Annotated in this window: 35 protein-coding genes and 1 riboswitch; of the genes, 31 read left to right on the top strand and 4 right to left on the bottom strand. The window is 54.8% G+C overall.

The features are described from left to right. The 25 genes from DI14_RS12510 to clpB form a co-directional block, all read left to right on the top strand. Nucleotides 1-278 (top strand): NETI motif-containing protein (locus DI14_RS12510; RefSeq protein ID WP_369792718.1); only part of this gene is annotated, 278 nt, incomplete at its 5' end. 140 nt (nucleotides 279-418) lie between these two features. Then, nucleotides 419-520, top strand: a riboswitch (purine riboswitch). Nucleotides 521-611: 91 nt separating this feature from the next. Beyond that, nucleotides 612-1076 carry a 5-(carboxyamino)imidazole ribonucleotide mutase gene (gene purE, locus DI14_RS12505; protein WP_034809045.1) on the top strand — a complete coding sequence of 155 codons (465 nt, stop codon included), beginning with the start codon at nucleotides 612-614 and terminating at the stop codon, nucleotides 1074-1076. Then, the gene (purK, locus tag DI14_RS12500) at nucleotides 1076-2170 is read left to right on the top strand and encodes a 5-(carboxyamino)imidazole ribonucleotide synthase (RefSeq protein ID WP_034809044.1); all 1095 of its coding nucleotides are present in this window, start codon (nucleotides 1076-1078) and stop codon (nucleotides 2168-2170) included. Before purE ends, purK begins: the two co-directional genes overlap by 1 nt. Continuing rightward, a complete protein-coding gene (gene purB, locus DI14_RS12495; RefSeq protein ID WP_034809043.1) occupies nucleotides 2167-3459 on the top strand; it encodes an adenylosuccinate lyase in 1293 nt (430 codons plus the stop codon). Before purK ends, purB begins: the two co-directional genes overlap by 4 nt. A gap of 49 nt (nucleotides 3460-3508) precedes the next feature. Beyond that, nucleotides 3509-4213: a phosphoribosylaminoimidazolesuccinocarboxamide synthase gene (gene purC / locus DI14_RS12490; RefSeq protein WP_034809042.1), complete on the top strand. Its 705-nt coding sequence runs from the start codon at nucleotides 3509-3511 to the stop codon at nucleotides 4211-4213. Continuing rightward, a complete protein-coding gene (gene purS / locus DI14_RS12485) occupies nucleotides 4210-4452 on the top strand; it encodes a phosphoribosylformylglycinamidine synthase subunit PurS (RefSeq protein ID WP_034809041.1) in 243 nt (80 codons plus the stop codon). Before purC ends, purS begins: the two co-directional genes overlap by 4 nt. Further along, entirely contained in the window at nucleotides 4449-5129 is a 681-nt protein-coding gene (gene purQ, locus DI14_RS12480; RefSeq protein WP_034809039.1) for a phosphoribosylformylglycinamidine synthase subunit PurQ, read from the top strand. Before purS ends, purQ begins: the two co-directional genes overlap by 4 nt. Beyond that, complete coding sequence (gene purL, locus DI14_RS12475) at nucleotides 5113-7332, top strand: phosphoribosylformylglycinamidine synthase subunit PurL (protein ID WP_034809036.1); 2220 nt, start codon at nucleotides 5113-5115, stop codon at nucleotides 7330-7332. The genes purQ and purL overlap by 17 nt, the downstream gene beginning before the upstream one ends. Continuing rightward, nucleotides 7308-8717, top strand: a complete 1410-nt coding sequence (gene purF, locus DI14_RS12470) for an amidophosphoribosyltransferase (RefSeq protein ID WP_034809034.1) — start codon at nucleotides 7308-7310, stop codon at nucleotides 8715-8717. Before purL ends, purF begins: the two co-directional genes overlap by 25 nt. A gap of 12 nt (nucleotides 8718-8729) precedes the next feature. Continuing rightward, complete coding sequence (purM, locus tag DI14_RS12465) at nucleotides 8730-9764, top strand: phosphoribosylformylglycinamidine cyclo-ligase (protein ID WP_034809032.1); 1035 nt, start codon at nucleotides 8730-8732, stop codon at nucleotides 9762-9764. Continuing rightward, nucleotides 9761-10339 carry a phosphoribosylglycinamide formyltransferase gene (gene purN / locus DI14_RS12460; RefSeq protein WP_034809030.1) on the top strand — a complete coding sequence of 193 codons (579 nt, stop codon included), beginning with the start codon at nucleotides 9761-9763 and terminating at the stop codon, nucleotides 10337-10339. The genes purM and purN overlap by 4 nt, the downstream gene beginning before the upstream one ends. Further along, nucleotides 10336-11856: a bifunctional phosphoribosylaminoimidazolecarboxamide formyltransferase/IMP cyclohydrolase gene (gene purH, locus DI14_RS12455; protein WP_034809028.1), complete on the top strand. Its 1521-nt coding sequence runs from the start codon at nucleotides 10336-10338 to the stop codon at nucleotides 11854-11856. The genes purN and purH overlap by 4 nt, the downstream gene beginning before the upstream one ends. Before the next feature lie 13 nt (nucleotides 11857-11869). Further along, the gene (gene purD, locus DI14_RS12450) at nucleotides 11870-13123 is read left to right on the top strand and encodes a phosphoribosylamine--glycine ligase (protein WP_034809026.1); all 1254 of its coding nucleotides are present in this window, start codon (nucleotides 11870-11872) and stop codon (nucleotides 13121-13123) included. Nucleotides 13124-13222: 99 nt separating this feature from the next. Next, entirely contained in the window at nucleotides 13223-15499 is a 2277-nt protein-coding gene (locus DI14_RS12445; RefSeq protein ID WP_235193468.1) for a bifunctional diguanylate cyclase/phosphodiesterase, read from the top strand. A 174-nt stretch (nucleotides 15500-15673) separates the two neighbouring features. Continuing rightward, nucleotides 15674-17416, top strand: a complete 1743-nt coding sequence (locus DI14_RS12440; RefSeq protein WP_034809023.1) for an adenine deaminase C-terminal domain-containing protein — start codon at nucleotides 15674-15676, stop codon at nucleotides 17414-17416. Nucleotides 17417-17484: 68 nt separating this feature from the next. After that, nucleotides 17485-17793, top strand: coding sequence for a YerC/YecD family TrpR-related protein (locus DI14_RS12435; protein ID WP_024371764.1), 309 nt, complete (start codon nucleotides 17485-17487; stop codon nucleotides 17791-17793). Between the two features lie 35 nt (nucleotides 17794-17828). Continuing rightward, on the top strand, nucleotides 17829-19211 hold the full coding sequence (locus tag DI14_RS12430) for a TrkH family potassium uptake protein (RefSeq protein ID WP_051622721.1): 1383 nt from the start codon (nucleotides 17829-17831) through the stop codon (nucleotides 19209-19211). 12 nt (nucleotides 19212-19223) lie between these two features. Then, nucleotides 19224-19463, top strand: coding sequence for a hypothetical protein (locus DI14_RS12425; RefSeq protein WP_034809021.1), 240 nt, complete (start codon nucleotides 19224-19226; stop codon nucleotides 19461-19463). A 92-nt stretch (nucleotides 19464-19555) separates the two neighbouring features. After that, nucleotides 19556-20236: a heptaprenylglyceryl phosphate synthase gene (locus DI14_RS12420; RefSeq protein WP_034809018.1), complete on the top strand. Its 681-nt coding sequence runs from the start codon at nucleotides 19556-19558 to the stop codon at nucleotides 20234-20236. A gap of 39 nt (nucleotides 20237-20275) precedes the next feature. Further along, nucleotides 20276-22492: a DNA helicase PcrA gene (gene pcrA / locus DI14_RS12415; RefSeq protein ID WP_034809016.1), complete on the top strand. Its 2217-nt coding sequence runs from the start codon at nucleotides 20276-20278 to the stop codon at nucleotides 22490-22492. A 9-nt stretch (nucleotides 22493-22501) separates the two neighbouring features. Next, a complete protein-coding gene (ligA, locus tag DI14_RS12410) occupies nucleotides 22502-24496 on the top strand; it encodes an NAD-dependent DNA ligase LigA (RefSeq protein WP_034809014.1) in 1995 nt (664 codons plus the stop codon). Nucleotides 24497-24756: 260 nt separating this feature from the next. Further along, on the top strand, nucleotides 24757-26664 hold the full coding sequence (locus tag DI14_RS12405) for an LPXTG cell wall anchor domain-containing protein (RefSeq protein WP_034809011.1): 1908 nt from the start codon (nucleotides 24757-24759) through the stop codon (nucleotides 26662-26664). 141 nt (nucleotides 26665-26805) lie between these two features. Continuing rightward, nucleotides 26806-27984 carry a CamS family sex pheromone protein gene (locus tag DI14_RS12400; RefSeq protein WP_034809010.1) on the top strand — a complete coding sequence of 393 codons (1179 nt, stop codon included), beginning with the start codon at nucleotides 26806-26808 and terminating at the stop codon, nucleotides 27982-27984. Nucleotides 27985-28122: 138 nt separating this feature from the next. After that, complete coding sequence (locus tag DI14_RS12395; protein ID WP_034809009.1) at nucleotides 28123-28989, top strand: DnaJ C-terminal domain-containing protein; 867 nt, start codon at nucleotides 28123-28125, stop codon at nucleotides 28987-28989. 18 nt (nucleotides 28990-29007) lie between these two features. Continuing rightward, nucleotides 29008-31599: an ATP-dependent chaperone ClpB gene (clpB, locus tag DI14_RS12390; RefSeq protein ID WP_034809008.1), complete on the top strand. Its 2592-nt coding sequence runs from the start codon at nucleotides 29008-29010 to the stop codon at nucleotides 31597-31599. A gap of 35 nt (nucleotides 31600-31634) precedes the next feature. Here clpB and DI14_RS12385 read toward each other — a convergent pair whose 3' ends face one another. The 3 genes from DI14_RS12385 to hemG all read right to left on the bottom strand — a co-directional run bounded on the left by DI14_RS12385 (nucleotide 31635) and on the right by hemG (nucleotide 34085). Then, nucleotides 31635-31952: a hypothetical protein gene (locus DI14_RS12385; RefSeq protein ID WP_034809007.1), complete on the bottom strand. Its 318-nt coding sequence runs from the start codon at nucleotides 31950-31952 to the stop codon at nucleotides 31635-31637. A gap of 88 nt (nucleotides 31953-32040) precedes the next feature. After that, nucleotides 32041-32724: a radical SAM protein gene (locus DI14_RS12380; RefSeq protein ID WP_369792717.1), complete on the bottom strand. Its 684-nt coding sequence runs from the start codon at nucleotides 32722-32724 to the stop codon at nucleotides 32041-32043. Then, nucleotides 32721-34085 (bottom strand): protoporphyrinogen oxidase, encoded by a 1365-nt coding sequence (gene hemG / locus DI14_RS12375; protein WP_034809005.1) that lies wholly within the window; start codon nucleotides 34083-34085, stop codon nucleotides 32721-32723. The genes DI14_RS12380 and hemG overlap by 4 nt, the downstream gene beginning before the upstream one ends. A gap of 112 nt (nucleotides 34086-34197) precedes the next feature. Here hemG and DI14_RS15560 point away from each other — a divergent pair, with 112 nt between their 5' ends. Continuing rightward, entirely contained in the window at nucleotides 34198-34362 is a 165-nt protein-coding gene (locus DI14_RS15560; RefSeq protein WP_167331249.1) for a hypothetical protein, read from the top strand. A gap of 56 nt (nucleotides 34363-34418) precedes the next feature. Next, nucleotides 34419-35363 (top strand): glutaminase A, encoded by a 945-nt coding sequence (glsA, locus tag DI14_RS12370; protein ID WP_369792716.1) that lies wholly within the window; start codon nucleotides 34419-34421, stop codon nucleotides 35361-35363. Here glsA and DI14_RS12365 read toward each other — a convergent pair. Next, nucleotides 35360-36133 (bottom strand): CHAD domain-containing protein, encoded by a 774-nt coding sequence (locus DI14_RS12365; protein WP_034809002.1) that lies wholly within the window; start codon nucleotides 36131-36133, stop codon nucleotides 35360-35362. The two genes, glsA and DI14_RS12365, sit on opposite strands and share 4 nt — an antisense overlap. 38 nt (nucleotides 36134-36171) lie before the next feature. Here DI14_RS12365 and DI14_RS12360 point away from each other — a divergent pair, with 38 nt between their 5' ends. The 4 genes from DI14_RS12360 (at nucleotide 36172) to DI14_RS12345 (ending at nucleotide 41111) form a co-directional block, all read left to right on the top strand. Continuing rightward, a complete protein-coding gene (locus tag DI14_RS12360) occupies nucleotides 36172-37539 on the top strand; it encodes an MATE family efflux transporter (protein ID WP_034809000.1) in 1368 nt (455 codons plus the stop codon). Between the two features lie 415 nt (nucleotides 37540-37954). Continuing rightward, nucleotides 37955-39103: an N-acetylglucosamine-6-phosphate deacetylase gene (gene nagA / locus DI14_RS12355; protein WP_034808998.1), complete on the top strand. Its 1149-nt coding sequence runs from the start codon at nucleotides 37955-37957 to the stop codon at nucleotides 39101-39103. Further along, a complete protein-coding gene (nagB, locus tag DI14_RS12350; RefSeq protein ID WP_034808995.1) occupies nucleotides 39100-39864 on the top strand; it encodes a glucosamine-6-phosphate deaminase in 765 nt (254 codons plus the stop codon). Before nagA ends, nagB begins: the two co-directional genes overlap by 4 nt. A gap of 143 nt (nucleotides 39865-40007) precedes the next feature. Next, a complete protein-coding gene (locus tag DI14_RS12345; protein ID WP_034808993.1) occupies nucleotides 40008-41111 on the top strand; it encodes an LCP family protein in 1104 nt (367 codons plus the stop codon). The last annotated feature ends 29 nt before the right edge of the window (nucleotides 41112-41140 follow it).

Below are 41140 nucleotides of genomic sequence, written 5' to 3'. Positions count from 1 at the left end.
CGCCAGGCAAACGGTGGTTCTGGAGCATTCGCTCAAGGGCCGCCGCTTTTTTATATCGTCATTCAAATGAAAGAGAGGAAGAACAGATGGCCAAAAAAATCAAAGTATACGTCGAGCCAAACGAGACGGTCGGTGAGTGTTTAGATCGCATCGCTCAAATGGGGTATCGCCCGGTACGTAGGATTGAAAAGCCTGTCTTTGAAAAAACGGGAACCAAAGACGAACCTGTACATTCCCATCAATCGATTTTATTTGAGTGCGTTGCTCTCAAACCATGATGCCAAACCGTCCTTTTATGAGGGCGGTTTTTTTACGTACTGAGAATGAGTTAAAAGCGAACGATAAATATTCAGACAATTAAAATGTTCGCACTTTGTTGACATGTTTTCAAAGAACAAGGTACGATAGGCGTGTGAGTTAAGAAAATCAAATATCGCTCCATATAATCGCAAGGAAATGGCTTGCAAGTTTCTACCTGATCACCGATTCTGGTCAGACTATGGGGTATAGTCGACATTTTTTTGTCGTGGTCTATACCCTAAACTGACGAATCGGTTTAGGGATTTCTTTATTTTAAGGGGGACGCTGAAGTGAAGACAGTTGGTGTAATCATGGGCAGTTCATCTGACTGGGAGACGATGCAACATACATGTGCTGTGCTTGATACGCTCCACATCGCATATGAGAAACAAGTCGTGTCGGCGCATCGCACACCTGATCTTATGTTCGAATATGCTGAAAAGGCACGAGACCGCGGGATTCAAATCATCATCGCCGGTGCAGGGGGGGCTGCCCACCTTCCGGGGATGGTGGCCGCGAAGACGACGTTGCCAGTCATCGGTGTACCCGTTCAATCGAAAGCGTTGAACGGGCTCGATTCACTTCTATCCATCGTCCAAATGCCGGCCGGTGTACCGGTCGCGACGGTCGCGATTGGACAAGCAGGCGCCACGAATGCCGGACTTCTCGCCGCACAAATCCTTAGCATTCATTCAATGGACATCGCCGATCGCCTTACGCAATATCGCCAAGAGAAAAAAGAGATGGCGATGCATGGAACGGAGGAACTCGTCTAATGAGAATCGGGATATTAGGCGGAGGCCAACTTGGACGAATGATGTCACTCAGTGCAAGTGCGATGGGGTACGAGACGCTCAGCCTTGACCCAGCTGAACGCGCACCGGCGGCTCAAGTGGCACCGAGTATCGTCGCAAACTTTGACGACGTCGAGGCAGCAAAAGAACTCGCAGCGCGTACCGACGTCATCACATATGAGTTCGAGAACATCGAGACCGCAATGATTGAAGCGATTCGCGATAAGTGCCCGCAAGGCATGGACGTGTTGAAAGCAACGCAGCACCGATTGCTCGAAAAACAGATGATTGAGTCGGCTGGGTTACGGGTCGCCCCGTATGTGCCGGTACGTTCTGTACGAGACGTCTTACGAGCCCAAGAGTTACTTGGGTTGCCATTTGTCATCAAGACGTGTCGATTTGGATACGATGGCAAAGGACAGACGGTCGTCCGGACGATGCAGGATGTCCATTCGTTCACCGATCAGTTCCGTGAGGATGAATACGTCGCCGAAGCGTGGCTTTCTTTTGAAAAAGAGATATCGGTCATCGTGACACGAGGCGTTCACGAGACGACGACGTTCCCGATTAGCGAGAACGTTCATCAAAACAACATCTTACATCTATCGATTGTCCCGGCCCGTCTTTCCGAAGACATCATAGAAGACGCACGTCATCTGGCGCTACAGCTTGCGGATCAGATTGGGTTGATTGGAACGCTCGCAGTCGAACTGTTCGTTATGCCAGACGGTTCCCTTTACGTGAATGAACTCGCACCACGACCTCACAACTCAGGCCATTACACGATCGATGCATGCGAAACGTCACAATTCGAGCAACATATTCGTGCCGTGACGGGCATGTCCCTCGGTCATACGACGTTACACACACCGGTTGTCATGGTCAACCTGCTCGGGGAACATATGCAAAAACTGAACCCGCAGCGTTTACCATCGAATGTTAAACTACATCTGTATGGGAAAGACGAAGCGAAACCCGGACGGAAGATGGGCCACTTGAACGTACTTGCCCCTTCTGTCGACGAGGCGCTTCATACCATCGAACAACTGGCAATTTGGAAGGAGACTGTTTTATGATTTCACGTTATACCCGCCCCGAGATGGCGGCCATTTGGACCGATGAGAACAAGTTTGACGCTTGGCTCAAAGTCGAGCTTTACGCTTGCGAGGCGTGGAGCGAGTTAGGTGTCATTCCAAAAGAGGACGTCAAGGTACTTTGGGATCAAGCCTCATTCGATGTCGAACGAATCCTTGAGATTGAACAAGAGACGCGTCATGACGTGATTGCCTTCACCCGTGCCGTCTCTGAGACACTCGGTGAAGAAAAGAAGTGGGTCCATTACGGATTGACGTCGACGGATGTCGTCGATACAGCGCTCTCTTACTTGATTAAGCAAGCGAACGATATTTTAGAAGCAGACTTGGATCGGTTCATCGACATTCTTGCTGAAAAGGCGAAAGCGCATAAATACGACATCATGATGGGTCGTACCCATGGCGTTCATGCGGAGCCGACGACGTTCGGTTTGAAGCTCGCCCTCTGGTACGAGGAAATGAAGCGCAACAAGAAACGCTTCATGGCAGCACGCGAGACGATTGAGTTCGGCAAGATGAGCGGCGCTGTCGGCACGTTCGCCAACATCGACCCGTTCATCGAATCGTATGTCTGTGACAAGTTGGGCATCCAGGCCGCTCCAATCTCGACACAGACGTTACAACGTGACCGCCATGCTGAATATATGGGTACGCTCGCGTTGATCGCCACGTCGATTGAGAAGATGGCGACCGAGATTCGCGGCCTTCAAAAGACAGAGACACGTGAAGTCGAAGAATTCTTCGCAAAAGGACAAAAAGGATCATCGGCGATGCCGCATAAACGTAATCCGATCGGCTCGGAAAACATGACAGGCCTTGCCCGCGTCATCCGCGGCCATATGGTGACGGCGTACGAGAACGTCCCGCTTTGGCATGAACGCGACATCTCGCACTCATCGGCAGAACGCATCATTTTACCGGACGCGACGAGCTTGTTGAACTATATGCTCAACCGTTTCGGCAACATCGTGAAGAACTTGACGGTGTTCCCGGACAATATGCGCCGCAACATGGACCGGACGTTCGGCATCATCTTCTCGCAACGGATCTTGCTCGCCTTGATTGAGAAAGGCTGGTCACGTGAAGCCGCGTATGATGCCGTGCAACCGAAGGCGATGCAGGCGTGGGAAGAAGAGACGATGTTCCGCACTTTGATTGAACAAGACGCCGAGATGGGCGCACTCTTCACGAGTGACGAGCTCGACGACCTATTTGACCCGAGCCATCACGTGCGCCGTGTCGATGTGATTTTTGAACGCTGTGGTTTGTAATCGTTGAGGGGCGCCATGCCCCTCTCACTTTAAGGGGGAACGGATACAGATGGAAGCAATCTACGAAGGTAAGGCGAAAGCGTTATACGAGACAGAAGAGCCGGGTGTGCTCCGCGTTTATTATAAAGACGACGCAACGGCATTCAATGGGGAAAAGAAACAGTCGATTGACGGCAAAGGCGTATTGAACAACGCCATCACGACCCGTTTGTTCGAGCTGATGCACGATAATAAGATTCCGACGCACTTTATTCAAAAAGTATCGGACCGCGAACAACTCGTCCGCCGTGTCGACATCATCCCGCTCGAAGTCGTCGTTCGCAACGTCGCCGCCGGGAGCCTGGCCAAACGACTCGGTTGGGAAGAAGGGACACCGCTCCTCGCACCAATTGTTGAATTCTATTATAAAGATGACGCACTCGGAGATCCGCTTCTGACAGAAGATCATATCCGTTTACTGCAGGTCGCCACACATAAAGAAGTCGAAACATTGCGACAACTCGGGCTTTGGGTGAACGATGTGTTGCTTGATTTCTTCGCAGAACACGGCATCGACTTAATCGATTTTAAACTCGAGTTCGGTAAAGTCGACGGGACGATCATCCTCGCCGATGAGATTTCGCCGGACACGTGCCGACTTTGGGATCAAGAGACGAAGCAGAAGCTCGACAAAGACGTATTCCGTAGAGACCTCGGATCACTGACCGAGACGTACGGCCAGCTGTTAACACGCATAGGGGGAATGGACCAATGAAAAAAGTAAACGTGTACGTGACATTACGTGAAAGTGTGCTCGACCCACAAGGTGTCGCCGTCAAAGGCGGACTCGATCACCTCGGATTCACCGGCGTTGAATCGGTGCGCATCGGTAAAGTGATCGAGCTCCAAGTGGCAGATGAGACGACCGAAGCGATGGTCCGAGACATGTGTGAGAAGCTGCTCGTCAATACGGTCATCGAGAACTACGAAATCGAGATGGGGGTACTCGCATGAAATTTGCGGTCATCGTCTTCCCAGGATCGAACTGTGACCTCGATCTATATCACGCGGTCAAAGACGTGATTGGCGAAGAAGCGGAATACGTGTTCCATACCGAGACGTCACTAGAAGGTTACGACGGTGTGCTTCTCCCTGGAGGATTTTCATATGGGGATTACTTACGGTGCGGGGCCATTGCACAGTTTTCACCGATCATGAGTGAAGTGAAACGTTTCGCTGAAGAAGGACGTCCAGTATTCGGTGTCTGCAATGGATTCCAAGTGCTTGTCGAGACAGGATTGTTGCCAGGTGTGTTGATGCGAAACCGTGACTTGAAGTTCATGTGTAAGACGGTCGAGCTGAAAGTCGAAAACAACGAGACGATGTTCACGAGCGACTACGCACTCGGTGAGACGATTCGGATCCCGATCGCACATGGGGAAGGCAACTACTACTGTGACGACGAGACGCTCGATACGCTTCGCGCGAACGGGCAAATCGTCTTCACGTATACGGATAATCCGAACGGGTCGGCAGCGGACATCGCCGGCATCACGAACGCACAAGGCAACGTGCTCGGCATGATGCCGCACCCGGAACGGGCGGTCGAGCGATTACTTGGCAGTGAAGACGGAAAACGATTATTCACTTCAATGGTGAAATGGGGGACTCGACATGCTAGTTACAACTGAACCGACAGCACAAGATATCCGTGAAGCACGCTTATACGCGACGATGGGACTTTCAGACGAAGAGTACGCGCTCGTCGTCTCGCTACTCGGACGTGACCCGAACTACACGGAAATCGGCTTATTCTCGGTCATGTGGTCAGAACACTGTTCGTACAAAAACTCGAAGCCTGTGCTCCGTAAGTTCCCGACAACTGGGAAGCACGTCCTTCAAGGACCGGGAGAAGGAGCTGGAATCGTCGACATCGGTGACGGGCAAGCGGTCGCTTTTAAGATCGAGAGCCATAACCATCCGTCCGCGATCGAGCCGTACCAAGGAGCGGCGACCGGCGTCGGCGGCATCATCCGCGACATCTTCTCAATGGGCGCGCGTCCTGTGGCTCTCCTCAACTCGCTCCGCTTCGGAGATTTGAACGAATCACGTGTGAAACATTTATTCGGCCACGTTGTCTCAGGGATTGCCGGGTATGGCAACTGTGTCGGCATCCCGACGGTCGGTGGGGAAGTCACGTTTGACCCGGCCTATGCTGGTAACCCGCTCGTCAATGCGATGTGCGTCGGGCTCATCCGCCACGAAGACATTCAAAAAGGGATTGCGGAAGGCGTCGGCAACTCGGTCATGTACGTCGGTGCGACGACCGGACGTGACGGGATTCACGGGGCGACGTTCGCCTCAGAAGAACTCGGTGAGGATGCGGACGAGAAACGTCCTGCCGTCCAAGTCGGAGACCCGTTTATGGAGAAGTTGTTAATCGAAGCGTGTTTGGAAGTCATCAAGCACCCGGCTCTCGTCGGCATTCAGGATATGGGCGCGGCCGGTCTCACCTCGTCTTCGGCCGAGATGGCGTCAAAAGCGGGGATGGGCATCGAGATGAACCTCGACCTCGTCCCGCAACGGGAGTCAGGGATGACGCCTTACGAGATGATGTTGTCGGAATCGCAAGAACGGATGCTCCTCGTCGTCAAGGCAGGACATGAAGACGAGATTGAAGCGATTGTCACGAAGTGGGGACTTCATGCGATCAAAGTCGGCGAAGTCATCGAAGACAAAGTGCTCCGCCTTGTGCATCACGGCGAGATTGCGGCCGAAGTACCGGTCGACGCGCTCGCCGAAGACGCACCGGTCTATCATAAGCCGTCAAAAGTGCCGGCGTATTACGAAACGTTCCAAGCGATGGCACCGGTCCAACCGGTCGTCACGGATGTGCTCGCGACGTGGAAAGACGTCCTTGCCATGCCGACCATCGCCTCGAAACGTTGGGTGTATGAGCAGTACGACCATATGGTCCAAACATCGACCGTCGTTGCGCCAGGCAGTGACGCGGCCGTCATCCGTATTCGCGACACAGACAAATCGCTGGCGATGACAACGGATTGTAACGCCAAATACGTGTACCTCGATCCACGTGTCGGCGGCGCGATCGCGGTCGCCGAAGCAGCGCGCAACATCGTCGCGAGCGGGGCTGAACCGCTCGCGCTCACGGATTGCTTGAACTTCGGTAGTCCAGACAAACCAGAAGGGTTCTGGCAACTCGACCAAGCCGTCGAAGGCATGGCCGAGGCGTGTCGAACGCTTGATACACCGGTCATCGGAGGAAACGTCTCGCTTTACAATGAGTCGAACGGAACAGCCATCTATCCGACACCGGTCGTCGGCATGGTCGGTTTGATTGAAAAGCGTGAACATATCACGACTTCGTTCGCCAAGACGGCAGGCGACGTCGTCTTCTTGCTCGGTGAGACGAAACCTGAGTTCGGTGGCAGTGCGCTGCAAATGCTACAAGACGGCAAAGTAAGCGGGCATGCACCGTCACTTGACTTAGCGACGGAACGCACGAATCAACAAGCGCTCCTTTCCGCGATTCGTCAAGGGCTCGTCACAGCGGCCCACGACGTGTCAGAGGGCGGACTCGCCGCAGCGCTTCCTGAACTCGTATTCGGGACTGGGTTCGGCTTAGACGTGAGCGTCGAGACGGATCTCGTGACGACACTCTTTAGTGAGTCACAGTCACGCTTCCTCGTCACAGTCGCGGCCGATCAAGCGGACCGCTTCGAGACGTTGACGAACGCCGCGCGTATCGGACACGTGACCGAGGCAACACAACTGATTATCCGAGCGAGTGACCGCCTCATCGAGATGGACGTCACCGAGCTGGAACGTGTATGGGAAGGAGCTATTCCATGTTATATGACATCCGAGGCATGAATGAGGAATGCGGTGTGTTCGGCGTCTACGGACACATCGACGCGTCTCATCTCGCCTACTACGGCCTGCATAGTCTGCAACACCGGGGCCAAGAAGGGACGGGCATCGTTACGGCGGACGGGAAACGGTTGAACGCGAAGCGTGGGCTCGGACTCGTCGCCGAAGTGTTTGACGAACCGTCGCTCGACGCCTTGACCGGGCATCACGCCATCGGGCACGTCCGCTATTCGACGGCGGGGGGGAACACGCTCGAAAACGTTCAACCGCTCCACTTCAAATCGCTCACCGGCGACTTGGCGATGGCGCATAACGGGAACCTCGTCAATGCGACCGAACTGAAACATCTGCTCGAGGCGGAAGGCGCGATCTTCCAGACGACGTCAGACACAGAAGTCGTCGCCCACTTGATTAAGCGGAGTCGTGGCAACTCGCTGAAAGAACGGATTTCGGACAGCTTGGCCCGTCTCGTCGGGGCGTTCGCGTTTCTCTTTTTGACGGAAGACGTACTTTACGTCGCGGTCGATGTCCATGGACTCCGTCCGCTCTCGCTCGGTCAGACCGAGGACGGGGCGTACGTGTTCGCTTCTGAGACGTGTGCGTTCGACGTCGTCGGCGCCACATACGTCCGTGACGTCGAACCGGGCGAGCTCCTCATGATCACAGCGGACGGCATCACGTCCGAACGATACAGTGAAGCCGCGGTCCGGGCGATGTGTTCGATGGAGTATATCTACTTCTCACGGCCAGACTCGATCATCGACGGGGTAAACGTCCATACGGCCCGTAAAGCGATGGGGAAAAAGATGTTCGACGAGGCGCCGGTCGAGGCAGACGTCGTGACCGGGGTGCCCGATTCGAGCATCTCGGCAGCGATCGGTTACGCCGAGGCGAGCGGCATCCCGTATGAGATGGGGCTCATCAAAAACCGCTACGTCGGGCGGACGTTCATCCAACCGTCGCAAGAGCTACGGGAGCGAGGCGTCAAGATGAAACTGTCAGCGCTTCGCGGCGTCGTGAACGGCAAGCGAGTCATCATGGTCGACGACTCGATTGTCCGGGGCACGACGAGCCGGCGCATCGTGAAGATGCTTCGTGAAGCCGGGGCGACCGAAGTGCACGTCCGCATCACGTCACCACCGATAAAACATCCGTGTTATTACGGGATCGATACATCATCAAAGGAAGAGTTGATTGCGGCCACTAAATCTATTACAGAAATTAAAGAAGAGATTGGGGCCGACTCACTAGCATTTCTTTCATTGGAAGGAACGGTCGACGCGATTGACCGACCGTTTGAAGGAAACTTGCGTGGGCAGTGTGCCGCTTGCTTCACCGGACTTTATCCGACGGAACTGGCGGAACTTGTGACAGAGACAAAAGCTTGAGGGGGACTGACGATGAGTTTAAGATATGAACAAGCGGGTGTGAATTTAGAGGCAGGCTATGAGGCTGTATCACGCATGAAGCGTCACGTCGCACGGACGATGCGTTCGGAGGTCATGACGGGACTTGGCAGTTTCGGCGCGATGATCGACCTCGGGTCGATGCAGATGAAGCATCCGATTCTCGTGAGCGGGACGGACGGGGTCGGGACGAAGCTTAAACTCGCGTTCGCGCTCGATCAACATGATACGATTGGGATTGACTGTGTGGCGATGTGCGTCAACGACTGCCTCGTCCACGGGGCCGAACCCCTCTATTTCTTAGACTACATCGCGACCGGGAAAGCCGAACCGGCGAAACTCGAGCGCATCGTCGCCGGTGTCGCCGAAGGCTGTGTCCAAGCGGGTTGTGCCCTCGTCGGCGGTGAGACGGCTGAGATGCCGGGCATGTACCCGGACGGCGAATATGACATCGCCGGGTTCGCTGTCGGTGTCGTCGAGAAAGAAGCGCTCATCGATGGGCAGACGATTGAAGCAGGGGATATCGTCCTCGGTCTCGCTTCGTCTGGCGTTCACTCGAACGGATTCTCGCTCGTCCGTCATATCGTCGAAGCGCAAGGGCTCGCCTATACGGACGAGATCGCCATGCTCGATACGACGCTCGGCAACGCGCTCTTACTGCCGACTCGAATTTATGCCGAGGCGGCGAAAGCAGCCATCGCGACAGGCCGCGTCCAAGGGATGGCCCATATCACGGGCGGTGGCTTCTACGAGAACGTGCCCCGGATGCTTCCGGAAGGACTCGGCGTCACGTTCAACGCCTCAAGCTGGCCGAGCCTGCCGGTGTTTGACTGGCTCGAACAAGTCGGACACGTCTCGAAGCAAGAGATGTTCAACGTATTCAATATGGGCATCGGCTTCATGATCACGGTCCGCCCCGAAGATGTGGATGTCGTTGAAGCCGCTCTCGAACGGGCTGGCGAGACGGCGCACCGCATCGGAAAAGTGGATGCAAAACCGGGCGTCCGCATTACGGGTGTCGATCAGTGAAGCGGTTCGCCATCTTCGCTTCTGGTTCCGGAAGCAATGCGGAGACGATTTGGCAGTCAATTGAGCGGGGGGACTTGTCAGGTGAGTGTGTTTTACTCGTAACAGATAAGCCGGGAGCGAAAGTGCTCGAGCGGGCGGATGCGCATCACATCCCGAGCTTTTCGTTCACACCGAAAGCATATGCGTCGAAGCGAGACTTTGAAGAAGAGATTCTCGTGTTGCTTCAAGCGCTTCGTGTCGAGTACATCGTCTTGGCCGGTTATATGCGTTTGATTGGGGACGTTTTGCTCGATGCATATCCGAGTCGGATTCTCAACATTCATCCGTCGCTCCTCCCGGCATTTCCAGGAAAAGATGCAATCGGTCAAGCGCTTGATGCAAGCGTCGACGTCAGCGGCGTCACGATCCATTACGTCGATGCGGGGATGGACACAGGGCCGATCATCGCGCAACGTAAAGTGGACATCACGGGCTGTGATCGTCAGGAAGCGACCCGGCGGATTCAAGCGGCAGAGCATGCGCTCTATCCGTACGTATTACATGAAGTGTTCAATCAACAGGAGGTTTTCAAGTGAGAGCATTATTAAGTGTGTCAGATAAAACAGGCATCGTCGAGCTTGCGCGTGCGTTCCATCAGGCGGGCATCGAACTGATTTCAACCGGCGGGACGGAAGCAGCACTCGTCGCGGCAGGGTTACCGGTGAAAAACATTTCGGACGTGACCTCGTTCCCCGAGATGCTCGACGGTCGCGTGAAGACGCTCCATCCACTCGTCCATGGCGGTTTGCTCGGGCGTCGTGATTTGCCTTCGCATGTCGAACAGATGAAAGATCATCATATCGAACCGATTGACTATGTCGTCGTCAACTTGTATCCGTTCAAACAGACGATTGCAAAAGAAAACGCGACGTATGACGAGGCGATTGAGAATATCGATATCGGCGGACCGAGCATGCTCCGTTCTGCGGCGAAAAACCATGCGAGCGTGACGGTCGTCGTTGATCCGTCCGACTACACGGTCGTAGCCGAGGAAGTCACGAACGGCGGGACGTCGTTTGAGACGCGCCAACGCCTTGCGGCGAAAGCGTTCCGCCATACAGCGGCGTACGACGCGTTAATCGCCGACTATTTAGGACGACAAATCGGCGAGACGTTCCCGGAACAGTTGACGGTCACGTATGAGAAAGTGCAAGACCTCCGTTACGGGGAGAACCCACATCAACAGGCGGCATTTTACAAGACACCGCTCTATGACGGGATGACGCTCGCGAACGCAGTACAGCTCCACGGAAAAGAACTCTCATACAACAACATCCAAGACACGAACGCGGCACTCGAGGCGCTCACCGAGTTGACAGAGCCGGCAGCAGTCGTCGTCAAACATATGAACCCGTGCGGTGTCGCGGTCGGCGAGACGATTCACCAAGCGTTCACACGTGCCCATGCGGCCGACCCGGTCTCAATCTTCGGGGGAATCGTCGCGTTGAACCGGGAAGTCGACCTTGAGACGGCAGAAGCTCTTCGGGACATCTTCCTCGAGATCGTCATCGCGCCATCCTTTAGCGAGGCAGCACTTGACCGATTGAAAGAGAAGAAGAATCTCCGTCTGTTGACGCTCGACATGGGGCAGATGACGGGGACACGGTTGACCGCGGTCGCCGGTGGCTTGCTCGTCCAAGACGGGGATGACATGACGCTCGACGACGCCTCGTGCCAAATCGTGACGGACCGACGCCCGACGGCTTCTGAGTGGGAAGACTTAAAGCTCGCTTGGCGCGTCGTTAAACACGTGAAATCAAACGCGATCGTCGTCGCCAAAGACGAGACGACAATCGGGATTGGTGCTGGACAGATGAACCGGGTCGGGGCGGCGAAAATCGCCTTCGAACAAGCCGGTGAACGAGCCATCGGTGCGGCACTCGGTAGCGATGCGTTCTTCCCGATGGGCGACACGGTCGAAGCAGCGGCAGCGGCCGGCATTACGGCCATCATCCAGCCAGGCGGTTCGATTCGAGATGAAGAGTCGATCAAGGCGGCGAACCGTCATGGCATCACGATGGTGTTCACATCAGTCCGACACTTCAAACACTGAGAGGAGCGATATGATGAACGTACTCGTCATTGGACGCGGCGGGCGGGAACACGCCCTCGCCTGGAAATTGAAGCAGGACGGGCATGACGTCTTCGTCGCCCCGGGCAATCTCAACATGGGCGGCATGACGTGCGTGCCAATCGAAGAGACGGACGTCACGGCGCTCGTCTCGTTCGCCAAGGCAGAACAAATCGGTTGGACGATTGTCGGGCCGGAGTCGGCGCTCATGGCAGGCGTCGTCGACGCATTCCAGAGAGAGGGCTTGCCGATTTTTGGCCCGACGAAAGCCGCCGCCCTGCTTGAAGGGAGCAAGGCGTTCGCGAAGGAAGTGATGCGCCAGGCGGACATTCCGACAGCGGCCTACGAGACGTTCACGGACGCAGCCTCGGCTCTCCGTTACATCGAGACGATTGGTGCCCCGCTTGTCGTCAAGGCGGACGGGCTCGCCGCCGGGAAAGGCGTGACGGTCGCCTTCTCGCTTGAAGAAGCAAGAGAAGCCATTACGGACATCTTCACGACCGACAAGTTCGGTGCACAGTCGCGTGTCGTCATCGAAGAGTTTTTGGAAGGTGAAGAGTTCTCGCTCATGGCGTTCGTCTCTGGTGACCACGTCATCCCGATGATCACGTCGCAAGACCATAAACGTGCCTATGACAACGATGAAGGACCGAACACGGGCGGGATGGGTGCGTATAGCCCGATGCCTCACCTTGCCGGAAGCGTTTATGATGAGGCGGTCGAACGTGTACTCCATCCGCTCGCGAAGACGATGGTTGAACGTGGGACGCCGTTCGAAGGCTTCCTGTACGCTGGGCTCATCTTGACGGCTGACGGGCCGAAAGTGATTGAGTTCAACGCGCGTTTCGGGGACCCGGAAACCGAAGTCATCATCCCGAACCTCGTTTCACCGCTCCTAGACGTCATCGAGGCCGTCGTCGCCAAGAAAACGTACGCCATCGAGTGGCTTGATGCTTACACGATTGGTGTCGTCGTGGCGGCGGAAGGCTATCCGTCGACAGCGGTGTCGGGTCAAGTGTTATCCGGGTTTGAGCGGTTATCTGGAGACGTCCTCGTCTTCCATGCCGGTACGACGAAACAAGATGGCGAGATTGTTGGGAATGGCGGGCGGTTGTTCGTCCTCACCTCGACGAAACCGACGTTACAAGAGGCAAGACGAACGGCATATGCCGCGCTTGAAACGCTCGAACTGCCGGAGACGTTTTACCGATCGGACATCGCGCACCGAGCACTTATACAGATTTTTTAAAGGATGGGTCAACCCATCCTTTTTTTCATGCGAAAAGAAGGAAATGCCAACTTCGTGTTCTACAATAATGATGTAGATTGAAGGAAGAAGGTGGTCGGCATGCGCATTCGGACAAAACTGATGATTGCGGTGGCGTTGAATATCCTCATTTTTGTCGGCGTCATCTTCTTTGTCGTCCGGCCTTATTTCATCGAACAGAGCATGGAGCGTGACCGGCTCGCGGTCGACAGTCAGATCGCGAGCGTGACCGAGACACTCGCGAATCGAAAGAGTAGCCTCGAGCGGACGCTCGTCGATTGGGCGGCATGGAACGACGCGTATGCGTTCGTCCAAGGAAAGAACGAGGCGTTCGTCGACAGCAACATCAGCGAGGCGTCGCTCGACAATTTGAACGTCAATGCGATGCTGTTTTTAAATCGGGACGGGGATGTGCATTACGCCACGTTCCAAAAGCAGGGCTTGTCGCTGACTGAGCCGGAGCAACAGGCGTTTTTGACCGATATCGCTTCACGTGTTCGAGCTGACGCCAACACGCGCAGTACGATTTATGAGAGCGAATACGGGCCCGTGTTTTATGCGACCCATCCGATTCTCCAAAGTGACCGTAGCGGTCCGGTCGAAGGGACGCTCGTCATGCTCGAGTTCGTCAGCAGTCATTTCGTCGCCGATTTGAGTGCCCAGACGAAGTTACCGCTCGCCGTAGGTCTGACCGAAGCGACCGATACGATGATCACGTCGCGGGACGGGCTGACACATGTTGTCATCCCGCTCGATACGGTGTATGACAAGACCGACTACGGCATCACGTTCGTCGTCGAACCGACACACTACGCGAACACGGTGTCGATGCTTCGGCTCGGGATGGTCGCGCTCGTCTTCCTCGGAACCGGCCTGTTCTTGTCGTTGTTATGGACGTTCCACCGTGTCGTCATTCGCCGTTTGATGGAAATTGGGGGCGAGTTGAAACAAATCACGGTCGAACGCGACAGTCGCCTGCGTCTCAGTATCGATGCGGGGAGCCGGGACGAGATTGAACAGATGGCCGCGAGTATGAACGAAGTGCTCGCCGCGCTCGAAGATACGCGAGCGGAAGTGCTCGATAAGGCGTATCGCGATGCGCTCACGCAACTGCCGAACCGACTCGCGGTCGAGGATTATTTCGCCGCCGTGCGAAAGACGTACCGTCACATCGGTGTGATTGGGCTCGATCTCGATGATTTTCGACGCATCAATGACCAGTTCGGGCACCGGACCGGGGATGCGGCTTTGATTTATGTCGCCTCGCGGTTGAACTTCTATAAAGAAGAAGGGTTCGTTGCCCGAATCGGGGCAGATGAATTCATGTTCCTTCATCCGAACTGGACACTCGAGGAGTTACGTCCGGTCGCGAGACGGCTCATGAAAGATTTGGCGGACTGGGCCGACGTGAACGGGGTGACCGGGCTGACGACGACGATCGGACTCGACGTCTTCGCCTCCCATCATCCGCATCACACGTACGAGATTTTGATGGGACGTCTCGACGTCGTCTTGCACGAGGCGAAGCTGTCCGGGAAAAATCGGGTGCTCTCGTTCCAAGAGATTGAAGACGGTAGCCACTACTTGCAGACGCTCGAGATGGAACGTGATTTGCGCCGTGCGCTCGAAGAAGACGAGTTCGAACTGTATTATCAACCGATCGTCTCGCCTCATCCGTTCGCCGTGCGCGGCGTCGAGGCGCTCATCCGCTGGAATCATCCGGTGAAAGGGCAAGTCTCACCCGGATTGTTCATACCAATCGCCGAACAGCTCGGCCTCATCTCGGATATCGGACGTTGGGTGCTCCGTCAGGCTGTCCGGGAGATGCGTGAGCACGTGACACGTCACGAACTGTTCTTATCGATTAACGTCTCGAAACGTCAAATCGCGGATGGCTCGTTTTTAGGAGAGCTCGAGCGCATTTTACACGATCAAACGTTCAATCCGAGTAATCTGCACGTGGAAATCACGGAAAGTGAGGTCGGCGGCAATCTGCATGAGTTGCAACAGTTCATCACCTCGTTGAAGGCGATCGGGGTAAAAATTTCCCTCGACGACTTCGGTGTTGGGACGTCCTCGCTCTCGTTTCTACAGTCGCTTCAACTCGACTTGATTAAAATCGATCAAAACTTCGTCAAAGGGATTCCGGAAAACACGTTCGACCGGGCGCTGTTAGAAGGGTTGTATCAGACGTTCCATACGCTCGGTCTCGATATCGTCACAGAAGGCGTCGAGCGGCCGGAACAGCTCGCGTTCGTGCTCGAGCATAGCAGTTCGTTGATTCAAGGGTATCATTACAGCAAACCGGTACCGCTCTCGCAACTGGAGAACTATTTGAAGAAAGTGGTCATGCTATAGGCGTCTCCTCGGAGGCGTCTTTATTTGTGTAAACTTTATGTGAATTTCGTTACAATGGTGAACATAACTTGCGACGGATTATGAGAAAAGGTAAACTTGAATCAGGTTAAAGAAAACGCTTACAAAATTATCGTCTGATAATAAAAGCAAGCGATTAAGGGAGGACTGGGTTCGATGCCAACAAACCGATCGGCGCGGGCACCATGGTCGAAAACGATGATTCGCTCACAGCTCGAAGTCGTGGACCAAGTGCGACCGCCTTCGCTCGTCTTGACGAATGCGACATATTTGAACGTGTATGTGAAACAATGGAAGGAAGCCAACATCTGGATCGAAAATGACCGAATCGTTTATGTCGGGCCGGACTTGCCGAAAGCAGCGGTCGAGACAGTCGATGTTTCCGGGAAGTTTATCGTCCCAGGCTACATGGAGCCACACGCTCACCCATTCCAACTGTATAACCCGGCGACGCTGTCGAAGTATGCAGGCGAGCGGGGGACGACCACGCTCGTGAATGACAACATGCTTCTTTTTTTACAAAATAAGGAGCAAGCGTTTGCACAATTGGATGCGATGCAACAGTTGCCGACGAGCACGTATTGGTGGGCCCGTCTCGACACGCAAACGGAGCTTGACCGGGATAGTGTTCTCGTCGACACGGAACGTATCCATGACTGGTTCAACCATCCGGATGTCATCATGGCCGGCGAGTTGACGGCATGGCCGCGCACACTGAAGGGTGACGACGAGATGTTACAGTGGATGCTTGACGCAGAGTCTTGCGGGCTACCGGTCGAAGGACATTTCCCTGGTGCATCGGCGAAGACGCTCACGAAAATGGCGCTGATGGGTGTCCACAGCGACCATGAGGCGATGACGGCCGAAGAAGCGCTCTGTCGGCTCGAACACGGTTATACGACGACGTTACGGCACTCGTCGATTCGTCCGGACCTCCCGGAGATGATGGACGGTTTACTCAAGGCTGGGTTGACGGCGTTCGACCATTTGATGGTGACGACGGACGGTTCGACACCGGGCTTTTATGAGGCGGGCATGCAGGATCAACTCGTGAAGATCATGATGGAGGCGGGACTCGACCCGATCGAGGCGTATCGCATCGTCTCGTTGAACGCGGCCCGTCACTTCGACCTCGATCACGTCCTCGGCTCGATCGCCCCGGGGCGGATTGCCCATTTAAATATTCTCGACGCCGTGGACGATCCGCGTCCGACGAGCGTCATCGCAAAAGGACAATGGATTGTGCGCGACGGCGTCTCCCTGTTCCCGGACGAGCTCGTCGAGGCGGTGCTCGCGCTCATGCCGGCGACAGACGTCGAGATTGAGCTTACCCTGCAAGATTTGTCGTTCAGCATGCCCGTCGGCCTCGATATGGTCAACTCGGTCATCATGAAACTGTTTAAGATCACGCACGATACCGGGCAAGACGAACTGCCGCGCGAAGGGGACGAGTCGTTTCTCATGTTGCTCGACAAAGAAGGCAAGTGGCGGCTCAACACGGTACTGAAAGGATTCGCCAACGATTTCGGCGGTCTCGTCAGCTCGTACTCGATCAGTGGCGATTACTTGATTCTTGGGAAATGCAAACAAGACATGTTGACGGCGTTCGCGCGGATGAAAGAACTCGGCGGCGGCATCGTCCTCGTCGACCGAGGGGAAATCATCGCAGAAATCCCGCTCCCGCTCTGCGGCATGACCTCGACGGAGCCGATTGAGCGGTTGATCGAGCAGGAGAAACAGCTTCGGGAGGAGCTCGTGACACGTGGGTATCATTTCGAAGACCCGATTTACACGCTCTTGTTCCTCGCCTCGACACATTTGCCGTATGTGCGGGCGACGCCGCTCGGAATTTACGAAGTCATGAAAAAACAAATACTATTTCCAGCGATTTTGCGATGAACAGTTGAGTCCGAGGCAGTCGTGCTTTAAAATGATAAAGAAGTACGATGGAGAGAGGATGCTTGCGGATGCAACTCGATAAATTAAGAGGGCGTGAACTTGATCAGCTGTTTGAGGCGATCTTGAAGCTCGACACGCTCGAAGACTGTTATCAATTGTTTGAAGATTTAGCGACCGTCAACGAAGTCCAGGCGCTGGCCCAACGGTTAGAAGTGGCTCGCCAAATTCGTGAAGGCAGCACATATCATAAAATCGAAGAAGCGACAGGTGCTTCGACGGCTACGATTTCTCGTGTCAAGCGTTGCTTGAACTACGGGTCTGGTGGCTATGACCTTGCCCTTGAACGCCTAAACCAATCAGACAAAGGTGACTCGTAAGAGTCATCTTGTTTTTGATGGAGAGGAGGGGCATGATGCAAGACAAATTTATGAAACGTAATTTACAGCTGTTCTTTCGAAAACTGACACCGGTCCAGACGCTCGTCTTGATTTACAGCGCGGCCGTGATTTTGTCGATCATCCTGCTCGCTCTGCCAATCGCGCACAAGCCTGGTGTCACAATCACGTTCACCGACCTCGTCTTTTTCGCGGTCAGTTGTGTCAGTGTCACCGGACTCACGCCGATTGTCGTCGCGGACACGTTCTCGACGTTCGGACTATTCATCATCCTCTTCATCGTTCAAGTGAGCGGGGTCGGGTTGATTAGTCTTCATGTCATCATGTGGATTTTGCTCGGGAAGCGTATCGGTTTCCGTGAGCGCCAACTCATTTTGCGTGACCAAAACCAGACGTCGATGTCTGGTATCATCAAGTACATCACCGAGATCGTCATCACGGTAATCGCGATCGAGGCAATCGGTGCGGTGCTACTCGGTGTTCACTACTTAAACTACTTTGACACGGCCGGCGAGGCATTCCTTCAAGGCTTGTTCGGGGCCGTAAGTGCGACGACGAACGCCGGATTCGATATTACCGGTAGCTCGCTCGCCCCGTTCCGGGAAGACCCGTTCGTCATCTTCACACAAATCGCGCTCATGACCGGCGGTGCCATCGGGTTCCCGGTGCTCGTCGAGATTCGGACGTATTTGACGAGCCGCATCATGCGCAAGCGTGAGAACTTCCCGCACCGTTTCTCACTGTTCACGAAGTTGACGGTCTCGACGTTCTTCATCTTGAGTGCAATCGGGACGGTCGGATTGTTCTTGTTCGAGTACAACAACGCCTTCAAAGAGTTGCCGCTCTGGCTCGCGCTGTCGGACTCGTTATTCCAGTCCGTGACGACGCGAAACGGGGGACTATCGACGGTCGACGTCAACTTGTTCTCGGAAGGCAGTATGTTGCTCTTATCGATTCTCATGTTCATCGGGGCCTCGCCGTCTTCGGTCGGTGGGGGGATTCGGACGACGACGTTCGCCGTCGCCGTGCTCGGGGTCATCGCGTTCATCCGTGGGGACTCGTCGATTAAAATTTTCGGACGCGAAATCGTGCTCGAAGATATTTGGAAAGCGTTCGTCATCATCACCGTCTCGCTCGCCGTCTTGCTGACGGGTGTCATGGTGCTCGCGTTCTTTGAGGACGCCTCGCTCACCCGGATCTTGTTCGAGGCGTGCTCGGCGTTCGGGACGACCGGACTTTCGGTCGGGCTGTCCTCGGAGTTCAGTAACGTCGGGAAATGGGTGCTCACGATTCTCATGTTCATCGGCCGGATTGGGGTCATCGCCTTCATCTTGATTTTGCAACGCCGTCAGCCGAAACGGATGTACAATTATCCGAAAGAATCGATTATCTTAGGTTAAGGAGACAAGGTCATGAAGGCATTTTGGATCAACTTCGGTTACGTGTTCGTCGTCCCGGTCTTGCCGTTTATCGCCATCGTGAACGGGACGGCGCTTTGTTCCCCTGATTCACCTTTGCTCGACATTCCAGTCCTCGGATTCTTTTTAGGGAATCCGCTCTGGTTCGTCCCGGTGTATGGGGTGTTTGCGCTCTTCGTCGCAAGATGGATGACCGCACGCGAACGCCGCACCGCCGAATCACGACACGTCTGAAGACTTGCTGCGGCAAGTCTTTTTTTCGTCAACAGATGCAACCGAGTCTAAAAATCGCTACACTAGAGAAGGTATCGAATGGAGGGAGCCGAATGGAATTTACGAAGTGGCGTCATGTCTTTAAGTTAGACCCGAACAAATCCATCGACGACGCGTCGCTCGAGGCGCTCATCCACTCAGGGACCGATGCCTTCCTCATCGGCGGGACGGACGGGGTGGACGCAGAGAACACGTACCGGCTCTATGAACGGTTAGCCGGGTGTGGCGTCCCGCTCGCGCTCGAAATGAGCCATCCCGACCAGACGGTGCGCGGCTTTCAGCACTACTTCATCCCGACCGTGTTGAACGCCGGGAGTGTCGATTGGGTGATCGGACACCAGGCGCGGGCGTTTGAATCATACGGACATTGGTTCGATGCGACGTGCGTGACCGGTCAAGGGTATATCGTCTTAAACCCCGAGGCGAAAGTCGCCGTCGTGACAGAAGCCAAGACGAGCCTGTCGCTCGAGCAAGTCGTCGCCTACGCCGAGACGGGTCGATACGTGTTCCGACTGCCGTCCCTCTATCTCGAATATAGCGGCACGTTCGGCTCGCCGGACGTCGTCAAAGAAGTTCGTCTCGCTTTGCCGGACACGCACTTGTTTTACGGGGGTGGCATCGACGGGGCCGAAACGGCGCGCTTGATGGCCTCTTACGTAGATACGATTGTCGTCGGTAATGTCATTTATGAGAATCTCGACGGAGCGCTTGCGACCGTAGCAGCACTCCGATAAAATAAGAACAAACGTTTGGAATGAAGAAAGGAAACGATTATGTATAACTTGAGTGAAGAATTGGTCAAAGGCATGAACCCTCCACAAGCAGAGGCAGTCAAATATACGGACGGCCCGCTGCTCATCATGGCCGGGGCGGGGTCTGGGAAAACACGCGTCTTGACGCATCGCGTCGCCTATTTGATGGCGTCGAAACAGATTGCGCCGTGGAACATTCTCGCCATCACGTTTACGAACAAAGCGGCCCGTGAGATGAAAGACCGAATCGCCCGTCTCGTCGGCGGTGTCGCGGACGATATTTGGATTTCGACGTTCCACTCGATGTGCGTCCGAATTTTACGCCGGGACATCGATCGCATCCGTTATGACCGGAACTTCTCGATTCTTGACTCGTCCGATCAATTGACGGCGATCAAGCAAGTGCTCAAAGAGTTGAACCTTGACCCGAAAAAATACGAGCCACGGACGCTCCTCGGTATGATCTCGAACCATAAGAACGAGCTCCGCACGCCACAAGAGGCGGCCGCACTCGTCGGCAACAACCCGTACGAAAAAGTCATCTCGGACGTTTATACGGCCTATGAGAAGAAGTTGAAGCAAAACAACGTGCTCGACTTTGACGACTTGATTATGAAGGCGATCCAGTTGTTCCAAGAAGCGCCGGACGTGCTCGCGTTCTATCAGAAGAAATTTCGATACATCCATGTCGACGAGTATCAAGATACGAACCGGGCCCAATATACGCTCGTTAAACTGCTTGCCGAGGCGCATGAGAACTTGTGTGTCGTCGGGGACTCGGACCAGTCGATTTATCGCTGGCGCGGCGCCGACATCGCCAACATCTTGACGTTTGAGAAGGACTATCCGAGCGCGCACGTCATCTTGCTCGAACAGAACTATCGCTCGACGAAACGCATTCTAGAGGCGGCGAATGGGGTCATCCAAAACAACTCGAGCCGTAAAGATAAAAAGTTGTGGACGGAAAACGCGGAAGGGGAGAAGCTCCTCCTTCATGTCGCTTCAGACGACCGTGATGAAGCGTTCTTCATCATCAATCAGATGAAAGAGCTCCGCCAAGAAGGAATCGATTACGGCGAAATGGCCGTTCTGTATCGGACGAACGCTCAATCGCGTGGACTTGAAGAGATGCTGCTCAAGTCGAACATCCCGTATAAGATGGTCGGCGGGACAAAGTTCTATGAACGAAAAGAAATCAAAGACATCTTGGCGTATTTGCGCTTGATCGCCAACCCGGACGAGGACATCTCCTTCGTCCGTGTCGTCAACGAACCGAAGCGCGGCATCGGCGCCGCGACGGTCGATAAGCTCGGCGACTTCGCCGGGATGCAGGGTGTGTCGCTCATGGAAGCGATTCGTGACATCGAGCTGTCGGGCATTGCCCCACGCACAGCGACGAAGCTTGCCGAGTTCCGTCAATTGATGGTCGATTTGCGTCAAATGGCCGACTACTTGTCGATTTCCGAATTGATTGAAGAAGTGCTGAAGAAGTCAGGCTACGAAGAGATGCTCAAAATCGAGAAGACGCTTGAAGCCGAGAGCCGCCTCGAGAACTTGCAAGAGTTCCTCTCGGTCGCGCAAAACTTCGAGAAAGAGAGTGACGAGCAGACGCTCGTCGCTTTCCTGACCGACTTGACGCTCGTCTCGGATCTCGATTCGCTCGAAGAAGTCGACGAGTTGCACCAAGTGACGCTCATGACGCTCCACTCGGCCAAAGGGCTCGAGTTCCCGGTCGTCTTCTTGATTGGGATGGAAGAAGGGCTGTTCCCACACAGCCGTGCCTTGAACGATCCGGAAGAGATGGAAGAAGAACGTCGTCTCGCTTACGTCGGGATCACACGGGCTGAGAAACGTCTCTATTTGACGCGGGCCCAGTCCCGCATGTTGTACGGGCGTTTCCAAAACAACCCGGAGTCGCGCTTCTTACATGAGTTGCCGGAGACGTTATTAGAACGTTCAGGTAAAGCGAAGAAGCCGATGCCATGGAATCCGGTCGAGTCGCCAGGGAAACTTCCCGTGAACGGCTTCAGCTCAAAACCGAAACCGAAGCTCGCCCAGTCGTCTGGCGCCGAGTCGATCGGTTGGAACGTCGGAGATAAAGCGAATCATAAGAAGTGGGGACAAGGCACGGTCGTTCAGACGCGTGGCGAAGGCGACCAGCTCGAACTCGATATCGCCTTCCCGGCCGTTGGCATCAAGCGCCTACTCGCCAAGTTTGCCCCAATCGAAAAAGCGTGAGGTGATTATATGGAGATGGCAGAACGCGTTGAAGCGATTCGTCAAAAGTTAAATCAATACGGGTATGAATATTATGTGCTCGACCGACCGAGCGTCCCGGATGCGGAATACGACCGTCTCATGAACGAGCTCATCGAAATTGAGACGGATTATCCGGAACTCCGGAGTCCGGATTCGCCGACGCAACGTGTCGGCGGCGCCCCGCTCGATGCGTTCGTCAAAGTGACGCATGACACGCCGATGCTATCACTCGGCAACGTCTTCTCTAAAGAAGAGCTCGTCGAATGGGTCGAACGGATCGAGAAAGACCTCGGCTACAGTCCGCTGTTCGTCGCCGAGCTCAAGTTCGACGGTCTCGCCGTGTCGCTTAAATACGAGGACGGACGGTTCGTCCGCGGTGCGACGCGCGGTGACGGGACGACCGGGGAAGACATCACACAAAACTTGCGGACGATCCGCTCGATTCCGCTTCGGTTGAACGAGGACGTCACGTTCGAGGTGCGCGGTGAGGCGTACATGCCGAAACGGTCATTCGAACATTTGAACGACGAGCGAGAACGTCTTGGGGAACCTTTATTCGCCAACCCGCGCAATGCGGCGGCAGGTTCGCTCCGACAGCTCGACTCGAAAATCGCGGCGTCGCGGAACTTGGCGTTCTTCGCCTACGGGCTCGTCTCGACGGACGACCTCGTCGCCTCGCATGACGAGTCGCTCGAATATTTGCGCCGTCTCGGCATCGCCGTCAGCCAAGAGTACACGACGTGTCGTACGGCCGATGAGTTATGGGACTATATTGAAACGTATGTGACGAAGCGGTCCGAACTGCCGTATGAGATTGACGGTATCGTCATCAAAGTCGCAGCCTACGAAGAACAAGAACAGCTCGGCTTCACGGCGAAGAGTCCGCGTTGGGCCGTCGCCTATAAGTTCCCAGCCGAGGAAGTCGTGACGACGATTGAAGACGTCGACTTCAGTGTCGGGCGGACCGGGAAAGTCACGCCACGGGCGCGGTTCGCACCGGTCTCGGTCGCGGGCTCGACCGTGACGTATGCCACGCTTCACAATGAAGACTTCATAAAAGAAAAGGATTTACACGTGTTTGACCGCGTCATCATTAAGAAGGCAGGCGATGTCATTCCGGCCGTCGTGTCGGCCATCGTCAGTGAACGGACCGGGAACGAACAGGAAATCGTCTTCCCGACACATTGTCCGGCGTGTGACTCGGAGCTCGTCCGATTAGAAGGCGAGGCCGATCATCGTTGTGTCAATCCGGAGTGTCCGGCTCAGCTATTAGAAGGGTTGATTCATTTCGTCTCACGTCCGGCGATGAATATCGACGGTCTCGGAGAGAAAGTCATCACCCAACTGCATGAGGCCGGTCTCGTCCATAACGTCGCCGACTTGTATCGTCTTGACCGCGAGGCGCTCCTTGCGCTTGAACGGATGGGTGAGACGTCGGTGACGAACTTGCTCGCGGCGATCGAGCAATCGAAACAGAACTCGCTCGAACGTGTATTGTTCGCGCTCGGTATCCGTCTCGTCGGCCAAAAGGCGGCGACGCTCATCGCCGAACGATTCGAGACGATGGATCAAATCATGACGGCTTCTGTAGAAGCGTTGACGGCGATTGACGGCATCGGTACGAAGATGGCCGAATCGATCACCCTCTATTTCGAGAAACCGGAAGCCCAAGATCTCGTGCAGGAACTCGCTGAAGCAGGTGTCAATTTGACGTTCAAAGGGACGAAGCGCCCCGTCGACACGGACGCGCCGCTTGCAGGGAAGACGGTCGTCTTGACCGGCAAACTGCATGAGATGACGCGTGGCGAAGCCGGGAAGAAGCTTGAACTGCTCGGCGCGAGCGTCACTGGAAGCGTCAGCAAGAACACGGATTTGCTCGTCGCCGGTGAGAAGGCTGGTTCGAAATTGACGAAAGCGGAGTCACTCGGCATCGAAGTGTGGGACGAAGCGGCGCTCCTTTCGTTCTTATCCGAACAGAATTGAAACGAGTCACCATCTGAACGATTTTCAGATGGTGACTTTTTTTCATTGACCTAACGTTCGAAAAAATTAAGGTTTCGACGGATTTACGAAAACGCCGGAAGGGTAATGAATAGTATCCTTACAATTTGCAAAATCTTCCTGAATTAGAGGACCCTTTGACACCACGACTCGCGCACACACATCCTCTTTTCTCCCTCCGTGCCGAGGCGGTCATCGGACAGACATGTCGACTGGCATTCAGCTTAGAGGAGGGACACATCATGACGCACGCCACCCGTCAATGGACTGCATGGATCGCTTTGATTGCATTATTGATCAGCTTACTTACACCGAACGTTCTTTACGCCGAGACCGCGAGTACGGTTTATGTACAGGTCGACTTGACGACCGAGGAAGCAGACAGCTTATTCGAATCGAGTCTCGTCTATGAAGACGTGACGTATTACGGGGTTCGGGAAACTATGGACACATGGCGCTTCATGATTGATGCGCCGAGCGTCGACGGGTCCTTGATTGACACGGTCACGCTGTACGATGAAGGTCGCGTGCCGTACTCGTTCACGGCCTTCACGATTACAGAGGGAGCGGCGATTGAACCGGTCGTGGAAGAAGTGTTAACGGAAACGCCACCTGTCGAAGAAACAGAGTCGGCGGAATTGATTGTTGAAGAAGTCGTGGAAGAAGCGCTTCCTGAAGAATCGGTTGTAGAAGCAACCGTCGCAGAGGAATCGAGCGTGGAAGAAGCAGGTGTCGAAGAACCGGTCGTGGACGTCGAGGTGATGACAGAAGAAATAGCGGCGACCTCTGTCACCCCTTCTGTCACGATCGAGAAGCTCGCACTCGGGGCGGACGGCGAAATCACGGAAGTGCTCGCAGGCGACTTGTTGACGTATCGACTCGTCATCAACGTGACAGGGGCACCGATTGAAAACTTCTCGGTGTCGGACACGGTACCGGAAGCGTTGACGGTCGTCACGGATTCGGTTGAAGTGATTGGTCCGGAAGGTGTGGAGACGCCCGTCCCGACCGTCGTCAGCGGTCCGCCCGCTTTCAACTGGACGTTCCCGGTCATACCGGTCGGGACAACGGTGATTCAGTTTGACACGTTCGTCCCAGACTTGAAAATGGAGATGGACGTGACGAACACGTTTTGTATCGGGGTCGAAAACGAAGCGATTCCAAACGATTGTGCGGACGTGACGGTGACCGTCGTACCGAACGAAATGATCGGGCTTGAGGTCGGAAAAGAAGCGAATATCGATCAAGCGGTCGTCGGCGGGATGATTCCGTACACATTCATCATCGAGAACACTGGGGAGACATTGCTCACGATCACTTCGATTGAAGATGAATTCTTTGACGGTGGCATCAGCGCCGAAGCCATCCGTGTATTCAATGAGACGTTGCAAACAAGATTTGATGCGCTAATTGGAGAGGATGGGCTTGCCCCGGGCGAACGGGTGGAAACGACCATCAACCTCGAAGTGCCGGACGATTACGATGCGGCGACCGAACCTGAAATCGGGAATATCTTCCGAGTGGCCGCCACTGACGAATATGGTCGTGTGATTGATGCCGAGAGCCAACAAATCGTCTTGTTGGACCGGATTGACTTCACCGTGACAAAAGAAGCGAACCCGAAAACAGTGCATCCGGGCGATGCGATTGTGTACACGTATACGATTACGAACACGTCGAACGTCACGCTTCATTTCGTCGACGTGATGGAAGAATGGACGAGCGGGGCCTTGACCGTGACAGAACAGCGTGACGCGACCGAAGCGCTACGTAACGGCATGCGAGCCCTAGCGGAAGTCGAGAACGGCCTTGTGCCCGGTGAAGAAGTCGTCCTGGAGATGGAGCAAGTCTTGTTGCCTTCTTACGACGTCCGAGCTGGCGAGACGTTGACGAATCGGGTGACCTTCACGTTCGAAGTGAGCGGGAACCGCGTCTCCCGTTCGGCCGAGGCGACGGTTCACGTCAAACAAGCCATCCCAGAACGGGAAGATGACAGTGCGTACGTCAAAGATCCGACGACACCCCCGACACAAGGGACGCTCCCGATGACTGGTTCGACGAGTACGTGGGTAACAGCGCTCGGTCTCCTGTTTATCCTCGTCGGACTGATGACGTTCATGTATCGCCGACGTCCATCGAACAAAGCATAACGCGTCTTCCTCCGGTTCCATTGCCGGAGGATTTGTTCGTCTAACGGACTGATTCCGCTTCGACACTTTTTTCAGCGGGCGATTTTGCTATAATAGAAAAAGTGTATGAGGAATCGACTTGTTAAAAGGAGTTAACGATAGATGAAATGGAAACAACTCATCATTCCCGCAGTGGCCGCCAGTTTGCTACTCAGTGGATGTTCAATGAAGATCCCAATGGGGGAAGAAGAAGCGACGCCGACAGGAAATGAGACGGTGTCAGAAGGGGTCACGCCTGCCATCGAGGCGCGTGATTCGTATTATCAGATGGTGATTCCGTTCAAACCGGCAGCGGCCCGTGGACTCGCGCAACGTCAAGTGAGTTCGTCGCTCGAACTAGAAGAAGTCGAACTTGGCTTGATGCGTCATTCGACCGGAGCGTTCAATCCGGAGCAGTTCGCGTATCAAGAAGGTCAGCTTTTAACGAACACCGACGTGTTACAGCTTCTCGGTCGTAAGAGCAAGGAGCAGGAAGAAGGCGCCTTCGTTCCACTCAACCCGGCTTATCAAAACGGGACGGCGGAAGTTTCAGACGCGGACTTTGTCGACGCCAATAAAGAGTCACCGCTCTATCTCGCCTCGCTCGTCGAACAGAACTACATGCAACGAGCCGATAACGGCTATACGCTCGGCGGTGTCTCGTTCGCGCTCATCTTGAACCGGGAGTACGTCTTCCAAGCTCCAAACTTCGGGCCGACATATACCGAGCGATTGGATGAGAGTAAAGTCATCGCAGAAGGGGAGCGGATGGCGAATGAACTCGTGAAACAGCTACGTGAACGGGAAGACTTTAAAGATCTCGATATTAACGTGGCGTTATATATGAAGGCTTCGCAAGGCTCGCCGACACCCGGAAACTACATCAAGTCGGCTTTCGTCGGCAAGTCGGATCAAATCGCCTCAGGTGATTGGAAAGCAATCGATGAGCGTTATTACTACTTCCCGTCACGTGAGGCGACGAACGAAGTGCGCGACGACTCTCAAAAGTTCACGTTGTTCAGTGACCGAATCGCGGACGTCTTTCCTGACTTTAGCGGCATGATCGGCAAAGGGTTCTATCAGAACGGTGATTTGTCACGCCTTGAGATCGATATCCCGATCCAGTTCTATAGCCGCGCCGAACTGGTTGGCTTCACACAACATATCGTCGGCTTGCTCGAGAACCGTTGGGAATACAACCGCAGTGTCCCGATTCGAATTAACGTGACCTCACTCGGGGGCAACCCGGAAGTGACGATCGTCTTCGAAGAAGGCATGGCCAATCCGAAAGTATACTTCTAATTAAGAATGGGCTTCGTTTTGAAACGAAGTCCTTCTTTTTTTCGTACACATTAATGAGGGTAATCTTTGACCTTGTTTGACCAATTAGATAGAATAGACTTAACAGAATCGGGAAAGGGATAGGTGAGGTGAAACGAAATGGCAAAAAACTATTATGACGTCCTCGGCGTGTCGAGGCAGGCATCCGAGCAGGACATTAAACGAGCATATCGAAAGTTGGCCAAACAATACCATCCGGACGTGAATCAAGACCCGGGCGCGCAAGATCAGTTCAAAGCGATTCAAGAAGCGTTCGACGTATTGAGCGACCCAGAGAAAAAAGCAAATTATGACCGCTACGGAAGTGCGGAAGGACCGACATTCGGTGGCGGGACGTATAGCGGAGACGGATATGGGGAGGGCTCGGCCCAGTTTGAGGATTTGTTCCGTCAATTCGGGGGCGGCTCACGGACGACGTCGCGGACGTTCGGATTTGAGGACATGTTCGGCAGTTTCTTCAACCAGACGGTCGAGGAAGACTTGGATGAGACGGTACGCGTCAACGTACCGCTTAGCCAATTGACGAAAGAGGCGAAAGTGAGTTTGCGTCTCCAGTCTGGGACTGTGAACGTGAAAATTCCCCAAGGCGCCTATGAAGGACAAAAGCTGCGCCTAAAAGGGAAGGGCAGTAAAGTCGGACAATCCGGGGACCGCGGCGACGTCTACGTCGAGCTCCATTTCACGGACGACGAGGCGTATCATCGGGAAGGTGCGAACGTCATCACCGTCAAACGGTTGCGTCCGCTCGCATTTCTTGACGGGACGGAAGTCGTTATCGCGACGCTCGACGGGGGCCGCGTGAAATTGAAAGTGAAACCGGGTTCGCGTCCAGGGCAACGGATGCGGATTCCAGGACGTGGCTTTATGACGACCTCGAAAGTCCGGTCTGACTTGTTCGTCCAGCTCGAGGTCGACTTGCCACTCGACGCCGCCCACCGATCTGTTTATGAACAACTTGAACGCTGAACATAAGGAGGAAATGGGATGGATTTCAATCGATTTACCGATAAAGCACATGAAAGCATCGTCAGTTCACAAGCGCTCGCGAAACAGTATCACCATAGTGAGATGAACGAATGGCACGTCTTGGCATCGATGATCTCGCAAACGGACGGCATCATCCCACTTTTGTTACAGAAGATGGAGTTAAACGTCGCAGAGATTGAAGCCGAAGTGGCGATGGCGCTTAAAAATGCGCCGAAGTTGCAAAATCCGACGACGCCGATGATTTCGGCCTCGCTGTTGAACGTTTTGACGACGGCCGAACGTGAGGCGACCGGGATGAGTGACGAATACGTCTCTGTCGAACATGTGTTGCTCGGCATCCTGTTGAATAAAAGCCAAGCGCAAAGCATGCTCGAACGAAAAGGGGTAACCGAGGACAAGTTACGCGAGGCGCTCACCGCCGTCCGCGGCAATCGCCGCATCACCTCGAAATCTCCGGAAGCGACGTATGACGTGTTGACAAAATACGGACGTGACTTGATTCAAGAAGTGAAGACCGGAAAAATCGACCCTGTCATCGGGCGTGATAGCGAGATTCGCCGCGTCATCCGCATCTTGAGCCGGAAGACGAAGAATAACCCCGTCTTGATCGGGGAACCGGGTGTCGGGAAGACGGCCATCGTCGAAGGGCTCGCCCAGCGGATCGTCCGCGGGGACGTCCCGGAAAGTTTGAAAGACAAGACGATCTTTAGCCTCGACATGAGCTCGCTCGTCGCCGGTGCCAAATATCGCGGGGAGTTCGAAGAGCGTTTGCAAGCCGTCTTGAACGAAGTGAAAGAGGCGGAAGGGAAAATCATCCTCTTCATTGATGAATTGCATACAATCGTCGGGGCCGGTAAGTCCGAAGGGGCGATGGACGCCGGGAACATGCTCAAGCCGATGCTCGCCCGTGGTGAGCTCCATTGTATCGGGGCGACGACGCTCGATGAGTATCGTCAATATATCGAGAAAGATCCAGCACTCGAGCGACGCTTCCAACAAGTGCTCGTCGACGAACCGGATGTCGAAGACACGGTCTCAATCTTACGCGGCTTGAAAGAACGGTTCGAGATTCACCACGGTGTCCGCATTCATGACAACGCGCTCGTCGCGGCGGCCGTCTTGTCGAATCGCTACATTACCGACCGTTTCATGCCAGACAAAGCGATTGACCTCGTCGATGAGTCGTGCGCGATGATTCGGACCGAGATGGAATCGATGCCGGCCGAACTCGATGAACTCGTGCGTCGCGTCATGCAGCTCGAGATTGAAGAGGCGGCGCTCAAAAAAGAAAGCGACGACGCGTCGAAGAAACGGCTCGAGGCGCTTCAACAAGAACTCGCCTCGTCACGCGAACAAGCGGACGCGCTTCGTCTACGTTGGGAAAACGAGAAAGAATCGACCCACCGCGTCCAACACATCCGTGGCGACCTCGAGAAAGTGAAGCTCGAACTGCAAGAGGCAGAGAGCCGCTACGACTTGAACCGGGCGTCGGAACTCAAATACGGACGTATCCCGGAACTCGAGCGTGAACTTGAAGAAGCCGAACGTCTCGCGGGATCGGTGACGCGTGAACTCGTCCGGGAGGAAGTGACGGAAGAAGAGATTGCCGAGGTCGTCTCGAAATGGACGGGCATCCCGGTGACGAAGCTGACCGAAGGGGAACGGGACAAGTTGCTCAACCTCGAGACGGTGCTCCATCAACGCGTCTTCGGCCAAGACGATGCGATTCGCCTCGTCAGCGACGCCGTCATCCGAGCACGGGCCGGCATTAAAGATCCGAACCGCCCGATCGGGTCGTTCCTCTTCCTTGGGCCGACCGGGGTCGGGAAGACGGAACTCGGGAAAGCGCTCGCCGAGGCGATGTTCGATTCGGAAGACCATATCGTTCGTCTCGACATGAGCGAGTATATGGAGAAACATGCCGTGTCGCGTCTCGTCGGTGCGCCTCCGGGCTATATCGGCTACGAGGAAGGCGGTCAATTGACGGAAGCGGTCCGTCGCAATCCGTACTCGGTGTTACTACTCGATGAAGTCGAGAAAGCGCACGCCGACGTGTTCAACATCTTGCTCCAGTTGCTCGATGACGGTCGCTTGACCGACTCGCACGGACGAGTCGTCGATTTCAAGAACACGATTGTCATTATGACGTCGAATATTGGGGCCGACATCTTGCTCGAGGCGGCGAAAGACGGCGTCATCGATGAGGCGGAGGAACGTCAAGTCATCGAGCGACTCCGTCGTCACTTCCGACCGGAGTTCTTGAACCGTGTCGATGAGACGATTCTGTTCCATCCGCTCACACGCGACCAAATCGGCCAAATCGTCGAGAAGGCGGTCGCCCGGATGGGAAGCCGTTTGACGGCCCGCTCGATTCACATCGAAATCACCGACGCGGCGAAAGCGTTCATCGCGGATGAGGCGTATGAACCGCAGTTCGGGGCCCGTCCAATTAACCGCTATGTGCAGCGGACGATTGAGACAAAGCTTGCCCGCAGCATCCTCGCCGGTGACGTCGAGGATGGCCAGACCGTGATGATTGATGTCGAGAACGGAGAGTTGACACTCCGTCCGACAACCGTGATCTATTAAGGAAAGGAGCGCCAGCAGATGCCGGCGCTCCTTTTTTAGTGATTGACTCGTGTGCGTCGATGGACGGCGCGTAGGACGAAATAACTGAGTGCGAGAAACGTTACATACAACAGGACGGCGAACGCAAAATTGAAGACGACCGGGATTGTCCCCATATCACGCTGTCGCGCGGCCTCGTCAAACCAAATCACAAGCCAAAAGAACAAACCGAGACTGACCGCGACGAGCGAGTAAAATCCGCCGTTCACGGTCTTTCCAAATCGCATGATCAAATGGCCGACCGGATAGCTAATCAAGGCGATGAGTGCGAGGCCGATGTAAAACAAGCCGTCAATCGGGACATACACGAACATGTGATCTCCACCTTTATCGAGGTAAATGCAAATTCAATATATTTACATTTATCATACGATAAACCGAAAAAATGTAAAATGATTCTTTTTACGTAGACGGTTGATAGACGCAGTACGGTTCTTCGGCTTGGAGAGCGAAAGCCCAACGTAGCACTTCTTCATGCCGCTCTGGTGTGATCGGTTGTAAGAGCGAACCGCGTCCGGTCGGAACGAGGAAAAAGAGGGTCCAGACGGAGACGCCGAGCGCACCGACGAGTTCGGCAATCGCGGGAAGTTGGTCCACGTTGTATTCCGTGACGGTCGTATTGATTTGAAATGACATGTCTTCCTGTTGAAAGTACGAGATGCCGCGCAATGTCCGATCGAAACTGCCGCGAGTGCCCCGGAAGTAATCGTGCGATTTGGCGTCTGGCCCATCAAGGGAGAACGCCCAACGAGATAGCCCAGCCGCTTTCGCCCGTTTGACCGCATCGCGGGTCACGCGTGGGGTAGCCGAAGGCGTCATCGAGACGCGCATGCCGAGCGAGGCTGCGTACCAGGTCAGTTCGAATAAGTCGTCACGCATGAGCGGGTCGTCGCCGGTGAAGACGAGGATTGGGTTATCCATGGCGTGAATGTCCCGGATGAGCGTTTTCGCCTGATCTGTATCGAGTTCATCGGGATAGCGATGATATTGGGCCTCGGCCCGACAATGGACGCACGACAACGCACAGGCGCGCGTCACTTCCCAAATGACGATGAACGGATTGACGTTGTAATCGATTCCGCTCATACGAGCACCTCTGGCGTTACGCTCAGACGTTCGACGGCCCGTTTGGCCGAATCGACACAGTCCGGTAATCCGACCCCGTCAAGAATCGCGCCGCACGCCTCGACCCCGTCCAGTGCGGCGAGGGCACGATTGAAGGAACGGACGTACGCTTTATGGCCGACTTCATATTGGGGCATCGTATCGAGGTGCCGTTCGACTTTCGTGAAGAGCGGCTTCCCGACGTGTTGAATCGTTCGTAGCTCGTCTAAGGCAAACGCGGCAATCGTCTCGTCGTCTTTCTTCAACAGGGGAGGCACGTGCTCGGATCCGATATAGACGCGTAGGAGCGCCATACCCGCAGGTGCCATGTGCGGCCACTTCTTATGCATCCAGCTGCATGCGGTCAGTGCGTTGCCTTCCCGTTTGGCGATGACATACCCGGTCCCGTCGAGCGCTGCGACATCGGTCTCTTTGAAGGCGGCGAGCACGGTCAAGGAAGACGTTCGTTTCAAGTCGGATAACTGTGCTGCTTCAGCCAATCCGATCATCGGGCCGAGCGCCTCTGGAGAAGTCGCGAGAATGATACCGTCAAACGTCTCGACCGTCCCGTCCGAGAGCTCGACTTCATGCGGGCGAATCGCGGCGACGCGTGTGTTCAAATAAAGCTGATCGATGGCCGGTCGGAGCGCTTCAGTCAATGTGCCGAGCCCGTTACGGAGCGACAAGAACTTCCCTGCCTCACGAGGTGTGGCCCCGGCTTGAACGGGCGGTGTCAATGCTTTCATGCCGAGGATCAGGCTGCGTTTTTTCCGTTCAATCGTGATAAACTGAGGAAAAGTAGACTCGATGCTCATGTCTTGGAGCGTCCCGTTATAAATGCCCGACAAGAGCGGTTCGATCATCGACTCGACGACTTCAGGACCGAGCCGGGTACGGAAGAACGTGTCGAGCGAGATGTCTGTGCCGTGATAGACGCGCGGAAGCACGAGGTCGAGCCCGGCCCGGAACTTGCCGCGCCACGTGAATAAGTCGGTCTTGACCATCGGCCAAAACTTTGTCGGGATGCCCATGACGGAACCGTCCGGCATTTGACGCAGTTTTTGACGGACATAGATGTACGACGTCCCAGTCTTCGAACGAACGAGCTGCCCGTCTAAGCCGAGCTCTTGAATCAAGTCGGTCAGCGTCGGTTTCCGGGCCATATAGCCGTCGGGTCCGCACTCGAGGACGAATCCGTCCCGATGAATCGTTTTGATTTTCCCTCCAAGTCGATCGTTCGCCTCATAGAGTGTGACGTGCGCCCCGGCTTGTTTGGCGTAATAGGCGGCGGCAAGCCCGGTGATTCCGCCGCCGATGATTGCAATCTGTTTCAATTCATTCACCCATTTCCGTATAGTCTCACGCTTAACGGTACCGAGAATCGGCAACGAGACATAGGATAAGTATCACGCCGTTGTTAGACAAAACTGTCACGATTGAAAAGGAGGAACTGCCATGCTCTCATTCTGGCTGATGGCGTCCGTCGTCATCGTAGGCGTCATCACGTTCATCCTCGTGATGAATCGGCACGGCGACAAGCTCGAGGGCGACGAAGAGAGCCCGCCGATCCTATGGGCCGATGACAAGTGGTATAAAGATGACGGGCCGCCGGATGGATAACCGCGAGAAGATGTGGTAAGATGACCCGGTTGTAAACTATCGGATATGAGGTGATGATGATGAACGTATTAGAACAGCAGTTGGCGCATTTGGTCGACGAGTGTCGTCCGTATACGGCTCAAGGGAAAGTGGCCGATTATATTCCAGAGCTGGCTCATGTGAAAGACGATTTACTCGGCGTGGCGATTTGTCTGCCTGACGGTTCTTACATCCATGCGGGTGACGTCCATCATAAATTCACGATTCAAAGCGTCTCGAAGGCGCTCACGCTCTGTTATGTCTTGATGGAGTTTGGCGAAGACTACGTGTTCTCGAAAGTGGGGATGGAGCCGACCGGGGATGCGTTCAACTCGATTGCAAAACTTGAAGAGACGGTGCCGTCAAAACCACTCAACCCGATGATCAACGCCGGGGCGCTCGCCGTCACGAGTATGATTTTAGGCGACACGGCCGAGCTGAAGATTTATCAGTTTCGTCAATTTTTGGCGACGTTATTAAACGTGCCTGTCGAAGAGGTGCGCTACAACGAAAAAGTCGCCCGCTCGGAATACGAGACGACCGACTTGAACCGGGCCTTGCTTTATTTCATGCGTCATCACGGCATCGTCGAAGGAGACGTCGATGAGATTATCGATGTATACACGAAGCAATGTGCCATCGAAATCGATTGTTTTGACTTGGCTCGCATCGGCCGGATTCTATCCGGTAACGGCGAGGACCCGGTGACAGGCGAAGAGTTGATTCCGCGCCGTGTCGTCCGAATCGTCAAAGCGATCATGACGACGTGCGGCATGTACGATGCTTCGGGCGAGTTCGCCGTCCGCGTCGGATTTCCTGGTAAGAGTGGCGTGTCGGGTGCGATTCTCGCGACCGGCAAGCATGAGCTCGGGCTGAGCGATGTCGGATTTGGAATTTTCGGTCCCGCCCTCGACTCAAAAGGGAACTCGATTGCCGGGATGAAGTTGCTTGAACTGCTCGTCGAACGCTATACGTCACGTTAAAGCTTGACAGCGTTGACCGATTCGTCGAGTTCTGCCTCGAGTTGGCGCAGTTTCGATTCATATGCGGCACTCAGCTCTTCGGGTGGGGTGAACGCGGACCAGCGCAACAATAACTGATGGTGGTCGTTCATGTTCCCGAGCTCGGTCTGGAGCCGTTTTAATTTATGGACTTGGTCTTTCGACGCCTCGTCCTCATAGTTCAACAAATATTCATGCAAATAGCGCTCGCGTTTCACGGCGAGCCGGACTTTATGAAGCGTCTCGAGCCGGTCGGCCATCTGTGACGCTTCTTTATGGGTGGCGATGCGACGTTTTCGTTCATCTTTCGCTTTCTCGAGGAAAGACGCCGCGTCTTGTTTTTTGAAGGCGCGGAACAGCTGGCCACCGAGGAAACGACGCACTTGTTGGTCGAGTGACGGCGTCATCTTCTCGCTCACGCGGGTGGCGAGTACGGTTCGATTGATGGCACGCTGTCGCTCCATCTCGTTGAGAAAAGCGATATCGAGTTCCGAATCGGTCTCGAGCGCCTCGACGAGTACGTCGCCGTCCCGAACCGTTCCGAGTGCCTCCATGAGTTGTTTCAGCTGACGATACGTGGACGGTTTCGTCTCGTACAGTTGCATGAACGTTAACAGCTTCCGGAGGTGAACGCGCGCCTGATGGATGTCTTCACTGTTTTGAAACGTGAGCGCTTCGGTCATATAATGGTTGAACGTATTCCACGTCTCGAGCAACTCATATTTTAGTTTTTCCGCATTCCGTTGATTCATTCTACTGTTTCCTTTCTGAAATGAGATGAGGGTTGTCCATGTACCAAACACATACGCTTCAAGAAAAAATCAAACTGTTCTTCACCATCTTCTATCCGATTTTGGTGACACAAGTCTCTTTTTACTTAATCAGCTTTTTTGACACGGTCATGTCCGGCCGGGCCGGAGCGGTCGACTTGGCCGGTGTCGGCGTCGGGTCGAGTCTATGGATGCCGGTCTATACGGGACTGAGCGGGATTTTGCTCGCTGTCGCGCCGATTGTCGCGCAAGCGCTCGGGGCGAGAAATATCCAGCAGATTCAACGGACGTTGTTCCAAGGCGTCTACTTAGCGGTCGGCCTGAGCATCGCGACGCTCATCCTCGGATTCATCCTCGTGCCGACTGCCGTCGACGGGATGGGTCTGAGTGAAGAAGGGAAGCGCATCGCCAAAGGGTATTTGCTCGCCCTCGGGTTCGGGGTGTTGCCGATGTTCTTGTTCAATGTGTTACGCACGCTTATGGATTCACTCGGCAAAACGCGCGTCTCGATGCTGCTTATACTATTAGGGTTACCCATTAACGTCGGTTTAAACTACATCTTCATCTTTGGAAAACTCGGCGTCCCGGCTTACGGTGGCATCGGGGCAGGCATCGCCTCGGCGATCACGTATTGGCTTCTATTTTTCATGGCGCTCGCTTTCGTCCGAAGCGGCAAACCGTTCCTCGAGTATCGTTTCTTGCGCTCGTTTGAACGACTGCTTTGGCCACGCCAAAAAGAACTGTTGCAACTCGGGACGCCAATCGGGCTCGCCATCTTTGCCGAGGTGAGCATCTTTGCGGCCGTGACGCTCCTCTTGAGCTCATACGGCGACAATATCGTCGCTGCGCACCAAGCGGCGATCAATTTCGCGTCGTTCGTCTACATGTTGCCACTCTCCGCATCGAGTGCACTCACAATCGTCGTCGGCTATGAGCTCGGGGCCCGCCGCTTAAAAGATGCGGTCCGATACGCTAAGATCGGCCTTTCGCTCTGTTTGGCCGTGTCGATTTTCTCGGGGGCGTTCTTGTTCTGGCAAAACGAACGGGTCGCCGCGATTTACACGAACGACGCGGCTGTCGTCGAACTCGCCGCCCACTTCATGATCTTCGCGGTGTTCTTCCAACTGTCGGACGCGGTCGCCGCACCGATTCAAGGGATTTTGCGTGGTTTCAAAGACGTGAACGTGACGCTCGTCTTGTCACTCATCGCCTACTGGGTGATCGGGCTGCCGCTCGGGTATACGCTCGCCGAACCGCTCGGTGTCGGTCCGGACGGGTATTGGATTGGGCTCATCGCCGGACTTGCCGCTGGGGCCGTGCTCTTATTTGTTCGTCTCGTGTATATCGTCCGGCGTTATAAACCGGAACCGGTTGAAATCAAATCGTAAGTATATGGGAGACCCAGTCGACTGACTGGGTCTCGGTTTGTTGACTAACAGAATGATTTCACTCATCCTCTTGGCGCCTTCGCTTTCCTAGGGGCGAGCAGGGAGCCGCATCGCGTAACGCTGCTGCGCTCGCTATCCCCTTAGGAGTCTCCGGCGCCGCCGGATGAGCGCCGCGAGAGGCCTCACAAGTTCGGCCTTTCGTCTTTACATTTCTTCAATTTTATGTCGGGCAGTGCGCCACGGGACCATTGAATCCAAAAGAAGATGAACCAAATCACATGTCACGATTTGGTTCGTCAACAGATTGGGTCTTCTTTCGTGAAAAGAAATTCAATGTGGTTAAATTGGTATATACAACTATACTAGTTATTTGTTATGATAATGGGGAAGAACAGTGTTAGAAAGGTGGAGGTTGATGATGGTGATTATCAATGCACACATCGTCTCGGGCGACGAGACGTTTGAACGAGGGTTTATTCGAATCAACGGGGCGACGATCGAACAAGTCGGCTCGATGTCAGACTATGTCGAACAAGAGGAAACGGTACACGATGTCTCCGGTGCGCTCGTCACCCCTGGGATGATTGATGTGCACGTCCACGGCGGGTATGACGTCGACACGATGGACGCTGACGAGACGGCGTTGCGCCAATGGGCCGAATCGATGTTTGCTGAAGGCGTGACATCATTTTTTGCGACGACGATCACCCAGTCACCGTCGAACATCTCGCGTGCGCTCGAGGCGACGCGCCGTGTCATCGAGACGAATGATACGTCGCTCATCGGGATCCATTTAGAAGGGCCGTTCGTGAACGTCGAGAACGCGGGGGCGCAACCGGCCGAATACATTGTCGACCCGGATGCGGAGTTGTTCCGTTCATGGCAACAGGAGGCAGCCGGACATATCCGGCTCGTGACGTACGCACCGGAGCGACCGGGCGCACGGGAACTCGAGGGAGTGATGCGTGAGACGGGGGCCATCGGGTCGGCTGGTCACACGAACGCGACATACGTCGAGAATAAGCGAGCGGGCGTCAAACACGGGACGCATCTATACAATCAGATGCGCGGACTGCATCACCGGGAGCCCGGAACGGTCGGCTATTGCCTGCTCGAACGGGACGTGATGGCAGAGATCATTCCGGACGGGATTCACAGCCGCCCGGAAATGGTCGACTTCGCCTATCGGATGAAAGGGGCAGACGGGCTCGTCGTCATCACGGATGCGATGCGGGCCAAAGGATTGCCCGATGGACGGTATGAGCTCGGCGGACAGCCTGTCATCGTGGAGGCGGGGGCTGCCCGTCTAGAAGTGGGCAACTTGGCGGGAAGCGTGTTGACGATGGACGCGGCATTTCGGAACATCCTCGCGTTCACCGGCTGTACGACCGAAGAAGCCGTGAAGATGACTTCGCTCAACCAAGCGCGCGAGTTCGGGTTGACACATAAAGGGAACATCGCCAGCGGCTTTGACGCCGACCTCGTCATCTGGGACGAGACGTTATCAGTCAAACAGACGATTCACCGTGGGCGAATCGTCTTTCAGAAGGAGGAGCACGCATGAACATCTTAGTCGCCAATACACCACAAGACGCCGAACAGATTGCATACACGCTCATTAAAGAACGCCTGGCCGGGAAACGTGAATTCGTCCTCGGGCTTGCGACCGGGAGTACGCCGGTCGGCATGTATAAAATGTTCAAACAAGACCGATTGGATTGCAGCCATGTGACGAGCGTCAATTTGGATGAATATATCGGGCTCGCGCCGGACCACCCTCAAAGCTATCATCACTTCATGGAAGAGAAGCTGTTCGATGACGTGCCGTTCAAGGAGAGCCATGTGCCACGCGGGGACGCGCCCGACCCGGAACAAGAGACGGCACGTTACGAGGCGCTCGTCCGTTCGATCGGTGTCGACCTGCAGTTGCTCGGAATCGGCGAGAACGGACATATCGCCTTTAATGAGCCGGGGACTGCGCTCGACGCGAAGACGCACGTGACAGAATTGACAGAGTCGACACGCGAGGCGAACCGACGTTTCTTCGACTCGATTGACGAAGTGCCGACCCAAGCCATTACGATGGGCCTCGACACGATCATGAACGCACGTGAGATCGTCCTCGTCGCGACCGGGACACGAAAAGCGGAAGCGGTCCATCACATGATTGAGAGCGTCCCGACGATCGAGTGGCCGGCGACGATTCTACAGGCCCACCCGAGCGTCACGGTCGTCCTCGACAAGGAAGCGGCGTCGCGATGCGCGGAGGCGCTCCAAGCCCGAGGCAATGAGGCCGCGGCCCGTTTCTTCTCTATCCGAGCTTGACTCCTGCGGACATCAGTCCGCAGGTTTTTTACTTGTGGGAAATTGTATGGAAATGAATTTGTCATCAAAACGTTTTCGACAAACGGTATCGTTTCCTCTATAATAAGTGAAGCTCGTATCATTCGACCGTGAAGGAGAAACATATGAATTCTAGAACCCAGGCTCGTAGACGTCGCACAGGACCGTCTGCGTTTTATAAACTGTTCAGTGCAGTATTACTCATCGTGATCATCGCCGGCTCGAGCATGTATGGGACAGCCTTTTATAAAGCACACAACATGTTGTCGGGGACACAAGTGACACTTGACGACGACCCGATGGTAGAACCGACCCGGTTTGATAAAGAAGATACTGAAAGCTTCCTCGTGCTCGGGACGGATTTATCGCCCCAGAAGAAAGCACGTGGTGAATATGGACGTTCTGACGTCATGATCGTCGTCATCTTGAACAAGAAAGAAAAACAGACGACGATGCTTAGCATCCCGCGTGACTCATACGTCAACATCGACTATACCGGCTACAACATTCCGTACGGGAAGACAGGTCTTGACCAAGACAAAATCACGCACGCCTATTACTTCGGTTCGATGGACGAGTCGAACCCGAACAACGGTATGCGGATGTCAACGAAGACGGTCGAAAACCTCGTCGGGATTGAGATTGACCACGTCGTCTCACTCAACTTCCAAGGGTTCGTCGACTTTATCGATGCCGTCGGCGGTGTCGAGATTGACGTCCCGTTCTCGTCGAAACAAAACAGCTACGACGCTTCGCGTGAGGTCGTCGAAGTCGAGGCCGGCCTCCAGCAATTGACCGGTGAAGAAGCGCTCGCTTACGTCCGCAACCGCTATGACGACCCACGCGGTGACATCGGCCGCGGTCAACGTCAGATGGAAGTCATCAACGCCGTGCTCGAACAGTCGCTCGGGACGTCGCTCCTCAACAACTACGATAAAGTGTTGAAGGCCGTCGGTGACAATATGCAGACGACGCTCGGACCGAACGACTACATGCGCTTGATTGAAGACGTCGGTGCGCTCAACAACGCGGTGCAATACCAGTTGACGGGTGAAGGTGCCCGCGCCAGTGACGGACATTTCTACTACTTCTTGAACGAGCCATTGCTCGATGAGGTCCGTTACCGTGTCCAACAAGCGGATGCCGGAAACGAAGTGCAGGCGATGACCGACTCAGAGCTCGAGTCGTATATGTACGACCCATCTGGAATCACATATGAAGCACAATAAAAACGATTTGCCACCTCGGCAAATCGTTT

Origin of the sequence: Exiguobacterium sp. AB2, from assembly GCF_000696055.1 — a bacterium.
GTDB classification, from domain to species: Bacteria; Bacillota; Bacilli; order Exiguobacteriales; family Exiguobacteriaceae; genus Exiguobacterium; species Exiguobacterium alkaliphilum.
This window is presented reverse-complemented; position numbering and strand designations above follow the sequence as displayed.

What these genes read in the sequence shown, in the direction of transcription:
- DI14_RS12405 (WP_034809011.1), top strand. Translation starts at nt 24,757, where the DNA reads ATGACGCACGCCACCCGTCAATGGACTGCATGGATCGCTTTGATTGCA.
- DI14_RS12345 (WP_034808993.1), top strand. Translation starts at nt 40,008, where the DNA reads ATGAATTCTAGAACCCAGGCTCGTAGACGTCGCACAGGACCGTCTGCG.
- purE (WP_034809045.1), top strand. Translation starts at nt 612, where the DNA reads ATGGGCAGTTCATCTGACTGGGAGACGATGCAACATACATGTGCTGTG.
- DI14_RS12420 (WP_034809018.1), top strand. Translation starts at nt 19,556, where the DNA reads ATGGAATTTACGAAGTGGCGTCATGTCTTTAAGTTAGACCCGAACAAA.
- nagA (WP_034808998.1), top strand. Translation starts at nt 37,955, where the DNA reads ATGATGGTGATTATCAATGCACACATCGTCTCGGGCGACGAGACGTTT.
- purK (WP_034809044.1), top strand. Translation starts at nt 1,076, where the DNA reads ATGAGAATCGGGATATTAGGCGGAGGCCAACTTGGACGAATGATGTCA.
- nagB (WP_034808995.1), top strand. Translation starts at nt 39,100, where the DNA reads ATGAACATCTTAGTCGCCAATACACCACAAGACGCCGAACAGATTGCA.
- ligA (WP_034809014.1), top strand. Translation starts at nt 22,502, where the DNA reads ATGGAGATGGCAGAACGCGTTGAAGCGATTCGTCAAAAGTTAAATCAA.
- purB (WP_034809043.1), top strand. Translation starts at nt 2,167, where the DNA reads ATGATTTCACGTTATACCCGCCCCGAGATGGCGGCCATTTGGACCGAT.
- purQ (WP_034809039.1), top strand. Translation starts at nt 4,449, where the DNA reads ATGAAATTTGCGGTCATCGTCTTCCCAGGATCGAACTGTGACCTCGAT.
- purD (WP_034809026.1), top strand. Translation starts at nt 11,870, where the DNA reads ATGAACGTACTCGTCATTGGACGCGGCGGGCGGGAACACGCCCTCGCC.
- DI14_RS12395 (WP_034809009.1), top strand. Translation starts at nt 28,123, where the DNA reads ATGGCAAAAAACTATTATGACGTCCTCGGCGTGTCGAGGCAGGCATCC.
- pcrA (WP_034809016.1), top strand. Translation starts at nt 20,276, where the DNA reads ATGTATAACTTGAGTGAAGAATTGGTCAAAGGCATGAACCCTCCACAA.
- purC (WP_034809042.1), top strand. Translation starts at nt 3,509, where the DNA reads ATGGAAGCAATCTACGAAGGTAAGGCGAAAGCGTTATACGAGACAGAA.
- glsA (WP_369792716.1), top strand. Translation starts at nt 34,419, where the DNA reads ATGATGAACGTATTAGAACAGCAGTTGGCGCATTTGGTCGACGAGTGT.
- purL (WP_034809036.1), top strand. Translation starts at nt 5,113, where the DNA reads ATGCTAGTTACAACTGAACCGACAGCACAAGATATCCGTGAAGCACGC.
- DI14_RS12435 (WP_024371764.1), top strand. Translation starts at nt 17,485, where the DNA reads ATGCAACTCGATAAATTAAGAGGGCGTGAACTTGATCAGCTGTTTGAG.
- DI14_RS12360 (WP_034809000.1), top strand. Translation starts at nt 36,172, where the DNA reads ATGTACCAAACACATACGCTTCAAGAAAAAATCAAACTGTTCTTCACC.
- purF (WP_034809034.1), top strand. Translation starts at nt 7,308, where the DNA reads ATGTTATATGACATCCGAGGCATGAATGAGGAATGCGGTGTGTTCGGC.
- DI14_RS12380 (WP_369792717.1), bottom strand. Translation starts at nt 32,724, where the DNA reads ATGAGCGGAATCGATTACAACGTCAATCCGTTCATCGTCATTTGGGAA.
- clpB (WP_034809008.1), top strand. Translation starts at nt 29,008, where the DNA reads ATGGATTTCAATCGATTTACCGATAAAGCACATGAAAGCATCGTCAGT.
- purM (WP_034809032.1), top strand. Translation starts at nt 8,730, where the DNA reads ATGAGTTTAAGATATGAACAAGCGGGTGTGAATTTAGAGGCAGGCTAT.
- DI14_RS12365 (WP_034809002.1), bottom strand. Translation starts at nt 36,133, where the DNA reads ATGAATCAACGGAATGCGGAAAAACTAAAATATGAGTTGCTCGAGACG.
- DI14_RS12440 (WP_034809023.1), top strand. Translation starts at nt 15,674, where the DNA reads ATGCCAACAAACCGATCGGCGCGGGCACCATGGTCGAAAACGATGATT.
- DI14_RS12385 (WP_034809007.1), bottom strand. Translation starts at nt 31,952, where the DNA reads ATGTTCGTGTATGTCCCGATTGACGGCTTGTTTTACATCGGCCTCGCA.
- DI14_RS12445 (WP_235193468.1), top strand. Translation starts at nt 13,223, where the DNA reads ATGCGCATTCGGACAAAACTGATGATTGCGGTGGCGTTGAATATCCTC.
- DI14_RS12400 (WP_034809010.1), top strand. Translation starts at nt 26,806, where the DNA reads ATGAAATGGAAACAACTCATCATTCCCGCAGTGGCCGCCAGTTTGCTA.
- purS (WP_034809041.1), top strand. Translation starts at nt 4,210, where the DNA reads ATGAAAAAAGTAAACGTGTACGTGACATTACGTGAAAGTGTGCTCGAC.
- DI14_RS12425 (WP_034809021.1), top strand. Translation starts at nt 19,224, where the DNA reads ATGAAGGCATTTTGGATCAACTTCGGTTACGTGTTCGTCGTCCCGGTC.
- DI14_RS12430 (WP_051622721.1), top strand. Translation starts at nt 17,829, where the DNA reads ATGCAAGACAAATTTATGAAACGTAATTTACAGCTGTTCTTTCGAAAA.
- DI14_RS15560 (WP_167331249.1), top strand. Translation starts at nt 34,198, where the DNA reads ATGCTCTCATTCTGGCTGATGGCGTCCGTCGTCATCGTAGGCGTCATC.